We start from the raw sequence: 43,247 nt of genomic DNA, 5'->3' as shown, positions 1-43,247 counted from the left end.
CCGTGCCCTCCCCCCCCCCCCCCCCCCCCCGCACCCCCCCCCCCCGCCCCCCCCCCCCCCCCCCCCCCCCCCCCACCCCAGCCCGCCCCCCCCCCCCCCCCCCCCCACTACGCTTCGAGCCCCTCTCCTGCTTGCGGGAGAGGGGTTGGGGTGAGGGCAGCTTTTCGCTGGTGAAGCCGAAGCTCAAAAGCCAACCCCTCCCCAACCCTCCCCTTGGCCTACGGCCAAAGGGAGGGGACGTTAACCCCACTCCCCACCCCCATCCGTTCCCATCCCCGTACGCCGCACCACGCGGCCCGCATGGGAGCAGGAATCATGGGTAGTGCAAAGGCTTCAAACCGGCCGGTGGTTCGCAACATGGCGCTGGCAGCTGCAGTGACATTGCTGGTCGGCCTGCCGGTAGCGGCAGCGGTTCGGCATACCCCGTTCCCGGTAACGGAGAGCACGGGCGATCTCAGGGCTCCGATCACGCAGCGTGTACGGCAAACCCAGCCCAACTTCCGTGCGCCCAACGCCACCGTCTGCAGCGACACGCCGGTGCTGCGCGAGGTTGCCGATCCCAGCCCCAGGCAGCAACACAACATCGCTGCGGACGGGCTTCGCCTGCGCAGGGGGGCCGGTGACAAGGGGGCTACCAAGATGATGGCACCACCGGCCCCGCCAGCACCTGCTGCACCGCCCGCACCATCCCCCGTGGTTGTCCGCGCCGAGGCCGCCGCCGATGCCAGTTATGCGGCGGCGGAAGCGCCGATGGCCTCGATCACCACCACTGGCAGCGTGCGCCAGCAGCAGGCGCCCGTCACCGCCGGTGTCGTTGATGACAACGCCGACTTCACCGCGTTCCAGCAGTTCCTGCAGCGCCATGAAGAAGCCAACGATCTTGGCCGCGATGTCAGCGTGCGCCAGCGCCTGCAGGTGGTCGATGCGCAGGGCCGCCCGGTGCCGGACGCGGAAGTGGCGGTCACTGCCCGCAACGGCGCGCGCATGTGGGCGCGCACCGATGCTGGCGGAAAGGTGTGGGTACATCCCAATGCCTTCGATGACCGCGATTCGGACAGCTACCAGGTACAGGTGCGGCGTGCCGGCAAGACCGTGACCTCGGCCCTGCAGCGCGGGCAGAAGAATGCCGTGCAGGTGGTGGTGGCCGATGCGCCGCTGCCGTCAAGGGCCAAGCTCGATCTGGTGTTCATGGTCGATGCCACCGGCTCGATGGCCGATGAAATCGACAAGCTGCGTGACACGCTGCAGGGCATCGTCCGCGATATCGCCCAGCTGCCATCCAATCCGGACATCTGCCTGGGGCTGGTGACCTACCGCGACCGCGGCGATGAGTACTTCGTGCGCGGTTGGGACCTGAGCAACAACGTTGCAGGTTTCCAGAAAGTATTGGACGGCGTACGCGCAAATGGTGGCGGTGATTACCCGGAAGCAATGAACGAGGCGTTCGATCACGCCGTGCAGGCGATGAACTGGCGTGGTGCCTCGACTACCCGCCTGCTGGTGTCACTGGCCGATGCGCCGCCGCATATGGATTACCCGCAGCCGCGTTACGAGCAGACCATGCTGGCGGCGCTGGGCAAGGGCATCAAGGTGTTGAGCGTGGCGGCGTCAGGCCAGGACACCACCGGCGAGATCGCGCAGCGGCAGATCGCGCAGTACACCGGCGGGCGTTTCATCTTCCTGACCTACAAGGATGCAAGTGATCCTTCCAGTGGACCGGGCAGCGAGACCGTGCATGAGGTGGAGAACTACTCGGTCGACACCCTGGACAAGCTGGTGGTGAAGCTGGTGCGCGAGGAGCTGGCGCAGTTGCCGAAGGGCTGAGCTGTGCCCCCTCCCTTTGGCGAAGCCAAGGGGAGGGTTTGGGAGGGGTAGGCTTTTGATCTTCAGGCATTGCCAGCTTCGCGGTTTACGCCGCTCCCACAAAGCCAGGTCCTGTAGTGCCGAGCCATGCTCGGCAGAGGCATTACCGGCAAAGCCCAATGCCGAGCATGGCTCGGCACTACGCTCCCTCCCTTTGGCGAAGCCAAGGGGAGGGTTGGGGAGGGGTAGGCTTTTGATCTTCAGGCATTGCCAGCTTCGCGGCTTACGCCGCTCCCACAAAGCCAGGTCCTGTAGTGCCGAGCCATGCTCGGCATTGGGCGGCTCCTGCCGAGCATGGCTCGGCACTACCAAAGGCAGGCCTTCACCTGGCGGGTAACGGAATGCTGTCGTCCTGGCCTTGCTCGCGCGCCGCCATCGTCGCGCTATCGCCGCTTACCCGCATCATCTGCAGTGGTTGGCCATCGAGGCGGAACTCCAATGCCGACTGCAGCCTATCCAAGGCCTGCACCTGCGCGCACAACGAGCGCGCATGCTGTTCCAAGGCAACAGTGCGGCCCTGCAGGCGCTGTTCCAGTTCGGCGTCGAGTTTTTCGCTGCGCTTGTCCAGCTTGTCCTCGCCGCCGGTGAATACCGCCCACAGCACACTGCGGGCGATCGAGCCGCTCAAACTCTCGGCGGCCGCTTCCACCCGCGCTTCGAAGCCTTCGTCGAACAAGTCCTGCTCCCAGCGGCCACGGCCGATGGTGGTGTCGACGAAGCGTTCGGCTTCCTTGCGCAGCTTGCGCACCTTGCGTGAGTTGGCATCGCCGGTCAGCGCTTCGTAGACCGCATCCAGGGTGTCGAAACTGATGCCCACCGATTCCCTGGCGATGCCGGTCACCGCCGGCATCAGCTGGCGCACGCCGTTCTCCAGGGCGCGCAGCCGTTGTGCATCCTCCGCTGAGACCTTCTGCATGCGGTTGTCGATGCTCAGCTGGCCGTCGTGGAACACGATCTCGCGCATCGGCAGCGCATCCCGGCGCAGCCAGATGCCGCCGCCATCGACCAGCACGTTGTAGTCGGTGGACACGCCGCACTGGTCAGCGGACAGCTCCGGTGCCTTGACCGTGCCGGCCTGGGCCGCCAGTGGCAGCAGCAGGGCAAGCGATACCGCGATGGATGACAGGCGCATGGCATGGATCCCTTGCCAGGAAGATGAGGCCAGCTTGGCGGCTCGTATCGCCGCTGGCGCAGGCCGGAAGTCACGTTGGCAATTTCATCAGAAATTTATGTTCCAAGAGCGAGTGGTTTTCCTACAAATAACCCTGCGAAAAGACTTGACTGCGCAGTCGGTTCAGGCCGTTTGCCCTGACTGTTTGCCGGCCGGCAAGGGCCAGCCCTTGTGCCGCAAGGCTTGGCAAATTTTTACTAGATTTGGTGTTGACCCTGTCATGTACCCCCACTATCTTGTGATCCGTCGGTTCCAGCAGGGGTTTCCCTGTTGGATTGAAAGGGAAGTCGGTGAAGCCTGTATGGCCATTCCGGCACTGCCCCGCAGCGGTAATTGGGAACGACCCCGCCAACAGCACTGAGGCACAGGCCTTGGGAAGCGGCGGAGTAGGAAGAAGGCCCCCGCCTTCGCGCCCATGAGTCCGAAGACCTGCCGACAGCCACGCGATGCACACCGCGTGGTGCCGGCTTGCGGTGTCTTCGAGGGGAAGACGGCTGGTGACGTGGTGCTGTGGCTGTCGCCGACCCTTGGTCGTGCGCTGTCGCGGCTGCTGCGACGCCGTCCTTCCATGCTCGCTGCTCCGTACCGGCTCTGCTTCCTGCTCGGGCAGGGGCTGCGTGCATAACGCTCAAGGACTCCATCGTCGTGACTACCACTCTTACTGACGTCGCTCCGGCTGAAGCCGGTTTTGAACTGACCCCGCCGCCGACCGCCACCGCCATGAGCGTGACCAAGCGCAATGGCAGCACCGAGCCGGTAGACCTCAACAAGATTGTCCGTGCCATCCAGCGTTGCTGCGAAGGCCTGCACGCGGTGGACCCGATGCGGGTTGCCACGCGCACCATCTCCGGCCTGTACAACGGCGCCAGCACCCAGGAACTGGACGAGCTGTCGATCCGTACCGCCGCCCTGCTGATCGGCGAAGAGCCCGAGTACGGCCGCCTGGCCGCACGCCTGCTGGCCAACTTCATCGGCAAGGAAGTCTCCGGCCAGGAAATCCATGCGTTCTCGCAATCGGTCGGCCGTGGCCACGAAGTCGGCCTGATCAACGACCGCCTGCTCAACTTCGTGCAGGTCAATGCACGCAAGCTCAACGACGCGATCGATCCGGGCTACGACCTGAACTTCGATTACTTCGGCCTGCGCACCATGTATGACCGCTACCTGCTGCGGCATCCGCATTCGCGCAAGGTCATCGAGACCCCGCAGCAGTTCTTCCTGCGCATCGCCAGCGCGCTGAGCGAGGACGTGCCCGAAGCACTGGCGCTGTACCAGCGCCTGGGCAGCCTGGACTACCTGCCGTCCAGCCCGACCCTGTTCAACGCCGGCACCAGCCACGAGCAGCTGTCCTCGTGCTTCCTGCTGGATTCGCCGCAGGATTCGCTGGAATCCATCTACGACCGCTATGCCGATATCGCCCAGCTGTCCAAGTTCAGCGGCGGCATCGGCGTCAGCTATACCCGCGTGCGTTCGCGTGGCTCGCTGATCAAGTCCACCAATGGTCACTCCAACGGCATCGTGCCGTGGCTGAAGACGCTGGATTCCTCGGTGGCTGCGGTCAACCAGGGCGGCAAGCGCAAGGGCGCGGCCTGCGTGTATCTGGAAACCTGGCATGCCGACATCGAGGACTTCCTCGAATTGCGCGACAACGCCGGTGATGATTCGCGCCGTACCCACAACCTCAACCTGGCCAACTGGGTGCCGGACCTGTTCATGCAGCGCGTCGAGGCCGACCAGGAATGGTCGCTGTTCGATCCGCGCGTGGTGCCGGAGCTGACCGATCTGTTCGGCCCGGCCTTCGAGCAGGCCTATGTGCAGGCGGAAACCCAGGGCAAGGCCCGCAAGACCGTGTCCGCACGCAAGCTGTACTCACGGATGATGCGCACCCTGGCCGAGACCGGCAACGGCTGGATGACGTTCAAGGACAAGTGCAACCTGGCCAGCAACCAGACCCTGCGTGCTGGCAACGTGATCCACCTGTCCAACCTGTGCACCGAGATCCTGGAGATCACCTCCAACGACGAGACCGCGGTCTGCAACCTGGGCTCGATCAACCTCGGCAACCACCTCGATGCACATGGCGATTTCGATTTCGAGAAGCTGGCCGAGACCGTGCGCCTGGCCGTGCGTCAGCTCGACCGCGTCATCGACCTGAACTTCTACCCGATCGAAACCGCACGCCGCGGCAACCTGCGCTGGCGCCCGGTCGGCCTGGGCTGCATGGGCCTGCAGGACGTGTTCTTCCGCAAGCGCATGGCCTTCGACTCCGCCGAAGCACGCGCGCTGTCGACCAAGATCGCCGAGGCCATCTATTTCCACGCGCTGGAAGTGTCCTGCGAGCTGGCCCAGGAACGCGGCAAGCACCCCTCGTTCAACGACACCCGCGCTGCCCACGGCGAGCTGCAGTTCGATGCCTGGAACGTGGTGCCGGACGACGTCGAGCGTTGGGACGCACTGCGTGAGCGCATCAAGCAGCACGGCCTGCGCAACTCGCTGATCATCGCCATCGCGCCGACCGCGACCATCGCCTCGATCGCCGGTTGCTACGAGTGCGTCGAGCCGCAGGTGTCCAACCTGTTCAAGCGCGAGACCCTGTCCGGCGACTTCCTGCAGATCAACCGCCATCTGGTGGCCGAGCTGAAGCAACTGGGCCTGTGGACGCCGGAAGTACGCGATGCGATCAAGCTGGCCGACGGTTCCATCCAGAGCCTGCCGCAGATCCCGGAAACCCTGCGCCACATCTACCGCACTGCATGGGAACTGCCGATGCGTTCGCTGATCGACATGGCCGCCGCACGCGGTGCCTATATCGACCAGTCGGCCTCGCTCAACCTGTTCATGGAAAGCCCGAACATCGGCGCGATGTCGTCCATGTACATGTACGCCTGGAAGCAGGGCATCAAGACCACGTATTACCTGCGCTCGCGTCCGGCCACCAAGATCGCCAAGACCACGGTCAGCAGCTACACCCCGGTCGAAGCCGTGGCCTGCTCGCTGGAAAACCCGGAAGCCTGCGAAGCCTGCCAGTAATCGCTTAAGCCCCTCTCCCGCCAGCGGGAGAGGGGTTGGGGTGAGGGCGCTTTGAAAGCAAGCAGACCCAGCCCTTCAGGAACCAACCCTCATCCGGCGCTGCGCGCCACCTTCTCCCGCAGGGAGAAGGGAATGGAGACCCCCATGTCCAATGAATCCCGTCAAATGCTGCTCGACCCCGGTTTCGAGCTGACCCTGCGTCCGATGCGTTATCCGGACTTCTATGAGATGTACCGCAACGCGATCAAGAACACCTGGACGGTGGAGGAGATCAATTTCCAGATCGACATCACCGACCTGCACCAGAAGATGTCGCCGGCCGACCAGCATCTGATCCACCGCCTGGTTGCGTTCTTCGCCACCGGCGACTCGATCGTGTCGAACAACCTGGTGCTGAACCTGTACCAGCATCTCAACGCGCCGGAAGCGCGCATGTACCTGTCGCGCCAGCTGTACGAAGAAGCGCTGCACGTGCAGTTCTACCTGACCCTGCTGGACAACTACCTGCCGGATCCGGAAGAGCGCTTCAAGGCCTTCGCCGCAGTTGAGAACATCGACTCGATCAAGAAGAAGGCAGCGTTCTGCTTCAAGTGGATCGATGCGCTGCAGGAAACCAAGCGCCTGGAAACCCGCGACGACCGTCGCCAGTTCCTGCTCAACCAGATCTGCTTTGCCGCCTGCATCGAAGGCCTGTTCTTCTTTGCCGCCTTTGCCTACGTCTACTACTTCCGTTCGCGTGGCCTGCTGCCGGGCCTGGCCTCGGGCACCAACTGGGTGTTCCGTGACGAAAGCTGCCACATGGAGTTCGCGTTCGAGTGCGTGCGCAAGATCCGCGCCGAAGAGCCCGACCTGTTCGACGCGAAGATGGAGCAGGAGGTCTACCAGATGCTGGAAGAGGCCATCGAGTGCGAAGTGCAGTTCGCCGAGGACGTGCTGTCCGGTGGCGTGGCTGGCATCTCCACCCGCGACATGCGCGAGTACCTGCAGCATTGCGCCGACAACCATTTCCTGAAGCTGGGCATGGCCAAGAAGTACAACGTGCGCAACCCGCTGCCGTTCATGGAACTGCAGGACGTGCAGGAGCTGACCAACTTCTTCGAGCGCCGCGCCTCTGCCTACCAGGTCGGCGTGCAGGGTGAAGTCGCGTTTGATATGGCGTTCTGATGTGCGCCCTCCCTTTCACCGCAGGTGAAGGGGAGGACGCTTGTCTCCCTCCCTTGCGCGAAGCGCAGGGGAGGGTTGGGGAGGGGTGCTTTGGGCTCTACACGTAGCGCTCGATTGCAGCTTTTTGCGGAAACCATCTGCAACAGCAACAGCAACAGCAAAGGCACCCCTCCCCAGCCCTCCCCTCGGCTGCGCCGAAGGGAGGGGGCAGGGCACTCACCGGCTGCACAGCTTTGCGGGCGTATCATCAGCGCCAACTTACAGGTGATGCCTCCATGACCCCCATCGTCGAAACCAATCCGCCGGTCGAAGTCCGCATGGCGGAAATCGTGTTCCCCAACCACACCAACCATATGGGCACGCTGTTCGGTGGCCAGGCACTGGCGTGGATGGACAAGGCGGCCTTTCTCGCCGCTGCCCGTTATTCGCGTTGCACCGTGGTCACCGCACGCTCGGACCAGGTCGATTTCAAGCTGCCGATCCGCATCGGGCAGATGGTGGAAACCATCGGCCGGGTGGTCAAGGTTGGCCGCAGCTCGATGCATGTTGAAGTCGAACTGATTGCCGAAGACCTGCACAACGGCGAGCGCGCGCTCTGTACCAAGGGCACGTTCGTGATGATCGCGCTCGATGGTGAAGGTCACCCGACCACCGTGCCGGCGCTGCCGACGCAGGTCTGAGCCGCACGGCGATGACCACTTCATCGGCACAGACCGGGCGCTTGTCGCCGGCGGTGATCACCGAACTGCCACAGTTCATTGCCGGCCATCGGCGCCTGTTCGTGCTCACTGGTGCCGGTTGCAGCACCGACTCCGGCATCCCCGACTATCGCGACAGCGACGGCCAATGGAAGCGCACGCCGCCGGTGACCTACCAGGCCTTCATGGGCGAGGAAGCAACTCGCAGGCGCTATTGGGCGCGCAGCCTGCTGGGCTGGCCGCGCTTCGGCCAGGCGCTGCCCAATGGCACGCACCGTGCGTTGGCGGCGTTGGAAGCCGATGGCCGCATCGAGCTGCTGTTGACCCAGAACGTGGACTGCCTGCATCAGGCAGCGGGCAGCCAGACCGTGATCGATCTGCACGGTCGCCTGGACCAGGTGCGCTGCATGGGCTGCGAAGCACGCAGCGCGCGCGAACACCTGCAACAGCGCCTGCTGGATGCCAATCCCGGCTGGGACATGCTGGAAGCGGGCATCGCGCCCGATGGTGACGCCGATCTGGAAACCGACTTCTCCGCTTTCAGCGTGCCTGCCTGCGACGCATGCGGCGGCGTGTTGAAGCCGGACGTGGTGTTCTTCGGCGAGAATGTGCCGCGCGAACGCGTCGCGGCAGTGCATGAACACCTGCAGCGTTCCGATGCGGTGCTGGTACTGGGTTCGTCGCTGATGGTGTATTCGGGTTTCCGCTTCGTCGATGCCGCCGCCAAGGCCGGTTTGCCGATAGCCGCTGTCAATCTTGGCCGCACCCGTGCCGATCACCTGCTGTCGTTGAAGGTGGAAATGCCCTGCGCGCAGGCACTTGCCTTCCTGTTGGACGGCATCAAGACGCAGTGATCCATCACCCCGGTTGAATCGGCGACCGCAGCGGCGTGCAATGAGCGCCCCCACTGTTGATGGACGTCCCCCACGTGAGCCAGCTTTTCTCACCGTTGTCGCTAGGCCCGCTTTCCCTTTCCAACCGCATCGTCATCGCGCCGATGTGCCAGTACTCGGCGCAGGATGGGCAGGCCACCGATTGGCACACGATCCACCTGGGCCAGCTGGCCCAGTCCGGTGCCGGCCTGTTGATCATCGAAGCCACTGCGGTCGAGCCGCGTGCACGCATCAGCTGGGCTGACCTGGGCCTGTGGGATGACGTCACCGAAGCGGCACTGGCCAAGGTGCTGGCGTCGGTGCGGCGCTGGTCGAGCATGCCGATCGGTGTGCAGCTCGCCCACGCCGGGCGCAAGGCGTCGACTGCGCGCCCGTGGGACGGTGGTGGTGCGATCGCACCGGATCAGGCGCATGGCTGGCAGGTGTTGGCACCGTCGGCGCTGCCGTTCAAGGCCGGTGATCCCACGCCTGAAGCATTGGATGACGCCGGCATCGAGGCGGTAGTTGAAGACTTTGCTGCTGCCGCCAAGCGCGCAGTGCGGCTTGGTCTGGAGCTGATCGAGCTGCATGCCGCGCATGGTTATCTGCTGCACCAGTTCCTGTCGCCGTTGAGCAACCAGCGCGACGATGCCTACGGCGGCTCGCTGGAAAACCGCATGCGCCTGTTGCTGCGGGTATTCGATGCAGTGCGTGCGGTGGTGCCGAGCAGCGTTGCACTGGGCGTGCGCATCTCTGCTACCGATTGGGTAGAAGGCGGCTGGGATGTCGCCCAGAGCATCGTGCTGGCCAAGGCGCTGGAGGCACGCGGCAACGACTTCCTGCATGTGTCCAGCGGCGGGCTGGATCCGCGCCAGCAGATTCCGGTCGAGCCCGGCTACCAGGTGCCGCAGGCCGCTGCGATCAAGGCCGAGATCGGCACGCCGGTGATCGCGGTGGGCTTGATCACCGAGCCGGCGCATGCAGAGGAAATCCTTGTCGACGGCAAGGCCGATGCGATCGGCATCGCCCGCGGCATCCTCTACGACCCGCGTTGGCCCTGGCATGCGGCTGCGGCCCTGGGCGCACAGTTGACGGTGTCGCCGCAGTACCTGCGTTGCGAACCGCATCAGGCGCGCGGGCTGTTCAAGCTCGCCAGGCAAGACTGAGTCCGAGCGCACCAGCGGCATGCTGCCGCTGGTGTTCAGGCGTGGTCGATGTCGATGCGCCAGGCCGGCGGCAGGGCATCGAGGATGTGCTGCAGCAACGAGCGCACTTTCGGGGTCAGGTCGCGGCGGTCGCTGACGCACAGGAACAGGCGCATCGGTTCTGCTGAGGCCTGCGCATCGCTGCTGGCCTCATCCTGGAACAGGGCCTGCAGTTCGCCGCGTGCCAGATACGGGGCGGCGACGAAGCTCGCCAGCCGGGTGATGCCGCCGCCGCGTGCGGCCATCGCCGCCAATGCATCGATATCGTCGCTGACCAGCGCTGGTCGTACCTCAGCATCAAAGCGCAGGCCGTCGCGGACGAAACCCCAGCGCAGGTAGCGTCCATCCAGCGGATAGCGGAACAGCAGGCAGCGGTGCTCGCGCAGCTCATCGGGTGTGCGCGGCGTGCCGGCGATGGCCAGATAGGCCGGTGCGGCGCAGAACACGAACGGCACCTGCGCGATGGGCCGTGCCACCAGGCCTTCTTCCAGCTGCGGCTCGATGCGGATGCTGACATCCACGTCTTCATGGGCGTGGTCGACGCTGCGGTCGGCCAGCAGCAGCTCCATTTCCAAACGTGGGTAGCGTTGCTGCAGTGCCGGCAACAGCGGTGCCAGCACATGCCGGCCGAAGGCGACGCTGCTGGCGATGCGCAGCCGCCCGGCGGGCTGTGCGTCGGGGTCGGTGACCGCTGCCTGGGCACGCTGCAGGTCGCGTTCGATATGCCTTACCTGGGCAAGATAGACGGCGCCGCGCTCGGTCAGGGCCAGCTGACGGGTGGTGCGGTTGAACAGGCGCACGCCCAGATGGGCTTCCAGCCGGGCGATGTTCTGGCCCACCGCTGCAGCGCTTATGCCCAGGGTGCGCGCGGCAGCGGCCAGGCTGCCGGCATCGGCGGTGCGGATGAAACTGCGGATGGAATGGAGAATGTTCATGCCGGTTGGCATTTTCCGGGAGGATTGCAAAGAAAATCTTTATAAAGCGCCAAGCCCGTACGATCTAGCCGTCTTCAGGGGCGCTGACTATCGTGCCCGGCCCGCAGCCTCTGATTGCTGCCTGCCTGGATCCCGCTGGATGCCCGACCCCCGTCCCATCGCCCTTGCCCGCTGGAAGTTGCACCCGCGCGCCACCCCGATTGTCTTTGCCTTCTTCATGGCTTCGATCATGGCCATGCTGATGTGCCTGGTGATCACCGCCGCCAATGCCGGCATCGACGGTCAGTTCCCGATGCGGGTGTTGTCCGCCTACTGCCTGGCGATGCCGACCGCCTTCTGTTGCGTGCTGGTGGTGCGGCCCCTGGTGATGCGTCTGGTGGCGCTGACCGTGCATCCGCACTGAGCCGGACGGCGGGCGAACCGTGTCAGCTGCAACTGTTTTTGCTGGGAATCGACTGGAACGGTTACTTTCCACGACCCCACTGATAAATGTTGTTGGCCATGCGTCCTGATTTCATCCTCACCCTTTCCTGCCCGGACCGCACCGGCATTGTTTACCGCGTGTCCGGCCTGCTGTTCGAGGCGGGTTGCAACATCCTCGATGCCCAGCAGTTTGGTGACGATGAAAGTGGTCGGTTCTTCCTGCGTGTGCATTTCGACATGAGCACCAGCGGGGATGAGCCGGTGGTGCGTGCCAGGCTGCAGGGCCTGGGCGAAGAGTTCGCGATGCAATGGGAGTTGCACGACGCGCGTCGCCGCGCGCGCCTGCTGGTGCTGGTCAGCAAGCAGGGCCATTGCCTCAATGACCTGCTGTTCCGCACCCACAGCCGCCAGCTGAAGGTGGACATTGCCGCAGTCGCCTCCAACCATAACGACTTCGCCGGGCTGGCCGGTTCCTACAATGTGCCGTTCCATCATCTGCCGGTGGGCGCCGAGAACCGCGAGCAGCAGGAACAGCAGATCATCGACCTGGTCGAGCGCGAGCGCATCGATCTGGTGGTGCTGGCGCGTTACATGCAGATCCTGTCGCCGCGGCTATGTCAGGCGCTGTCCGGCCGTGCGATCAACATCCACCACAGCTTCCTGCCCAGCTTCAAGGGCGCACAGCCGTACCACCAGGCGCATGCGCGCGGGGTCAAGATCATTGGCGCCACTGCGCATTACGTGACCTCGGACCTGGACGAAGGCCCGATCATCGAGCAGGACGTGGCGCGCGTGGATCACGCAATGACGCCGCGTGACCTTGTGCAGTTGGGCAGTGATACCGAATCGCAGGTGCTTGCGCGCGCAGTGCGCCGCCATGTCGAGCACCGCATCCTGCTCAATGGGCATCGCACCGTGGTGTTCCGCTGATCAGCCGAGCCGGATCAACCGATCTGGCTCAGTCGATATGAATCCCGCATTCGGTCAAGGCGATGCGGGTAGCGGCATCGTTGGCTGCTGACACCGGCCGGGTCAGCTCCCACAGGAAACGCACGGCGAAGCCGCTGATCGCAGCATCCTGCGCGCTCCACAACACACAGTAATCGCGTGCCAGGCCGCAGACGTGGACTTCGCGGATGCCACGCTCATGCAGCCAGCCGGCCAGGCCGGTCGGAGCACGCGTAGCCTGCGGGCCGATGTTTTCGCGGAACGCGCTATAGGAATCCACGTCGCGCTGTGTGCCTTTGCGCAGGATCAGGTCGGCATGCTTCCAGTCAACGCGAGCATCCAGCGTGGCACCGGCGCTGCCCTGCACACAATGGTCCGGCCATAGGGTTTGCGGCTGGCCATGCAGTTGGATGGAGTCGAAGGGTTTGTGCCCGGCGTGCTGGCTGGCGAACGAGGCATGATCGGCCGGATGCCAATCCTGGGTGGCAACCACGGTTTGATACTCACGGGCATCCAGCAATGCGGCGATGCCAGGCACGATGGCATCACCGTGCTGGCAGGGCAGGGCACCGCCGGGCATGAAATCCGGTTGTAGATCGATAACCAGCAGTGCAACGTCGGTTCCGTACATCGACAACTTCCTGACGCGGGGAAGCACAGTTTAAGCCAGCGACGATCGAAGCACGGTAGTGCCGAGCCATGCTCGGCAGGGGCGTTACCAGTAGTCCTGTGGGAGCGGCGTAAGCCGCGAAGCAAGCAAAGCCAAAGCACCCCTCCCCAACCGTCCCCTTTGCTGCGCAAAAGGGAGGGAGCAACGGCGGTAGTGCCGAGCCATGCTCGGCAGGGGCGTTACCAGTAATCCTGTGGGAGCGGCGTAAGCCGCGAAGCAAGCAAAGCCAAAGCGCCCCTCCCCAACCCTCCCCTTTGCTGCGCAAAAGGGAGGGAGCAACGGCGGTAGTGCCGAGCCATGCTCGGCAGGGGCGTTGCCGGCAATGCTCGAGGCTACCCTTCAATGTGCCGACGAGCGCGAGAACAGGTTGATCACCAGCACCCCGGCGCAGATCAGGCCGATGCCGACGATGGCGGGCATATCAAGCTTCTGCTTGAACACGAACAGCCCGATCAACGAGATCAGCACGATTCCCACGCCGGACCAGATCGCATAGGCGATGCCGGTCGGTATCGTCTTCATCACCAGCGCCAGCAACCAGAAGCACAGGCTGTAACCGAGCAGGGCGCCAACCGTCGGCCACAACCGGCTCATGCCATCGGAGGCCTTGAGCAGGGAGGTGGCGATTACTTCCAGTGCGATGGCGCAGGCCAGCAGGGCATAGGCATTCATTGGACAGGCTCGGTGGTGCAGGGGGCGTTGATTCTAACGGGGGCATCTTGCAGGCGGGTGCTGGCGCCCGGCCGAGGTCTTACGGTGGGTGGATAGACTCCGCGCATGTTTGCGCCTGGGCTGTCGGCCGGCGGCCGCTACCGCGATGCAGGAGATCACTGTGGAATCATGGAGCTTGGGGGGGCAGTACCGTCGCCTGGATGGACATGTGCTGGACGTACGGCGGGGACGCGCGCGCCTTGCTGTCCTGGCGACGGTATTGTGCTTGTTCCCCGCCCGCGCTGTGCTGGCACAACATCAGACCTATAACCTGCCTGCGGCTGTGCCGGCCGCTGAAGTGCCGGCGCTGGAGACGCAGCGCCGGCAGCTGTTCCAGACGATCCTCGATGACCCCGCGGATCTGGAAGCGGGTTTCGCCTATGCGGTGCTGTCGACCCGCGTAGGTGACTACGAGGCCGCCATTGCCACCTACGAGCGCATGCTGATCGTGCGGCCCGGCACGCCGCGCCTGCAGCTGGAACTGGCGGCGCTGTATTTCCGTCTGGGTGCGTATCCGCGTGCGCGGCAGTTGTTCGACCGGGTATTGGCATTGCCGGAGACGCCGGATACGGTGCGTCGCCGCATTGCCGGCTACATGGCCGTGATCGAAGGCGACCGCAAGCAACGTGGCGGTTTCAGCGGCATGCTCAGCATCGGCGCGCGTACGGAGAGCAATGCCAACGGTGCACCGGACCGCGACAGCATCAGCTTGAATGGCCGTGATTTCGAGTTGGCGCCGGATTCGCGCGCCGCCAGCGACAGCAGCCTGCAGCTGGGCGCGTTGCTGCGTTATCGGCAGCCGATCTCGAAGCAGGGTGACGTGTTGGACGTGTCGCTGGCGGCAGCATCCAGCCGCTACCGGCAGATGGGTGAACTGGGCAGTGATGGGCTGGAGCTGCGGTTGGGCCCGGATTTCTCGCTCAATCGCTGGGGGCTGCGCGATGGCCGTGTCGCGGTTGCCGGCCTGCTTGGGCAGACCTGGTTGGATGGCAGCCGCTACATGCATGCAGGTGGCTTAGCGGTCGCCTTCCGCAAGCCGGTTGGCCGCGAATCACTGATCGCGGCCAATATCGACTGGCGTGATGAGCGCTACACACCCGCGCCTGACATGGCCAGCGCCAAAGGCTATTCGGGTGATCGCTACCGCGCCAGCGTCAGCTACAGCCGCCAGCTTGCCGACGACTGGCAGTTGCTGCTCAGCCCGGGCGTGGAGCGGCGCGAGGCGAAGCTGGACTTCAACAGCTACTGGGAGCCGCGCTTCAATCTTGGTGTGAACTACCGCTATCCCGCATTGCTGGGCAAGCGCAGCCAGCCGTGGGTGCTGGCGCTGAGCGCGCAGGCGGCGCGACGGGTCAACGATGTGCCGATGACGGTGGTCAGCCGCGATACGCGCCAGCGCGGCAACGAACTGGTGGTGCAGGCGGTGCAGACCATTCCTTTGCGCGGCAGTACCGATCTGCAGCTGTATGCCGGTTATCGGCGATTGCATTCGAACTATGCGCTGCGCGAGTACAGCAATCGGTTTGCTGGCTTTTCACTGATTCAAGCGTTCTGAGGATACCGGCGATGCGTCTCCATCTTCCCGTATTGGTGATTGCAGGCCTGCTGCTTGCAGTGGCGCCGGCGTCGGCCGAAAAGGTCGGCACCGCGGCAGCAGTGGCACCCGACGCACAGAGCTACTTCGGCTCAACGGCGCCGCGTGTGGTGCGATTGGGTGACACCGTGCTGCGTGACCAGCGCTTCCAGACCGACGCCAAGGGCGTGGTACAGGTGCTGCTGGTGGATGGCTCCAGCTTCACCATTGGCCCGCGCTCGTCGTTGGTGATCGATCGCTTCGTCTACGACCCGGACAAAGGCACGGCGCAATTGGCCGGTAGTGTGTCGCGCGGGGTGATGCGCTTCATCGGCGGCGCAGCCTCCAAGAGCGCCGATGGCGTGAAGATCAAGACGCCGGTGGGCGTGGCCGGCATCCGTGGCGGCATCCTGGGCTTGTGCGTGGACGATGCAGCGGCTGGTTGCGCGGGCAGTGTGGTCGGTCACTTCGAGTACGGCGTGGGCGCCGAGTTCATACCCACGCAGGGGGCGGCAGTGGTATTGCATCAGCCGGGCACGGGCTTCAGTTCCGATGGCGACGGCGCCTCGGTAAACAATGGCGGCGCTGCTCCGGTTGATCCGGCGGCGGCCTTGCCGCCAACGGCGGGCGATGACGATCAGGATGTGGGTGGCCTGGCCTCGCAGCCGAATGAGCGTGCCGGATTCAGTGGCGGTCCGATGGGGCCGGAGCTGGGTGTGCCTGGCGTCGCACCGGGGGAAGGTCCGTCGGCCTTGCTGGCGAGCGAGCAGGGCGACAGCCCGGGGCAGTCGCAGATCGAGACCGAGATCGAGCAGAGCGGCACGCCGCCCAATCCGGTAGATCCAGTGGATCCTGTTGGGCCGGTAGATCCCGTGGATCCAGTAGATCCAGTGGATCCGGTAGATCCGGTAGATCCGGTAGATCCCGTGGATCCAGTAGATCCGGTAGATCCGGTAGATCCGGTAGATCCAGCGCTCCCGAAGACATTGAACGGCACCCTGCAGGGTTTTGCCTCGGCGTATGCCGGTGACACGGCGGTGTCCTCAACGGCTGCAACCTTCCAGTTCGACGCGGCGGCAGGAACCTTCACCGCCACCATCGCGCCGGAGTCCTGGGAAGGAGCTTCGCTGTCGGGCAGCGGTGACTATCTGCATGACCGTAGCTACGAGTTCGATAACAGCCAGGGCAATCTGCGCGTGGATGGCAGCCCGGATCTGCTCTGCAATTGCGACTATCTGAGCTGGGGCCATTGGGAAGCGAGCAACGTGCCGGGAATTCCTTCGGGCGTGCCTGGAGAGGATGTGCCGTCTCATGTCGCGCAGAACGGCTATTGGATCATCGGCAAGCTCACCCCGCTGGCGGACCTGCCGAGCAACATCGTAGCGACATACTCGGGGATGGCGATCGGTGCCGCTTACAGGGATGACGAGCTCATCCAGGGGCTGACCGGCGACTTCACCGCGACGGTGGATTTCGGCACCGGTACCGGCAGCCTGGCCATCGCCAACTTCGGCGGTCATAGCTTCGGCAGCACTTTCGATCTTGGCTCGGCATCTTCCAGCATGCCGGACAACGCGATCTCCGGCAGTTTCGAATCAACCATGGCCGCACCTTACTTCGGCAGCTATAGCGCGGGCTTCGCCTCCGATGGAAGTGATGGCACCGCGGCGATGCTGGGCACCTTCAACGTGCGTGAGGAGAGCTCGTCGAACTGGTCGGCGACAGGCATCTTCGCCGGCAAGAAAACAGCTGAGACACCGTCCGCCGTCGGTCCGTGAGGAGTGCGCCATTGAAGTTGGCAGGCAGGACAGGACGCGCGCGTCCGCGCAGATTCAAGCTGCTGCTTGGCGGCGTGGCGGTGCTGCTGTTGGCCCTGGTGATCGATACCGCGTTCCGCGATGGCTTGTCGCGGCTGTCGGATCTGCTGTTCGATGGATTCCAGCGCGCCGCGCCGCGCACGGCCACGCTTGATCCTGGCGTGGTCGTGGTTGATATCGACGAAGCCTCGCTGGCACGCATTGGCCAATGGCCGTGGCCGCGCGACCAGCTGGGGCAGCTGGTCGATACCGTCGGCGGGCTTGGCGCGGCGGCAATCGCGTTCGACATGGTGTTCACCGAACCGGACCGCACCTCGTTGGGGCCGCAGCTGCAGCGCCTGCAGGCGCAGGGCATCGCGATTCAGGTGCCGGATGGCGCGCCCTTGGACAACGACCAGGCGTTCGCCGCCGCCATTGCCCGCAACCCGGTGGTGATGGGCGTGGCGCTGTCCAGCGAAACCGGGCGCGCGCTGTCGCCACCGCTGGCCGGCCTGTCGTTTGCCGGCAGTGATCCGCGCCGTTACCTGCCCGCATTCGAAGGCGGCCTGTCCAACCTGCCCGAGCTCAGCGCTGCTGCCAGCGGTATCGGCAGCTTTTCGTTCCCGCCAGCACGCGACAACATCATCCGTGCGATGCCGCTGGTCGCGGCGGCTGATGGCCAGCTCTATCCCGGTCTGGGCGTGGAGGCGCTGCGGGTGGCGCAGGGCGCCTCGGGCCTGCTGCTGCGCTCCACTGACGCCAGCGGCGAAACGTCGGCTGGCCCGCTCGCGCTCACCGCAGTGAAGGTCGGCGTACTCGAGCTGCCGGCCGGTGCCGACGGTCGCTTCCGCATCCATTACTCCGGCATGCCGCATATGACGGTGGTACCGGCGTGGCAGCTGCTGCAGGGCGATGCAGCGGCTTGGGCCGACAAGGTCGAAGGCCGCATCGTGCTGATCGGGACCTCGGCCATCGGCCTGCGCGACATCGTCGCCACGCCGCTGGCGGCGGCCGAACCCGGCGTCAACGTGCATGCGGAATTGATCGACCAGGCCTTCAACCAGCAGTTCCTGCAGCGCCCGGACTGGGCGCGTGGTGCGGAAGTGCTGGTTGCCATCGTCAGCAGCCTGGCGCTGTTGCTGGTGCTGGGCAGTGCGCGGCCCTTGCTGTCGTCGCTGGCCTTCCTGTTGTTGCTGGGCGCGGTATTGGCCGTTGCCTGGTGGGCGTATACACGCCAGGCCTGGCTGCTGGATCCGCTGCCGGCGCTGCTATGCCTGCTGGCGGTATTCGTCAGCATGCTGCCGGCGCTGCTGTTTGCGGGTAACCGCGAGAAGCGCTTCGTGCGCTCGGCGTTCGCGCGCTACCTGTCGCCGGCGCTGGTTGAACGCCTGTCGCATGACGCGCAGGCGTTGCAGCTTGGCGGCGAGACGCGCGAGATCACCGTGCTGTTCTCGGATATCCGCGGCTTTACCTCACTTTCCGAGAACCTCAGCCCGGATGCCTTGACCGCGTTGCTCAATGACTTCCTGACCCCGATGACCGATGTGCTGCTCGCCCACGAGGCAACCATCGACAAGTACATCGGCGACGCGATCATGGCCTTCTGGAATGCACCGGTGGACATCGCCGCGCACCCACGCAAAGCCTGCCTGGCCGCGCTGGGCATGGCCGCCGCGGTCGATGCCCTCAACCGCGAACGCGGCAGCGCCTTGCGCATTGGCGTGGGCTTGAACCTGGGCGATGCCTGCGTGGGCAACCTGGGCTCGCAGCAGCGTTTTTCGTATTCAGCCATTGGTGACACCGTCAACCTGGCATCGCGCGTTGAAAGCCTGACCAAGTATTACGGGGTGACGCTGATGGTGACCGACGCGGTCCGCGCCGGGGCTGCAGAGCTGGCTTACGTCGAGGTCGATCGCGTGCGCGTTGTCGGCCGCAATGAACCGGTGCAGCTGTTCGCGCTGCTCGGTGACGCGCAGATGGCGGCGGATGCCGGTTTCCTGGCCTTGGCACAGGACCATGCGCAGGTCCTCGGCCTGTATCGCGGTGGTGATTTTGCTGCAGCGCTGGATGCGCTGCAGGCGCTGCGCATGCATGCTGATGCCACTTCACTTTCGGCCTTGCATGCGCTTTATGTGCAACGACTTGAGCAGTTGATCAAACATCCGCCGATGCAATGGGATGGCATCTTCACGGCGACCTCCAAGTAGTGCCAGACTCCACCCAGACTTGAACCCAGCCCGCCATGTCTCTGATTCCGTCGCTGACCACATTCGTGCTGTTGATCGTTGGCCATGCACTGGCGGACTACCCGTTGCAGGGCGAGTTCCTGTCCCGGGCCAAGAACCGGTTTTCACCGTTGCCCGGGGTGCCGTGGTACCAGGCGCTGGCCGCGCATGCGGTGATCCATGGCGGCATGGTCGGCTGCATCACCGGCAGCATCCTGCTGGGTGTATTCGAAGCACTGGCGCATGCGCTGATCGACGACCTCAAGTGCGGCCATCGCATCAGCTACAACGTCGACCAGCTGCTGCACGTGCTGTGCAAGTTGCTGTGGGTAGGCCTGCTGCTGGTGTTCGGCCCGCTGCCCTGAGCACCACGGCTGCCGGGCTCAGTCCTCGAACTCGGGCATCACTTCGCCACGGCGCCAGGCATTGATGCCGTCCAGCCCGCCGGCCTTGTCGAGGAAGCGCAGGGTGTATTCGTAGCCGGCCTGTTCCTGCGCACGGCCCAGTTTGAAGGCGAGCAGGCCCATGCCGGGGACGGTGGGGGGCTTGAGCAATAGATCGCTGCCCAGGCCGGTGCCACGCAACATGCGCCCGGAGGTGATCTGCATCGAGCGCGCCGCTACTTCGCCGATGCGCGGGAAGTCGTCGCCCTTGCGCCGCCCGCGCAGCAACTGCCAGGCCAGCGACAGGCGCGACGGCACGTTGCCGTAGGCACTGCGCACCCGCCATTCGTTGCCCGGCGACAGCATGGACACCATGTTGGGTCCGTTCTTGATCGCGCGCATCACCGAGATCGGCACGTTGTTCATCACCCCGCCATCGACCAGCACCTGGCCCTGATCGTTGATCCATGGCGGCAGCGCCACCGGTATGGCGGTGGAAATGCGCAGCGCCTGCCAGGTCAGGCCGTGGCGCACCACTTCCAACTCGTTGGTGGACAGGTTGGCACCCACCGCGAAGTAGTTCAGCGGCAGGTCTTCCAATCGTGCATCGCCGAGCTGCGCCTGCATGCAGGTATCCAGATGGCGGTGATCGAGCAGGCTGTACCAGGGCAGCGTGAAGCGCCCCAGCGCCTTGTTGCGCAGAAAGAACTGCTCGTAGTCCTGCATCATCGCCTCGGCATCGTTGCCGGCCGCGTAAGCGTGGCCGACCACCGAGCCGATCGAGGTGCCGCCGATGATGTCCAGCTCGATGCCGGCTTCGGACAGCGCCCGCAAGGTGCCGATATGGCCTGCGCCCAGCGCACCACCGCCACCGAGCACCGCACCCAGGCCGCGGCCGGTGAGCAGTCGCGCCACCCGCGCGTAATCGCGCGGCTGTTGCAGCGCCAGGTGGTGATGCAGATGCAGAGGCCGATCCTGCAGCCAATGACGGGTGTGGCGGATCGCGTCGCCACTGTGTTCGCGCCATAGCAGCAGACCAACCTGGCGCGGCCGGAACAAGGGCAGGGCATAGGCTTCCAGCGCACTCAATGGCACCGGCCCGGTGTGCGCCAGGTCCTGGCGGCCGCATAGCAGCAGCTGGTCGCAATGGCGTAGCGCGGCGCGGTCCCAGGCGGCATTGCCGTCACCGGCTACCAGCAACAGCTTGCTGCCGGCATGTTCCTGCATGCCCAACCACTGCGAGAGCTGCTGTTCGTTGTCAGCGGCCACACCCGCCGGCAGATCGCGCGCGCGCAGCGCGGTGGTGGCTGCCCCGGTGGCCTGCAAGGCCTGCAGCAGATCGTTGATCAGTTGCTCGGGAACAGGCGCAGTGCCAGCTGGGCACAGGCCGATCGCATCGGCGATGCGCGGTGCCATCGCCGCCGCCGCCGAGGTGGTGGCAGCCAGCCGCCGGCCCAGCACCCGCAGCAGCGACTGGGTGAAGTCCGGCTGCGCCGCGGCGAGGTGGTCAAAGCTTTCGCGGCTGAGCTCCAGCACCTCCGAGTCGCGGCTGGCGACCACATCGGCGGTGCGGCTCAGCCCGCCGAAGAACGCGATCTCGCCCACCGGCTCGCCGGCGCCGATCTCGGCGACCAGATGGCGGCCATTGAGCAACACTTCAAAGCGCCCGCGCAGCACGTAATAGACATGGTTGGCAGCTTCGCCCTGGCGCACCAGGTGCTCGCCCTTGCGCAGCTGCAGCCGCCGCATCTGCGCGAGCAGGCTCTCGCGTTGCGACTCGGAGAGCCCGGCCAGCAGGTCGGAACGGGGGGCAGTGGCAGTATCCAAGGGCGGCTCGCGAGGGTGATCGGTGGCGTTTGCCCGCCTGTTATCGCCGCAGACCGTAAGAGCGGGCTGAATCAGTGGGCGATTCGGCGCGAGCGCCAGCCGACAGGCCCGGAGCGGCGGGGTTCAGCCCGGTCGTTTACTCTTTGCAGCCCAAGTTCCTCGCTGGCGCCCAGTGCGGCCGCCCAGCCTTCTGACTTTCGATCCGATCATGTCCCTGCTTCCCGCCCCCGCCGACACCCGCTACGCCGACTCCCTGCGCCTGTCCGTTGCCCCGATGATGGATTGGACGGACAGGCATTGCCGGGTTTTCCATCGGCTGCTGGCGCCGGGTGCGCGGCTGTATACCGAGATGGTGCATGCCAATGCGGTGATCCATGGCGACCGCGAGCGGCTGATCGGCTTCAATCCGGTTGAGCAGCCCTTGGCGCTGCAGTTGGGGGGCAGCGACCCCGATGCGCTGGCGCAGGCTGCGCGTATTGCCGCCGACTGGGGCTATGACGAGGTCAACCTCAATTGCGGCTGCCCCTCGGACCGGGTCCAGGCCGGGCGCTTCGGTGCCTGCCTGATGCGCGAACCTGAATTGGTTGCTGAATGCGTGGCGGCGATGGTGGCGGCGGTCGATATCCCGATCACCGTGAAATGCCGCCTGGGTGTGGACGAGGACAAGGACTACGAGGTGTTCGCCGGTTTTGTGGATCGGCAGGTACAGGCCGGCGCGGCGATGGTGGTAGTGCACGCCCGCAATGCCTGGCTCAAGGGCCTGTCGCCCAAGGAAAACCGCGAGATTCCGCCGCTGCGCTACGAATGGGCCTACCAGCTCAAGCGTGAGCGCCCGACGCTGCCGTTGGTGATCAACGGCGGCATCGCCACGGTGGAAGCCGCACAGGAGCACATGCAGCACCTGGACGGGGTGATGCTTGGCCGTGCGGCCTACCATGACCCCTATGTGCTGCACGCGCTGGACTGTGCGCAGACCGGCCAGCCGCTGCGCGGGCGCGAGGAACTGCTGGTCGCTTTGCGGCCCTATGTGGAGGCCCAACTGGCCGCCGGCCTGGCACTGAAACACATCACCCGTCACCTGCTCGGCCTGTTCCATGGCCAGCCGGGCGGGCGTGGCTTCCGCCAGGTGTTGAGCGAAGGCGCGCACCGGCCTGGCGCGGATTGGGGCCTGGTCGAGCAGGCGCTGCAGGTCACCCGTCGGCAGGCAGAGCGGGTTGCCTGAGCCGGCGATCAGGACGGGGAGGGGCCTTTGTCCGGTCAGCTTGCTGAACGAGTGCGCGGGATGGGCGGACGGGTTCAGATCGGATTCACCCCTAAAAATCAAGAATTTGGCTCGATTTCGTAAGGCCCGTGGAAAATCTCTGCCGGTTGTGGTTTACGAATTTTGAACGTTGCCTCGCCGTCCGCTAGGATCTGTCCCATGCATTCGCTTTCCCGTCGTCGTCTGCTGGTCACCCTGATTGCCACGCTGGTCGTGGTTGGTCCTGGCGTGGTCGTGGCGTCGGCGCAGCAGCCGCAGCAGGCCCGGGGTGACAACGCCCGTGTTGCCACGGCTGATGGTGGTGCCCGCGTGGCCCGCCAAGGCAACGACCGCTCGCTGTCCGATGCTGTGCGGCGTGTACAACGCGAGACCGGTGGGCGCATTCTTGGTGCCGAGCGCGTGCCGTATGACGGCCGTGACATCAATCGTGTCAAATACATGGATGACCGTGGGCGCGTACGCTACATGGACGACCCTTCGCCTTCACGAGACCACCCGCGCGACCAGCGGGCGGAGCTGCCACCACGCGGCGATAACTCCTGAACAGCGATAGTGGTTGTGGTTTTTGAATACACACGCTGGCCCTCAGGCCGGCCCAAAGTACTAGGGAGAGTTCATGCGTATCCTTCTGGTTGAAGACGAAGCCCCGCTGCGGGAAACCCTTGCGGCCCGCCTCAAGCGCGAAGGTTTCGCCGTGGATGCCGCTCAGGATGGCGAAGAAGGCCTGTATATGGGCCGCGAAGTGCCGTTCGACGTGGGCATCATCGATCTCGGCCTGCCCAAGATGTCGGGCATGGAGCTGATCCGCGCGCTGCGTGACGAAGGCAAGAAATTCCCGGTGCTGATCCTGACCGCCCGTTCCAGCTGGCAGGACAAGGTCGAGGGCCTGAAGCAGGGCGCCGACGACTACCTGGTCAAGCCGTTCCACGTCGAAGAGCTGCTGGCCCGCGTCAACGCGCTGCTGCGCCGCGCCGCTGGCTGGTCCAAGCCGACCCTGGAATGTGGCCCGGTGGCGCTGGATCTGGCCGCCCAGACGGTGAGCGTGGCCGGCAGCAATGTCGACCTGACCAGCTACGAGTACAAGGTGCTGGAGTACCTGATGATGCATGCCGGTGAGTTGGTCTCCAAGGCCGACCTGACCGAGCACATCTACCAGCAGGACTTCGACCGTGACTCCAACGTGCTGGAAGTGTTCATCGGCCGCCTGCGCAAGAAGCTCGATCCGGATGGCGAATTGAAGCCGATCGAAACCGTGCGTGGCCGCGGTTACCGTTTCGCGATCCCGCGCAACGAGGGCTGAGCCCCGTAGGGGCATAGCGTCATGACGGGCCGTCAGTGGCTATTGAAGCGTTGGCGGCCCCGCTCTTTGCAGGCGCGCCAGCTGCTGGCTGCCTCGGTGGGCCTGGTGGCCTTCCTGGCCTTGGCCGGTTACGCGCTGGATGCGGCCTTCGGCCAGACTGCGCGTGACAACCTCAGCGAACGCCTGAAGAACTACGCCACCGCCTATGCCGGTGGCATCGATTTCACCCGCGATGGCTCGCTGTACATCCGCGAACAGCCACCGGACCCACGTTTTGATGTGCCCGGCAGCGGCCTGTACCTGCAGGTTGTGATGCCCGGCCACGTCGCCAACTCGATGTCGGCCGAAGGCCCGATGCTGCCGGACGTGAGTGAGCGCACGCTCAAGCCGCGCGAGGAAGTCTTCGAAGGCCCCTTGCCCATCACCCAGATCGACGGCACGCCCGGCGAGGTCTATCGCTACGGCATGGGCCTGGTATGGGGCGGCGATGGCGCGCCCGAATCCGAGTTTCCGTACACCATCTATGTGCTCGAGGATTCGCGCGCGCTGGGCATGCAGCTGCGCAGCTTCCGTGCGGCGGTATGGTTCTGGCTGGGCGTTACCGGCCTGATCCTGTTGCTGCTGCAGACGTTGGTCTTGCAATGGAGCCTGCGTCCGCTCAAGCGCGTGATCAACGAATTGACCCGCGTGCAGCGCGGCGAGCGCGAGCGCATGAGCGAGTTGCATCCGCGCGAGCTGGAGCCGCTGACCGAAAGCATCAACGCCTTCATTGAAAGCGAGCGCGAGAACCTCGAACGCCAGCGCAATACCCTGGCTGACTTGGCGCACAGTTTGAAGACGCCACTGGCGGTGCTGCGCACGCAGCTGGAAAGCGGCACCAGCAACGAGGCCGATCTGCGCGAAGAAGTCGGCGTGCAGCTGCAACGCATGAACAACCTGGTGTCCTACCAGTTGGCACGCGCCGCCTCGTCCGGGCACAAGTTGTTCTCCGCACCCGTGCCGATCGAGACCACGGCCGAAGAGATCGTGCGCGGACTGGAAAAGGTTTACGCCGCCAAGGGTGTGTTCTGCGAGTTCGAGGTGACACCGGGCGTGAACTTCTACGGCGAACCGGGTGACTTGCAGGAACTGCTGGGCAACCTGCTTGAGAACGCCTTCAAGTGGGCCAATCGCCGCGTGTTGCTGACCGCCAAGCCGATCACTGCCGGCAACGGCAAGCGCGCCGGTCTGGTGCTGGCGGTGGATGACGATGGCCCGGGTATTGCCGAAGACAACATCGCCAAGGTGCTGCAGCGTGGCGTGCGCGGCGATGAGCGCGTGCAGGGCCACGGCATTGGCCTGTCGATCGTGCAGGACCTGATCAAGGCCTACCGCGGCGAGTTGCAGGTCAAGCGTTCGGAAGAGCTGGGCGGTGCCCGGTTTGAAGTGACCTTGCCGCCGGGTATCTAGTTCTGGAGCAGGCCTGGGTGTTGCCGGCCGCGTGCGTGTTCTTTGTGTTTCTTGCGCTTGAGCTGAAGCCAAGGTCAAAAACCGACCCCTCCCCAACCCTCCCCTTGGCTGCGCCAAAGGGAGGGAGCGAAAGCGCGTGCTCTGCTCCCTCCCTTGCGCACGTGGTGCGTAGGGGAGGGCTGGGGAGGGGTTCGCTTTTGATCTTTCTCTTGCTCTACCGCAGCCCAGCCTCAACCGGCCCATAAAACCGCCGCAGATGCGCGGCCACCGCCGGCATCGTCTCCGCCAGCAGTTCCGGTGCGGAGAAGTGATACTCGCTGACCACCGCAAAGAACTCCTCCGGCGCTTCCGCCGCATAGGGATCAATCACGGTCTCAACATCCGCATCCACCTGCGCGCAGAACGCGTCATAGGCCTGCTGGAAATCCTGCGCCCATTGCCGCTGCCACTCGCGCGGCAACGGTGGCGTGCCATCGATGGCACCATCGAGTGCATCGATCTTGTGCGCCATCTCATGCACGGCCACGCAGAAGCCGGCCTGCGGATCCGCAATATCACCCTGCACATCGGCCCACGACAGGATCAGCGGACCGCTGCCCCAGGCTTCGCCGATCAGCTCGTCATCCCACTCATGCAGCACGCCGGCAGCATCGGTATGGCTGTGGCGTACGCGGAAAGCATCCGGGTAGACCACCAGTTCCGACCAACCATGCAGGCCTTCGCGGCCGAACTCGATCAGCGGCAGGCAGCACAGGGCGGCCAGCAGCATGCGTTGGCCGTCGTCCAGTTCCAGCCCGGCAACCGGGATGATGGTCTTGCGCTGCAGGAACAGCGCCACCAGCGCCCGCAGCTTGCGTTCGCGTTCGCTGGATAACCCGGACAGCCACAGGCAATGCCGGCAGGTCTGCTGCCAGAGGGCGTCATCAAGCGGCGGCGGGGTGCGCTGCCACCAGCGCAACAACGACTGGATCAGCGGAACATTCCGGGCAGCAGACGGTGCCAGCGCGGTGCACGCAGGCGCGGCAGCAGGTCATCGTCGCTGCCACCACCGGCAGCACGCGGGGTGGCGGTCTTGGCCGGGACCGGGGTTGCCGGCGGGGCGTTGGCGATGCCAACGGCGGCAGCCGGGGCGGCTACCCGCTCCACTTCGGCCGGGGCGTAGCTGCACGCACTTTGGCCAGCGCCGCCGAGCGCGTCCGAAGCCTGCGCTGCAACCGGCGCCAGCAACAGGATCAGGCAATGAGCGAGGTGGCGCATCGTCAACATCCAAGGGCGGGCGAATTTCCGATTCTAGCCTGCTTTTTCTCCGGAAATGGGCCCCGACGCTGGGCGCTCTCGGGGGCTTGCCGCATAATTTCCCGATCTGTTGTGAGGAAACTGCCGTGGATGACCGCCAATTGCTGGCCAAGCTGGGAGCCGGAGCGTTGTCCGGCGACGCGCTGGCGCGCGAGCTGGGGCTGACCCGGGCGGCCGTCTGGAAGCGAATTCAAGGACTTCGCGCCGCTGGCGTGGTGATCGAAGGCCGCGCTGGCGACGGCTACCGGCTGGCACAGGCACTGGAACTGCTGGACCCGGAACAGATCCGCGCGGGCCTGCCGGTGGCGGTGTTGCCACTGCTGTCCGAACTGGAAATAGGCTGGACACTGAGCTCCACCAACACGGAATTGCTGCAGCGCAGCGCGCCTGAGCGCGGAACGGCGGTGCTGCTGGCCGAGCGCCAGACCGGTGGTCGCGGCCGTCGTGGCCGGCATTGGGCCTCGCCGCTGGCCGCCCATGTCTATCTGTCGCTGTCGCGCGGCTTTGGCGGCGGGCTGTCGCGGATGGGCGGGCTGAGCCTGGCGGTCGGCGTGGCGGTGGTCGAAGCCCTGCACGGGCTGGGTTTCAGCCATGCTGGGCTGAAGTGGCCGAACGACGTGGTGGTGGATGGGCACAAGCTCGGCGGCCTGCTGGTGGAGGGTGGCGGCGAGTTCGCCGGGCCGGCACGGGCGGTGATTGGATTGGGTTTGAACGTGCGCATGCCGCAGGCGACCGCCGCCGACATCGGCCAGCCCTGGACCGATCTGGACACGCTGGCCGGCGCCGAGGTGTCGCGCAATACCGTGGTTGCGGCCTTGTTGGCCTCGTTGCTGCCGGCGCTTGAGCAATTCGAACAGTACGGACTGGCCCCGTTCCTGCCGCGCTACGCGACCATGGATGTGTTGCAGGGCCGTGCGGTGCGGGTGGAAGAAGCCGGTGTGCTGCACGATGGCGTGGCCTGTGGGCTGGCCGAGGACGGCGCATTGCGGGTGAATATTGATGGGCGGGAAACCTGTTTCCATGCCGGCGAAGTCAGCGTGAGGGCGGCATGAGCGATTGGTTGTTTGACCTGGGCAATTCGCGTTTCAAATTCGCGCCACTGCAAGGCGACCGCGCCGGCTGCGTGCAGGCCTGGGCACATGGCGCCGAGGCGATCACCGCAAGCGCGCTGGATGCCCTGCCGCAAGGCGATACCGCGTGGGTCGCAAGCGTTGCATCGGCAACGCTGACCGCGGAAGTCATGCAGATCCTGCAGAGCCGCTTCAGCACGGTGCACGTTGCCAGAACCCTGCCGCAGTGTGCCGGCGTAACCGTGGCCTATGCGCGCCCGGAGAAGTTTGGCGTGGACCGTTTCCTCGGATTGCTGGCAGTCGCGCCCGCCCGGCAATCGGTGCTGGTGGTCGGCGTTGGCACCGCGCTGACCATCGACCTGATTGATGCCGATGGCCTGCACCGTGGCGGCCGTATTGGCGCTTCGCCAACAGTTATGCGCGAAGCCTTGCATGCGCGCGCTGTGCAGTTGCCGGCCACGGGCGGCGATTACGCCGAGTTCGCCAATGACACCGCTGATGCATTGGCTTCCGGCTGTGATGGTGCGGCAGTGGCGCTGGTCGAGCGCAGCCTGCGCCAGGCACAGCAGCTGCTCGGCAGCGAGCCGGTGCTGGTGGTACATGGCGGCGGTGCATTGCCCTTGCTGCCGCTGCTGCCCGATGCCGATTACCGGCCTGCGCTGGTGCTGGACGGGCTGGCGCGCTGGGCAGTTCACCACGGCGCGTGCGCCGGGTAGGATCACCGCATGCTGACCCGCCTCCTTATCGTCCTGCTGGCCATCCTCAATGTTGGTGTCGCGCTGTGGTGGATGGCACCACGCGCTGAACCGGTCGTCGCTGCACCACGTCCCGAGCCCGGCGTTGCCAGTCTGGAAGTGTTGCCTTCGCCTGCAGCGGGCAGCACCAATATGGCTGCACCGGCTGTGGCTGAGGCCGCGCCTGCAGTGGCACCGGATGCAGCTGCGCTCACACCAGTGCCAGCTGCAACTACTGCTGCCAAGCCTGCGGAAGTGCCGCCAGTTGCCACTGCAGCAGTAGAAACCAGGCCCACCGAAGCCAAGCCCGCGGAGGTGAAACCACCTGCCGTCGTGCAGTGCGCCAGTCTTGGCCCTTACGCTACCCAGGCCCAGGCCCAGGCGGCGCTGACCGCGCTGGGCGCCGATGCGGCGCGCCCGCGCCTGCGTGAAGTGCCGGGCAAGGCCGCCAGCAGCTACCGGGTGCTGATCGCCCCGGCGGCCTCACGCGAGGAAGCCCAGGCCACTGCCAAGCGCATCGTCGACGCCGGTTTCAGCGATTACTTCATCGTCTCCCAGGGTGAGGAAGCCAACGCCGTCGCGCTGGGCCAATACCGCAACCGCGAAGGCGCCGAGCGCCGCCTGGCCAGCCTGACCGCCGCCGGCTTCCCGGCCAAACTGGCCACCAGCGGCACCGAAATCGCCGCCAGCTGGTGGCTGGACACCGCCACCGCCGGTGCCGCTACCCCGGCCAGCTTGAAGCAGCGCGCCGCTGCCGCCCAACAACAGTCGTTGGATTGCGCGCGTCTGCGGTAGAATGGCGCGCCCCGCCACCGCGAGGATCGGGAAGCATCGGTTTCGACTGGGCTTTCCCCAGGTTGCAGCGCTACCATCGCGCAACCGCAGCACGTAACACGCCTTGCCGCTTTAGCTCAGTTGGTAGAGCAACTGTCTTGTAAACAGTAGGTCATCCGTTCGATTCGGATAAGCGGCACCATCACCTGATCCTATGGCGTCCAAGCAAGTCCAGAATTCATACTAAGCCCGCAGAAATGCGGGCTTTTTTGTGCGCTTTGGTCCGAGCTTGTCCACGTACATCCAGCGACGTTGGGGGTACAAGTGGGGGTACATTTTGGAAAATGGAATTCAGCAAGGAGGATGTACCCCCAATGGGTGCTAAGCAACTGACAGATATGGCCGCGCGCAATGCGAAGGCCAAGGAGAAGCCGTACAAGCTGGCAGCAGGTGCAGGTCTTTATCTGCATGTGATGCCCAATGGGGCCAGGTACTGGCGGATGAAGTACCGCTGGGATGGAAAGGAGAAGCTGCTGGCGATCGGGGTGTACCCCGAGGTTTCGTTGAAGGAAGCTGGAGAAGCCCGGGATGAGGCTAGGGCGAAACTTCGTGCTGGACGCGATCCATCCGAGCACAAGCAGTTGAGCAAGCTCACGTCCAAATTGTCGGTGGATGTCCGCTTCCAGGCGATAGCCATCGAATGGCTTCAGTCCCGGGGGGACTTGGCGCAGTCAACGCGGGAGAAGGCGGCATGGATGCTCGAGACGTATGCCTTCCCTTGGTTGGGTAAAAGGCAGGTCAACGAGATTGGAACTGCAGAGGTTTTGGCGGTGCTGCGCAGACTGGAGGCTCAGGAGAAGATCGAGTCCACGCAGCGCCTTCGCCAAATCTGTGGGCAGGTCTTTCGCTACGCTGTGGCCACAGGACGTCTGGATCGCGATCCGACCAGTGCTCTTCGCGGTGCTTTGAAGACGGCCAAGAATCGGCACTACGCCTCAATCACTGACCCCGCGAAGGTGGGGGAGTTGATGCGCGCGATTGATGGATACATGGGGCAACTCGTGACGCAATGTGCGCTCCGCTTTGCTCCACTAGTTTTCACCCGTCCAGGTGAGTTGCGTAAGGCGGAGTGGGGAGAGTTCGACCTCGCTGTTAAGCAGTGGAATATTCCTGCAACGAAAATGAAGATGGGAATAGCTCACGTTGTTCCTCTATCCAAACAGGCAGTTGCGGTGCTCGAGGAGCTACGGCCGGTCACGGGAAAAGGGCGCTACGTATTTCCGTCCGTTCGTAGTTCGAGGGATCCAATGAGCGAAAACACTGTCAATGCAGCTCTTCGACGCCTGGGCTACGGGACTGACGACATGACCGGGCATGGCTTCAGGAGCATGGCCTCGACGTTGTTGCATGAGATGGGATGGACATCAGATGCAATCGAAAGGCAGCTTGCTCACTCTGAAAGAAATCCTATTAAAGCGGCTTACAACCGGGCAGAACATCTGCCGGAGCGCAGGAAGATGATGCAGGCATGGGCAGATTACTTGGATAAGTTGAAGGGAAAAGGTCAGCCGTAGCTAAAGTTGGTAGGCTGATTCTTCTCTTGGGTTGTTAGATGGCCTTGCTCGGCAGCAGCCGAGCAAGGTGTTCTTCTGTAGTGTGTAATGGAAGCGTATGACCCAGTCGACGAGCGTTGGTCTGATGGGAACTCCAAGCGAATGACAGTCAGACTTCAGAGCTCAATGCCTTCTTCCGCAATGTGGAACGGGAAAGAGAAGCTCTCATTGGATGCGTCGGTATACTTGGGCATAGTCGAGAAAGTTTGATAAGGGGCGCCTGATGCCGTGGTTGGAGTGGTTAGATCGCAAGCAGAGTCTTGGTTTGTCAGGCAGAGCCCCGTATCGGCTGCTGGAGTCCGTCCAGAAGCTGGACGTGGGTGACGCCGATGCGCCTAATATGCTAATCGAGGGCGACAACTTGGACGCTTTGAAGGCGTTGTTGCCCTACTACGGGGGGCAAGTGAAGTGCGTCTACGCCGACCCCCCGTTTAACACAGGCCAGGCGTTCAAAAATTACGACGACAATCTGGAGCACTCGATCTGGCTGTCGATGATTTATCCGGCCATGGAGCTGCTGAGGCAGCTCATGTCCGAAGACGGCACGCTGTTCGTGCACATTGACGACAACGAGCTTGGCTACCTGATCGCCATCCTTGATGAAATCATGGGCCGGAAGAACAGGGTGGCCGTCGTGTCCTTCAAGCAGGGAGCTCCGACTGGCCACAAGGCCATCAACCCGGGAATGGTAAGTACCACCAACTTCATTTTGGTCTACGCCAAGAACAAGACCGAGTGGAAGCCCAGCCGCGTGTTCACCGGCCGCGAGCGCGACAAGCGCTATGGGAAGTTCTTGATCAACCCGCATGAGCACCACTCCAAATGGAAGTTCACAACACTCACGGCTGCGGTTGCGGAAGCAGCTGGCAAGAAAGCGGCAGAGCTAAAAAAGGAGCTTGGGGACGGTTTGGAAGCCTATCTCAATGATTTCGTGATTGAGCATGCCAAGCAAGTGGCGCAGTTCGTGCGGCCTGACTACAACGCCGTGAGCAAGGAAGCTCAGGAGATGATCGATGCATCCTTAGCTAAGCCCACGAACATCATGCACTTGGCTCGTGAAGAGCATTCGGACATGTATTTCATCGGCGGGCAGCGGATCATCTTTTATTCGGGAAAGTTGAAAGAGGTCGATGGCGAGCTTGTGGCTGGTGAGCCACTGACGACGCTTTGGGACGATCTGTTGTCCAACAACCTACATAAGGAAGGAGGGGTTGAGTTCCCCAAGAGCAAGAAACCCGAGGCGCTAATCAAGCGCTGCCTGGATCTGGCAACCCAGGAGGGCGACATTGTGCTGGATAGTTACCTAGGATCGGGTACAACCGCAGCCGCCGCCCACAAGATGAATCGCAGGTGGATCGGCGTGGAGCGGGGCGAACACGCGCAGTCCAAGTGCCAGCCGCGGTTGCAGGCGGTAGTCGAGGGTGAGCAATCGGGGATTTCCAAGGCCGTGGGCTGGAAAGGAGGCGGAGGCTTTCGCTACTACCGCCTGGGGCCGTCCGTTTTCGATGAGAACAACCACATCCGAGAGGGCATCAAGTTTGAGTGGCTGGCAGCGCATGTGTGGTTCGCCGAGACCGGCACCGCGCGCTCTACTCGTGCTCCAAAGACGGCCTTCCTAGGCGAGCACGAGGGCACAGGATACTACCTGCTCTATAACGGAATCTTAGGCGACAAGAGTGTATCGGGCGGCAACGTGCTAACGCTCAAACTCCTGTCCGAACTGCCTCCGTGTGAAGGCCGTAAGGTCATTTACGGCGAAGCAACGCGATTGAGTCCCGAGCGATTAGCCAGCCTGGGAATCGTGTTCAAGCAAACCCCCTACGACCTCAAGGCGCGCTAACATGGATTTGAAGGAGTATCAGGACCGATCTCTGAAACGTCTGGCTCTGTTCCTCGCGCAGGCGCGTGTGGAAGGCCCGGCCAAAGCCTTTGAAGCCACCGCCCAGGCCGATGGCAACGCAGTGTATTACCGGCCCATTTTGGGTGATACGAAGGAGCCCGTTGAGAGCTTGGAAGACGTTCCTTATGTTTGCCTGCGTATCCCCACGGGTGGCGGCAAGACTGTGTTGGGGGCGCACATCATCAAGCAAGCGGCCATCTCCTACCTTGAACGGGAGCTCCCGTTGGTGCTTTGGCTGGTTCCCAGCAAGCAGATCAAGACGCAGACGCTGGAGGCGTTCCGAAATCCCAAACATCCGTATCGCAGGGAACTGGATGCGGCGTTCGGCGTTGGTAATGTCGCGGTGTTCGACATCGCCGACAACGGCCAGATTCGCCCAAAGGACTTGAATGAAAAGCTGTGCTTGGTCATTGGCACGATGGCCTCCGCTCGCGTTGGGGACACCGAAATCCGGGATTTCTACGCAGACAAGGAAGACCTAGAGCCGCACTTCATTACGGGTTCGGACCTGTCGGGCCTGGAAATGAAGGAGGGAGCGGGCCGATCCAAATACTCTTTCGCCAACCTCCTGAAGCTGCACCGCTCGCTGGTCATCACCGACGAGGCGCACAACGCCAATACGAATCTGTCCTACCAAGTCTACGAGCGCCTGGCGCCGAGCCTGATTGTGGAGCTGACAGCCACGCCTGACATGAGCAGCAACATCTTGGTGCGCGTGTCCGCCAGCGAGCTGAAAGCGGAGCACATGATCAAGCTGCCGGTCGTGCTCAAAGAGCATGTGGACGGCTGGGAGGAGTGTTTGCAGGCTGCATTGCAGCGGCGGTCCTACTTGGCAATGCTCGCACCTGGTGAGGCGCCCGACTACCTGCGGCCCATCCTGTTGATTCAGGCCGAAAACAAGAACATGACAGCCACGGTGGAGGCTGTGCACAAGCACCTGGTCGAGAATGAGCAGATACCCAAGGAGCAGATTGCCATTGCCACGGGCGATCAGCGGGACCTGGATGACATCGACCTGTTCGATCCCGGATGCCTAGTCAACATCATCATCACCAAGGACGCGTTGAAGGAAGGCTGGGATTGCTCCTTTGCCTATGTTCTGTGCTCGCTCACGCAGCAGCGCTCAGGCACCGCTATCGAGCAATTGCTGGGTCGTGTGTTGCGCATGCCGTATGCGCGGAAGCGCAAGCAGGAGGAGTTGAATAAGGCTTACTCGCATGTGGTGAGTCCTAGCTTTGGTCAGGTGGCCCAAGAGTTGACGGACGACTTGGAGGCCATGGGTTTTAACCCGGTGGAAGCGCAGCAGTCGATCACGCCAGAACTTCCGTTGAAGGGTGGCTCGGGCACGACCTTCGCCCAGCCAACTTTGACATTGATACTCCCCAAGGCCCCGGACCTGACTAACATCCCGGCGGCCGATCGGGGAAAGGTTCAAGTTCAGCCCAGCCAGGATAAGACGGAGTTCGTCATCACCGTGCAGGGTCAGGTTGATGACGCTACGCAAGAGGCGATCGTGGATACGCTGCCAAAGCGGCTGCAGGCCGAAGCAGGTAGGCGACTGGCACACCACAATGTGCGCACTGCGGCCGTGCGGGAAACGCCTGCACAGAGGCAGTTGGCGTTTGAGGTGCCAAAGCTGATGTTTATCCAAGGGATGTTGGCGCTGGAAATCCGCGCGGATCTGTTCCTGGACATCCATGGCTGGTCGATCAACGACTATCCGGCGGACCTGGCCACCTTCCGCTACAGCGAGCAGACCAAGACCTTTCTGGTGGACATCGAAGGTCAGGAAGTGGGCTGGACGCCGGTGGCCGAGCCGCAGGTGGCCTACATGCATGGTTTGGCAGTGGAGTGGACCGACAAGGAACTGGTGGACTTCCTAGACCGGCGAGTGCGAGCGCTGGATGTCCCACAGCCCGAGTTGGTGGAGTGGATCCGCCGTGGCATGCAGCAGTTGTTCCAGCGTGGCTTTGACCTGACGCAGTTGGTGCGGGGCAAATATGTCATCGCCCGTAAGCTTGATGAGCAGATTGCCCAAGCGCGTATCAAGGCGTCAGAGAGCAATTACCAGACAGTGCTGTTTGCCAGTGATGCACCGGTTGAGGCCAGCTTCAACCATGCCTTCAAGTTCGACCCGAATGCCTACCCGATGCGCTATCCATGCGAGGCGAAGGTTAAATGGCAGAAGCATTATTACGCCATCCCAGGCGATCTACCGCACAAGCGCAAGGATGGAAAACTGGCGGAGGAGCTCACCTGCGCTCTGGCACTTGACATGCTCGATGAGGTGGAGTTTTGGGTGCGCAACCTGGTCCATAAGACCCAGTTCTCAATTCCCACCGCTTCCGGTAACCATTATCCCGACTTCGTCGCCAAGCTCAAAGACGGGCGCTTGCTGGTTGTGGAATATAAGGGTGGGGATCGAGTATCCAACGACGACAGCAAGGCTAAAGCGCAGATGGGGCATCTGTGGCAAAAGGCATCTAAGGGGCAGGGGATTTACCTCATGGCCACGAAGAAGGATGAGCAGGGGCGGGATATCCACGAGCAGCTGAAGCACGCGGTAAAGGGGGGGGGATGACCACGGCGCGCAAGCGGGTGGCCGACGCCGCCTACGAAATCATCAAGGCCAACCCTACGGGCATCCGCTGGGCTGATCTACACCGCGCCGTCCGGGCAGCGTTGCCTGACGAGAACAAGAACACGGTGGCTGGATCGCTTCATCACTATCGCAACCACCCGCATTCCAATGTCATTCGACCCGATCGGGGCATTTACGCGATCGAAGGCTCTGCGCAAGCTGATGCCACGCCTGCGGCAGCGCCTGTAACGATTGCGGGCAAGCACCGCGAATCGGACTTCTATCAGCCCTTTGCAGACTGGCTGGAAAACGACTTGGAAGAGGTTACTGTCGCCCAGCCTATTGGTGGCAATGGCGCGGGCGGGAAGTGGGGCACGCCCGATGTCATCGGCCTGTACGCGGCCAAGCCAAGTGATCCGATCAAATTCACGACGGAAGTCCTGGCCGTCGAAATCAAAATTGACACGCAGAGCCTGATCGTCGCCTTCGGTCAAGCCTGTGCTTACAAGCTCTTCGCGCATCGGGTTTATATCGCTGTGCCCCGCAACTCCAACCAGTCCGACTTGAAGCGTCTGGATGCGCTTGCCGGCGTGGTTGGTATTGGCTTGGTGAAGTTCAACTCCGATGATCCGGAGAACCCGGATTTCCAGGTGATGGTGCGTGCGGCGAAGCACGAGCCGGACTACTACTACACCAACGAAGTGCTATCGAACTTCAAGCGGGAGTTCGGCCTGTGATCAGTTGGAAGTATTAGGTGCAATGCGAGTTGTTGGAAGTAGCTCTTGGCACCGTTCATGCGCCCCTTGTTGCAGAGAGTATGAACTAGGTCGGATACGTAATGATCCACTGGCATCTAGCATTTATGTATATCAATCAGCTACCAAATTCCCATGTTGTTTCAATTAACAGAAGGATCTTGGTCAGCCACTAGCCACCGGCCGGCATGTACCTGGCGTGGGCGTTGTGCTAAATCAAAGTTCCGTTTTTGATTGGAAATTATTTCATACCCTTAGTACTACGTTGAAGCAGGATCCTCCTGCTTTGCCTGCGCTCCGCGCGCAGGCGCATCACTTCGAGTGCAAGGTATGAAAGATAAGTCTGAGTTCCTTTACTGCGTATTCATCGTAGCCGCCGCGATCCTATCGGCCGTAGCGCGGTGTTCATTTACCCGTCCGGACCAGTTCGGGCGCGATTCTCACGACTAAACCAACCATCGAAATATATCCACAAGGCCCGGCATTGTCCGGGCCTTGTGCGTTATGTCGTCGATGAAAGGAGATCAAGATGCATCACGTTGAAACCATGGCTTATGCAGGAAAAGTTCCCTGGCATGGCATCGGGAGCCAGTTGGCGTCAGGTCAGTCCATTGATGTCTGGCGTGAGCGCGCTGGAATGAACTGGTCTCTGGAGGAGGCTGAGGTTCGCTTTGTCACAGACAGAAATGAGCAGTACCCCGCGCGTGCTTTTCCGAGCCAGAAAGTGCTCTACCGCTCTGATACCAAGCGCCCTCTCGCTGTCGTATCCAAGCGCTACCAGGTCGTCCAGCCGCGGGAGATCCTCGAGTTCTATCGGGATCTGACACGCCATAGCGGTTTTGAGTTGGAGACTGCCGGCGTTCTTCGGGGCGGGCGGAGGTTCTGGGCGCTAGCCAAGACGGGGAAGGGCGTTGCCTTGAAGGGCCAAGACCAGGTGAATGGCTATCTCCTGCTAGCAACGGCTTGCGATGGAACGCTAGCCACCACGGCTCAGTTCACCTCCGTAAGGGTTGTCTGCAACAACACCTTGCATATCGCTGTGGGAGAGCGAGCAGGAGCTATCAAGGTGCCGCATCGCAGCACCTTTGATGCGGACAAGGTGAAGACTCAGTTGGGTATCACCGTCGCGGGCTGGGAAGGCTTCGTTGAACGCATGCGGACCCTTTGTGACACACCGGTCGATCCGGACTCGGTCGACTCAATGCTCCGAAGACTGCTGACCTATCAAACAGCCCAGCGCGACAAGGTAGCTGTGAATGAGAGGGCTGTTGCCAAGGTGAAGGCCCTGTATGACGGTGAAGGTAGAGGATCGAGCTTGCGGACTAGCAAGGGAACCGCTTTCGGTCTTCTCAATAGCATTACCGAGTTCGTGGACCACCATCGTCGGGCACAAAGCACGGAGAACAGGCTTGATGCAGCTTGGTTCGGTCAAGGAGCTCTACTGAAGCAAAGAGCCTGGAACGAGCTGATAGGAGAGGCTGCATGACCTCGAATCCAGCTGCAGGAGATCGATACGAGAACGCTCATGAGAGCGCCAGTGGGCGTGATGACGCAATGATCGCCAAGGCACTGCGGATCCTCGAAGCCAGGGCCTCAACCACCGGCCCCTTGTTTTGCGATCCAGACGTGGCAGGTCGCTTTTTCCGTCTTCGCATTGGAGGCGAAGCCCGTGAACACTTTGAGGTTGCCTTCCTGGATACCCGCAATCGACTGATAGGCGTAGAGCGTTTGTTCTCGGGGTCCATCGATGGTGCAGAGGTCCATCCGCGGGTTGTGGTCCAACGCGCCTTGTTCTGGAACGCAGCTGCAGTCCTTTTCGCTCATAACCATCCAAGTGGGCATTGCGAGCCTTCAGCTGCGGATCGCGCAGTTACATCGCGTCTGAAGGACGCATTGGCGCTGGTGGAGGTGAGGGTGCTCGATCACTTCGTAGTGGCAGCTGATCAGCACACGTCCATGGCTCAACTCGGCTACATCTAGCCACAAGCGATTGGGAGACAAACCATGAAAGAAAAAGGAAAGCCTTGGTCGGTGACCAAGGCTCCGCAAGCGCGTGCCTTGGCCGCGGAACTAGATCGCCAGGCTAGGGAGTTGGAGAAGTCGGCCGACTCAGGGAACTGGCGTCAAAGAGCGAGGGTCAGAGAGGCTGCAACTCGCCTTCGTAATCGTGCGGGTAATTGCTTAGCAAAGGCGCTGCTGCTGGAGCAGGCGGATATGTAGCGCTAATGCCTAAGGCTTAGTGACCAGATCCGGTACAAGCAAATGCAACTGCTCAATCAAATCAGGATTCTGCTGCAATAGCTCCAAAAGTTGAACAGCGCTTGCTTGCTTCTCCGGCGCGATATTGGAGAACAGCAAGATTGTCTGCGCCATCTCCTGAGAATCGGCCAACAAATACGCTGGTGGTACGTCAAGTACTTGAGCCAACGTGTCCAAGCTATCAAAGCCAACGGCTGTGACTTGGTGTTCGTAGCGATTTATCCGAGATGAGCCCTTTTCCTTTCCAAGTCCCATGCGATCTCCCAAGGCGCGCTGGCTTAGCCCGCGCATTTGGCGGGCCTGCACAAGACGCGCGGCGAACAGGGAGCGAAGGGCTTCAGACACGCAGGAATCGATGCGATCGGATGGGCACCCATCATGACGAACCCTCTATCAGTGTGGCAGACTCTATTTCACAGATAGAGGGTCGATTAGTCAAGCAGGAGTTGGTTACAGGGGCCTCCCGAGTAGCCCGCTACGGAGAAATGGATGTCGCAAGAAAACCACTACGAAGTCCTCGGGGTTCGCCCCGAGGCAAATCTCTGGGAGATCGAACTTGCCTACAAGGGGCGCCGGAGCCAGTACCACCCCGATCGATACGCCGTAGGGGACGACACCGCCGTCAAGTGGGCGACGGGGAAGATGCAGGCCCTGAACAAGGCGTACTCAGTCCTCAAGGATCCCGAGGAGCGCGAAAGGTTTGATCGGACCCAAGCATCCGTCTCAATCAAGTCAGGGCCCGCACCTAAACCCCCTCTCGAGCCGCGTGCTCAGCAGGCCAAGCCCACCCAGCCTCCACCGCTACGTTCGCTACGCCAAGCACTGGAAGGGCTGGAGTTCGTTAACGAGCCCTTCGAGCGGGTGTTCGTCGCTCCCCATATCCCGAGGAAGAAGCTCCTAGGCGCCCTAGATAGTTACGGCGGCGGTATCCGTGCCCAAGACGTGGTCGCGCTTATCGACGACACCGTATTTGGCGGTGCCAGGGAAGGGGTTCTGATCACAGATGGTCAGATCCGGAGCAAGGCCAAGTTCGAGGAGGCAGACATCCGCTTACTGGGCTGTCTGACCGAGATCACCGCACATGGCGCTCATATCCGGATTCATGGCGAGCACTACGCCTCGCTGAGCATCCCCAACCCTGATGACCTGCGAACCCTGTTCGTGGCTGTCAGCCAGTACCTGCAAGAAACCAACTGACTTCAACCAACAAAGGAATGACATGAGGTACCTGATAGGCCTGTACGGCGTGACCGTGCTAATCGCAGCGGTTTGCTTCGATTTCTGGGGCCGCTACGCGTACAAGGGCTTCTTCTACAACCTTGGGCAGGGCCTGATCTGGCCCGCAGTGGTCTTTCCTTCGCTGGGGAAGATGATCGGCGGGCTGATCTGGATAGTGGTGATCTTCTCCCTGCTCGTGTTCGTGAGGAGGCGATAAGCATGGGATCGAGAATCCAAAAGATGCTCACGGTTGCACTCATCACGCTGGGCCTGTGCGCGTGCAGCAGCGAACTGGATAAGGTCCGAGGCCAGTTCATCGACAGCTGCATGAGCGGTGGTGGATCCAAGTCCAACTGCAAATGCGCCGTCGACAAGCTGCAGGAGCACTACGGCGAAAAGGGCCTTCTGGCTATCGACGCACAGGGCTATCCGCCGGCGGACTTCGTGGACCAGCTCGGAATAGCTGCCAATCAGTGTCGGAATCGCTGACAGGCCATCCCAAATAGATCAATGGCCGCACTGGCGACAGCGGTGCACTTAGCTGTCTGTCATGCCCCTATGCGGCCTGCTCTGAAATCTCATTCACAAGGAATCTCATGAAACGCATCAAATACGTAGCAGCCATGACGGCTGCGCTTCTTCTAGCTGGGTGCAGCAAGCCAGTGCTGGACTGGCGCAACGCGGACCTGAGTAACGGCAAGATCTACGAAGCCGGTGCCAACGAGCCGTTCGATGGTCAGGTGACGGGTGTACCTCACAGCCAGATCGAACCACTGCTGGGGCCGCTGCGGAAGATCTTCCAGAACCTCAATACCAATCAGCCCACGAGCATGACGGCACTGCTTGGGAACATGGACTACGTCTGCGATGTGGACGTAGAGGAGGGTCTGGTAGGAGGCCACTACATCTGCCGCTACCCCCAATCACAGGTGGTGGCATATGAAGGTCGACGCACAGACGGAGGTCTCGACGGGGAGACCGTGTTCCACACCAAGGCTGGCAATCCAGGTGTTGTTCTTGGGATGAAGGACGGACAGGTCAACGGGCGTATCCAGATCTATTTCGCTGACAACCCGAAGCAGCTCTCTTATGAAGCCGCTGCAGTCGATAGTGCACTGGAGGGTGAGGCCGTCCTTTACTACCCGGACGGCAAGGTCAAGACAAAAGGCAGCTTCAGGGGGAGTGTCCCGATTGGCGTATGGGAGGCCTACTGGGAGCAGAACGGGGCAGTCTCAGAGCGTGTGACGTACGAGAGCGGCAAGTTGGTTTCGCAGGCCCGGTACCTGCAGGACGGCACCGAGTACCTGACAGAGCCAGAAATGTGGGCACTCCACCGTTCGATCTCCGAGAGCGATGACTTCACGCTGACGCCAAAGCAAGACGTACTGCTGGCAGAGGCTGAGAAGCGGTACGGGTCGATTCGCCTGAAGACACCCTCGCAGCGAGAGGCTGCGTCCAAGGCCAGGCAGGAAGCCATCCGGGCTGACAAGATCGCCCGCGGCCTGGATCCGGACTGCTGGGTCTGTGACGGATCCGATAAGCGGTAGTGCAGGGTGGATCGTTCGATAAGGGCGGACGTGCGCAAGCACGTCCGCCTATACCCCGTGATTTTGTTTTGCCTCATAGAAGCAGGCATAGAGAAGGAGTGCTCATGAAGAAGTTAGGCGTACCACTGCTGTTGGTGTCCGCAGTGATGGCACTGGCAAGCTGCAAGAAGGAAGAGTCATTGACGCAGGCTGGCGACATAAACCTGGCCGGCTGTGAGGTGCCTGCAGGCCTGACGGCAACTCAGGCGGAGGAGGTGGACTGCATGCCTGAGAAAGAAGCAGGTAAGCGAGTTACGCAGGGAACCGCAGCAACAGATGATCAGGTGATCAATGAAGCCATCGCTCGACAGGCCTTCGTGTACGGCCAAGCGGAAGAGGATGTTGAAGTCAGGCGCTCATTCACCGCTGATCTCAATGGTGATGGTGTAGAGGACCTGGTGGTTGTCTACATGCTAAATGCCACCGACGGCGGGAACTCGTACGCGACACACATGGTGGCGTTCACGCGAGAGGGCGGTGTGCTGAAGTCCACCAACTCGATGATCGTCGCAGCGTATCAGGAGGCTGTGGACGAGCTGATGGTTCTGGATGGCGTGGTGAATATGGTCAAGCTCGAACAGGGGCCGGATGACGCTGCATGCTGTCCGTCTGTGAAGGTGACGGTTCGCTATCTAGTGCATAGCGGGAAGCTGATGGCTCTTAGCCCAACGGCATGGGGCCAGTAAACGGTAGTGATACGTAAAACGTTACGTGTAGTTGCATAAAGTATGAGAGAAGGCAAGTTGCACGGGGTGTTCAGAGTGATCCCAACTGGTAGTGACTAAGTAGCTAGTAGTAGGGGGGGAATAGCGATGCGCACTTACCGTTTCTCCTAAAAATCAAATACGGCAGCAGTTCAGCCGTACTACAAAGGCCAGTGACCGACGTCACTGGCCTTTTTCATTACCGAAACTGAGGTCAACCATGGCAATCTTCCATCTACAGCTCAAATCTGGTTCCAAAGGCAAAGCGACTGGGCATGGCGCTTACATTCGCCGAGATGGCAAGAACGGGTCCCGAGAAGACCTCGTCGATACGGGGTACGGAAACTTGCCTGACTGGGCAGAGGACGACATAGGAAGATTCTGGTCAGCGGCAGATGCAAATGAGCGGATAAATGGAGCCGCGTACAGGGAGTTCATCGTTGCGCTCCCCAATGAGCTTATCGACTCCAGATCGAGAGACCTGGTGAAGGATCTCATTCGCTTCTTAGCAGGTGCTAAGCCCTATGAGTTCGCAGTCCATGCGCCTGTCGCATCGCTCGAAGGAGGAGTGAACTTGCACCTGCACTTGATGGTGTCAGATCGCTTGCCCGATGGAATCAACCGATCAGCATCGCAGATGTTCCGCAGGTACAACCCTGCTAGGCCTGAAACGGGCGGGTGCAGAAAGGACGCATGCGGAAGAACGAGCGTGCAGGTACGTGAAGGCTTAATCGAGACGCGGCACATGGTTGCGAGCATCATTAACGAGCACCTGCAGCGCAATGGCATCGCAGATCGTGTTGATCATCGAAGACTGCAGGAACAGGGCATTGGACGCAGGCCGGAGCGGCACTTGGGGGCGTTTCGTATCCGGGAGATGGCGCCACGTGAAAGAAGTGCCTACGTCGATGCAAGGCGATCGATGCGGTCTGAAGAGTGGCTATGACCGACTGGGTGGTGGAAGATCAGGGATCAGCGTGGAAGTCAGGTAAGACGCTTCGCGCGCGAGATGAATTTAAGGCCGGGGCCGCAACGGATCACGAAAGATCACTGTCGACGCAAAAACTGTGGGAATCCTGTCGAGGGCAGGGTTCATATCGTGCTTCCAGGGCGTCGCTCAGAGGAGCCGACTGCCTTATCGCCATGGGCGAGGGGGGGGGGGGGCAGGGGGCCCGGGCCCCCCCCCCCCCCCCGGGGGGGGGGGGGGGTGTGGTGGGGGGCGGGGGGGGGGGGGCGGGGGGGGGGGGCGGGGG

The 43,247-nt window shown here is 62.7% G+C and carries 40 protein-coding genes, 1 tRNA gene and 1 riboswitch; of the genes, 33 read left to right on the top strand and 8 right to left on the bottom strand.

The window, feature by feature from the left end:
* The first annotated feature begins 315 nt into the window (after positions 1-315).
* A complete protein-coding gene (locus tag ACVOLV_RS12325; protein ID WP_481554646.1) occupies positions 316-1,824 on the top strand; it encodes a VWA domain-containing protein in 1,509 nt (502 codons plus the stop codon).
* 361 nt (positions 1,825-2,185) lie between these two features.
* On the opposite strand, the gene ACVOLV_RS12320 is transcribed toward ACVOLV_RS12325, so the two are convergent.
* The gene (locus ACVOLV_RS12320; protein ID WP_481554645.1) at positions 2,186-2,995 is read right to left on the bottom strand and encodes a DUF2884 family protein; all 810 of its coding nucleotides are present in this window, start codon (positions 2,993-2,995) and stop codon (positions 2,186-2,188) included.
* 269 nt (positions 2,996-3,264) lie between these two features.
* Positions 3,265-3,484: riboswitch (cobalamin riboswitch) on the top strand.
* On the opposite strand from ACVOLV_RS12320, the gene ACVOLV_RS12315 reads away from it, so the two are divergent.
* The 6 genes from ACVOLV_RS12315 to ACVOLV_RS12290 all read left to right on the top strand — a co-directional run bounded on the left by ACVOLV_RS12315 (position 3,450) and on the right by ACVOLV_RS12290 (position 9,964).
* The gene (locus ACVOLV_RS12315; protein ID WP_481554644.1) at positions 3,450-3,659 is read left to right on the top strand and encodes a hypothetical protein; all 210 of its coding nucleotides are present in this window, start codon (positions 3,450-3,452) and stop codon (positions 3,657-3,659) included. (Overlaps the previous riboswitch by 35 nt.)
* 95 nt (positions 3,660-3,754) lie before the next feature.
* A complete protein-coding gene (locus tag ACVOLV_RS12310; RefSeq protein WP_481515147.1) occupies positions 3,755-6,064 on the top strand; it encodes a ribonucleoside-diphosphate reductase subunit alpha in 2,310 nt (769 codons plus the stop codon).
* Between the two features lie 144 nt (positions 6,065-6,208).
* On the top strand, positions 6,209-7,228 hold the full coding sequence (locus tag ACVOLV_RS12305; RefSeq protein ID WP_481515141.1) for a ribonucleotide-diphosphate reductase subunit beta: 1,020 nt from the start codon (positions 6,209-6,211) through the stop codon (positions 7,226-7,228).
* A gap of 275 nt (positions 7,229-7,503) precedes the next feature.
* Positions 7,504-7,908 (top strand): acyl-CoA thioesterase, encoded by a 405-nt coding sequence (locus ACVOLV_RS12300; protein ID WP_481554643.1) that lies wholly within the window; start codon positions 7,504-7,506, stop codon positions 7,906-7,908.
* Between the two features lie 11 nt (positions 7,909-7,919).
* Complete coding sequence (locus tag ACVOLV_RS12295) at positions 7,920-8,780, top strand: NAD-dependent protein deacetylase (RefSeq protein WP_481554642.1); 861 nt, start codon at positions 7,920-7,922, stop codon at positions 8,778-8,780.
* Between the two features lie 74 nt (positions 8,781-8,854).
* Positions 8,855-9,964, top strand: coding sequence for an NADH:flavin oxidoreductase/NADH oxidase (locus ACVOLV_RS12290; protein WP_481554641.1), 1,110 nt, complete (start codon positions 8,855-8,857; stop codon positions 9,962-9,964).
* Between the two features lie 35 nt (positions 9,965-9,999).
* Here the strand turns inward: ACVOLV_RS12290 and ACVOLV_RS12285 are convergent, their stop codons facing one another.
* Positions 10,000-10,938, bottom strand: coding sequence for a LysR family transcriptional regulator (locus ACVOLV_RS12285; protein ID WP_481554640.1), 939 nt, complete (start codon positions 10,936-10,938; stop codon positions 10,000-10,002).
* A gap of 139 nt (positions 10,939-11,077) precedes the next feature.
* Between ACVOLV_RS12285 and ACVOLV_RS12280 the strand changes: the two genes are divergently transcribed.
* The gene (locus ACVOLV_RS12280) at positions 11,078-11,341 is read left to right on the top strand and encodes a DUF2798 domain-containing protein (RefSeq protein ID WP_481554639.1); all 264 of its coding nucleotides are present in this window, start codon (positions 11,078-11,080) and stop codon (positions 11,339-11,341) included.
* 98 nt (positions 11,342-11,439) lie between these two features.
* Positions 11,440-12,291 carry a formyltetrahydrofolate deformylase gene (purU, locus tag ACVOLV_RS12275; RefSeq protein ID WP_303748366.1) on the top strand — a complete coding sequence of 284 codons (852 nt, stop codon included), beginning with the start codon at positions 11,440-11,442 and terminating at the stop codon, positions 12,289-12,291.
* Positions 12,292-12,319: 28 nt separating this feature from the next.
* Here purU and pncA read toward each other — a convergent pair whose 3' ends face one another.
* Positions 12,320-12,940 carry a bifunctional nicotinamidase/pyrazinamidase gene (gene pncA, locus ACVOLV_RS12270; RefSeq protein ID WP_481554638.1) on the bottom strand — a complete coding sequence of 207 codons (621 nt, stop codon included), beginning with the start codon at positions 12,938-12,940 and terminating at the stop codon, positions 12,320-12,322.
* Between the two features lie 378 nt (positions 12,941-13,318).
* Positions 13,319-13,651: an SMR family transporter gene (locus ACVOLV_RS12265; protein ID WP_481554637.1), complete on the bottom strand. Its 333-nt coding sequence runs from the start codon at positions 13,649-13,651 to the stop codon at positions 13,319-13,321.
* Positions 13,652-13,811: 160 nt separating this feature from the next.
* Here ACVOLV_RS12265 and ACVOLV_RS12260 point away from each other — a divergent pair, with 160 nt between their 5' ends.
* The 4 genes from ACVOLV_RS12260 to ACVOLV_RS12245 are packed head-to-tail and all read left to right on the top strand — an operon-like array spanning position 13,812 to position 19,649.
* The gene (locus tag ACVOLV_RS12260; protein ID WP_481554636.1) at positions 13,812-15,245 is read left to right on the top strand and encodes a tetratricopeptide repeat protein; all 1,434 of its coding nucleotides are present in this window, start codon (positions 13,812-13,814) and stop codon (positions 15,243-15,245) included.
* Between the two features lie 11 nt (positions 15,246-15,256).
* Complete coding sequence (locus tag ACVOLV_RS12255) at positions 15,257-17,041, top strand: FecR family protein (protein WP_481554635.1); 1,785 nt, start codon at positions 15,257-15,259, stop codon at positions 17,039-17,041.
* An 11-nt stretch (positions 17,042-17,052) separates the two neighbouring features.
* A complete protein-coding gene (locus tag ACVOLV_RS12250; RefSeq protein ID WP_481554634.1) occupies positions 17,053-19,266 on the top strand; it encodes a CHASE2 domain-containing protein in 2,214 nt (737 codons plus the stop codon).
* Positions 19,267-19,301: 35 nt separating this feature from the next.
* Positions 19,302-19,649: a DUF3307 domain-containing protein gene (locus tag ACVOLV_RS12245; protein WP_481554633.1), complete on the top strand. Its 348-nt coding sequence runs from the start codon at positions 19,302-19,304 to the stop codon at positions 19,647-19,649.
* A gap of 18 nt (positions 19,650-19,667) precedes the next feature.
* Here the strand turns inward: ACVOLV_RS12245 and ACVOLV_RS12240 are convergent, their stop codons facing one another.
* Positions 19,668-21,494 carry a cyclic nucleotide-binding and patatin-like phospholipase domain-containing protein gene (locus tag ACVOLV_RS12240; protein ID WP_481554632.1) on the bottom strand — a complete coding sequence of 609 codons (1,827 nt, stop codon included), beginning with the start codon at positions 21,492-21,494 and terminating at the stop codon, positions 19,668-19,670.
* Positions 21,495-21,702: 208 nt separating this feature from the next.
* Here ACVOLV_RS12240 and dusA point away from each other — a divergent pair, with 208 nt between their 5' ends.
* From dusA to ACVOLV_RS12220, 4 genes are all read left to right on the top strand, one after another.
* Positions 21,703-22,716: a tRNA dihydrouridine(20/20a) synthase DusA gene (gene dusA, locus ACVOLV_RS12235; protein ID WP_481554631.1), complete on the top strand. Its 1,014-nt coding sequence runs from the start codon at positions 21,703-21,705 to the stop codon at positions 22,714-22,716.
* A 198-nt stretch (positions 22,717-22,914) separates the two neighbouring features.
* The gene (locus ACVOLV_RS12230; protein ID WP_481554630.1) at positions 22,915-23,298 is read left to right on the top strand and encodes a PepSY domain-containing protein; all 384 of its coding nucleotides are present in this window, start codon (positions 22,915-22,917) and stop codon (positions 23,296-23,298) included.
* Positions 23,299-23,371: 73 nt separating this feature from the next.
* A complete protein-coding gene (locus tag ACVOLV_RS12225) occupies positions 23,372-24,055 on the top strand; it encodes a response regulator transcription factor (protein WP_057627010.1) in 684 nt (227 codons plus the stop codon).
* Positions 24,056-24,076: 21 nt separating this feature from the next.
* Positions 24,077-25,504 (top strand): ATP-binding protein, encoded by a 1,428-nt coding sequence (locus tag ACVOLV_RS12220; protein ID WP_481554629.1) that lies wholly within the window; start codon positions 24,077-24,079, stop codon positions 25,502-25,504.
* Between the two features lie 214 nt (positions 25,505-25,718).
* Here ACVOLV_RS12220 and ACVOLV_RS12215 read toward each other — a convergent pair whose 3' ends face one another.
* Positions 25,719-26,465: a M90 family metallopeptidase gene (locus tag ACVOLV_RS12215; protein WP_481554628.1), complete on the bottom strand. Its 747-nt coding sequence runs from the start codon at positions 26,463-26,465 to the stop codon at positions 25,719-25,721.
* Between the two features lie 8 nt (positions 26,466-26,473).
* Complete coding sequence (locus ACVOLV_RS12210; RefSeq protein ID WP_303748438.1) at positions 26,474-26,761, bottom strand: hypothetical protein; 288 nt, start codon at positions 26,759-26,761, stop codon at positions 26,474-26,476.
* 125 nt (positions 26,762-26,886) lie between these two features.
* Here ACVOLV_RS12210 and birA point away from each other — a divergent pair, with 125 nt between their 5' ends.
* The 10 genes from birA to ACVOLV_RS12160 all read left to right on the top strand — a co-directional run bounded on the left by birA (position 26,887) and on the right by ACVOLV_RS12160 (position 38,207).
* Positions 26,887-27,852 (top strand): bifunctional biotin--[acetyl-CoA-carboxylase] ligase/biotin operon repressor BirA, encoded by a 966-nt coding sequence (birA, locus tag ACVOLV_RS12205; RefSeq protein WP_481554627.1) that lies wholly within the window; start codon positions 26,887-26,889, stop codon positions 27,850-27,852.
* Positions 27,849-28,586, top strand: coding sequence for a type III pantothenate kinase (locus ACVOLV_RS12200; protein WP_481554626.1), 738 nt, complete (start codon positions 27,849-27,851; stop codon positions 28,584-28,586). The genes birA and ACVOLV_RS12200 overlap by 4 nt, the downstream gene beginning before the upstream one ends.
* A gap of 9 nt (positions 28,587-28,595) precedes the next feature.
* Positions 28,596-29,399, top strand: a complete 804-nt coding sequence (locus ACVOLV_RS12195; protein ID WP_481554625.1) for an SPOR domain-containing protein — start codon at positions 28,596-28,598, stop codon at positions 29,397-29,399.
* A 105-nt stretch (positions 29,400-29,504) separates the two neighbouring features.
* A tRNA-Thr gene (locus ACVOLV_RS12190) sits at positions 29,505-29,580 on the top strand.
* A 172-nt stretch (positions 29,581-29,752) separates the two neighbouring features.
* The gene (locus ACVOLV_RS12185) at positions 29,753-30,952 is read left to right on the top strand and encodes a tyrosine-type recombinase/integrase (RefSeq protein WP_481554624.1); all 1,200 of its coding nucleotides are present in this window, start codon (positions 29,753-29,755) and stop codon (positions 30,950-30,952) included.
* A gap of 262 nt (positions 30,953-31,214) precedes the next feature.
* Positions 31,215-32,831, top strand: a complete 1,617-nt coding sequence (locus ACVOLV_RS12180; protein WP_481554623.1) for a site-specific DNA-methyltransferase — start codon at positions 31,215-31,217, stop codon at positions 32,829-32,831.
* A gap of 1 nt (position 32,832) precedes the next feature.
* The gene (locus ACVOLV_RS12175) at positions 32,833-35,472 is read left to right on the top strand and encodes a DEAD/DEAH box helicase (RefSeq protein WP_481554622.1); all 2,640 of its coding nucleotides are present in this window, start codon (positions 32,833-32,835) and stop codon (positions 35,470-35,472) included.
* A complete protein-coding gene (locus ACVOLV_RS12170; protein ID WP_481554621.1) occupies positions 35,469-36,209 on the top strand; it encodes a hypothetical protein in 741 nt (246 codons plus the stop codon). The genes ACVOLV_RS12175 and ACVOLV_RS12170 overlap by 4 nt, the downstream gene beginning before the upstream one ends.
* A 547-nt stretch (positions 36,210-36,756) precedes the next feature.
* The gene (locus tag ACVOLV_RS12165; protein WP_481554620.1) at positions 36,757-37,713 is read left to right on the top strand and encodes a DUF932 domain-containing protein; all 957 of its coding nucleotides are present in this window, start codon (positions 36,757-36,759) and stop codon (positions 37,711-37,713) included.
* On the top strand, positions 37,710-38,207 hold the full coding sequence (locus tag ACVOLV_RS12160; protein ID WP_481554619.1) for a JAB domain-containing protein: 498 nt from the start codon (positions 37,710-37,712) through the stop codon (positions 38,205-38,207). Before ACVOLV_RS12165 ends, ACVOLV_RS12160 begins: the two co-directional genes overlap by 4 nt.
* Before the next feature lie 249 nt (positions 38,208-38,456).
* Here ACVOLV_RS12160 and ACVOLV_RS12155 read toward each other — a convergent pair whose 3' ends face one another.
* Positions 38,457-38,831: a helix-turn-helix domain-containing protein gene (locus ACVOLV_RS12155; protein WP_481554618.1), complete on the bottom strand. Its 375-nt coding sequence runs from the start codon at positions 38,829-38,831 to the stop codon at positions 38,457-38,459.
* 144 nt (positions 38,832-38,975) lie between these two features.
* Here ACVOLV_RS12155 and ACVOLV_RS12150 point away from each other — a divergent pair, with 144 nt between their 5' ends.
* The 6 genes from ACVOLV_RS12150 to ACVOLV_RS12125 all read left to right on the top strand — a co-directional run bounded on the left by ACVOLV_RS12150 (position 38,976) and on the right by ACVOLV_RS12125 (position 42,940).
* Complete coding sequence (locus ACVOLV_RS12150) at positions 38,976-39,683, top strand: J domain-containing protein (RefSeq protein WP_481554617.1); 708 nt, start codon at positions 38,976-38,978, stop codon at positions 39,681-39,683.
* A 22-nt stretch (positions 39,684-39,705) separates the two neighbouring features.
* Positions 39,706-39,921 carry a hypothetical protein gene (locus tag ACVOLV_RS12145; protein ID WP_481554616.1) on the top strand — a complete coding sequence of 72 codons (216 nt, stop codon included), beginning with the start codon at positions 39,706-39,708 and terminating at the stop codon, positions 39,919-39,921.
* Between the two features lie 23 nt (positions 39,922-39,944).
* Entirely contained in the window at positions 39,945-40,193 is a 249-nt protein-coding gene (locus ACVOLV_RS12140; RefSeq protein ID WP_481554615.1) for a hypothetical protein, read from the top strand.
* 107 nt (positions 40,194-40,300) lie between these two features.
* Positions 40,301-41,251, top strand: a complete 951-nt coding sequence (locus ACVOLV_RS12135; RefSeq protein ID WP_481554614.1) for a toxin-antitoxin system YwqK family antitoxin — start codon at positions 40,301-40,303, stop codon at positions 41,249-41,251.
* Positions 41,252-41,355: 104 nt separating this feature from the next.
* The gene (locus tag ACVOLV_RS12130) at positions 41,356-41,976 is read left to right on the top strand and encodes a hypothetical protein (protein WP_481554613.1); all 621 of its coding nucleotides are present in this window, start codon (positions 41,356-41,358) and stop codon (positions 41,974-41,976) included.
* A 238-nt stretch (positions 41,977-42,214) separates the two neighbouring features.
* Complete coding sequence (locus tag ACVOLV_RS12125) at positions 42,215-42,940, top strand: MobA/MobL family protein (RefSeq protein ID WP_481554612.1); 726 nt, start codon at positions 42,215-42,217, stop codon at positions 42,938-42,940.
* Positions 42,941-43,247: the final 307 nt, after the last annotated feature.

It is taken from the genome of Stenotrophomonas sp. STEN023, assembly GCF_056760135.1.
This window is presented reverse-complemented; position numbering and strand designations above follow the sequence as displayed.

Coding starts and splice junctions, on each gene's coding strand:
- ACVOLV_RS12325 (WP_481554646.1), top strand. CDS start 316: ATGGGTAGTGCAAAGGCTTCAAACCGGCCGGTGGTTCGCAACATGGCG.
- ACVOLV_RS12320 (WP_481554645.1), bottom strand. CDS start 2,995: ATGCGCCTGTCATCCATCGCGGTATCGCTTGCCCTGCTGCTGCCACTG.
- ACVOLV_RS12315 (WP_481554644.1), top strand. CDS start 3,450: ATGAGTCCGAAGACCTGCCGACAGCCACGCGATGCACACCGCGTGGTG.
- ACVOLV_RS12310 (WP_481515147.1), top strand. CDS start 3,755: ATGAGCGTGACCAAGCGCAATGGCAGCACCGAGCCGGTAGACCTCAAC.
- ACVOLV_RS12305 (WP_481515141.1), top strand. CDS start 6,209: ATGTCCAATGAATCCCGTCAAATGCTGCTCGACCCCGGTTTCGAGCTG.
- ACVOLV_RS12300 (WP_481554643.1), top strand. CDS start 7,504: ATGACCCCCATCGTCGAAACCAATCCGCCGGTCGAAGTCCGCATGGCG.
- ACVOLV_RS12295 (WP_481554642.1), top strand. CDS start 7,920: ATGACCACTTCATCGGCACAGACCGGGCGCTTGTCGCCGGCGGTGATC.
- ACVOLV_RS12285 (WP_481554640.1), bottom strand. CDS start 10,938: ATGAACATTCTCCATTCCATCCGCAGTTTCATCCGCACCGCCGATGCC.
- ACVOLV_RS12280 (WP_481554639.1), top strand. CDS start 11,078: ATGCCCGACCCCCGTCCCATCGCCCTTGCCCGCTGGAAGTTGCACCCG.
- purU (WP_303748366.1), top strand. CDS start 11,440: ATGCGTCCTGATTTCATCCTCACCCTTTCCTGCCCGGACCGCACCGGC.
- pncA (WP_481554638.1), bottom strand. CDS start 12,940: ATGTACGGAACCGACGTTGCACTGCTGGTTATCGATCTACAACCGGAT.
- ACVOLV_RS12265 (WP_481554637.1), bottom strand. CDS start 13,651: ATGAATGCCTATGCCCTGCTGGCCTGCGCCATCGCACTGGAAGTAATC.
- ACVOLV_RS12255 (WP_481554635.1), top strand. CDS start 15,257: ATGCGTCTCCATCTTCCCGTATTGGTGATTGCAGGCCTGCTGCTTGCA.
- ACVOLV_RS12245 (WP_481554633.1), top strand. CDS start 19,302: ATGTCTCTGATTCCGTCGCTGACCACATTCGTGCTGTTGATCGTTGGC.
- dusA (WP_481554631.1), top strand. CDS start 21,703: ATGTCCCTGCTTCCCGCCCCCGCCGACACCCGCTACGCCGACTCCCTG.
- ACVOLV_RS12230 (WP_481554630.1), top strand. CDS start 22,915: ATGCATTCGCTTTCCCGTCGTCGTCTGCTGGTCACCCTGATTGCCACG.
- ACVOLV_RS12225 (WP_057627010.1), top strand. CDS start 23,372: ATGCGTATCCTTCTGGTTGAAGACGAAGCCCCGCTGCGGGAAACCCTT.
- ACVOLV_RS12220 (WP_481554629.1), top strand. CDS start 24,077: ATGACGGGCCGTCAGTGGCTATTGAAGCGTTGGCGGCCCCGCTCTTTG.
- ACVOLV_RS12210 (WP_303748438.1), bottom strand. CDS start 26,761: ATGCGCCACCTCGCTCATTGCCTGATCCTGTTGCTGGCGCCGGTTGCA.
- ACVOLV_RS12200 (WP_481554626.1), top strand. CDS start 27,849: ATGAGCGATTGGTTGTTTGACCTGGGCAATTCGCGTTTCAAATTCGCG.
- ACVOLV_RS12195 (WP_481554625.1), top strand. CDS start 28,596: ATGCTGACCCGCCTCCTTATCGTCCTGCTGGCCATCCTCAATGTTGGT.
- ACVOLV_RS12185 (WP_481554624.1), top strand. CDS start 29,753: ATGGGTGCTAAGCAACTGACAGATATGGCCGCGCGCAATGCGAAGGCC.
- ACVOLV_RS12180 (WP_481554623.1), top strand. CDS start 31,215: ATGCCGTGGTTGGAGTGGTTAGATCGCAAGCAGAGTCTTGGTTTGTCA.
- ACVOLV_RS12175 (WP_481554622.1), top strand. CDS start 32,833: ATGGATTTGAAGGAGTATCAGGACCGATCTCTGAAACGTCTGGCTCTG.
- ACVOLV_RS12170 (WP_481554621.1), top strand. CDS start 35,469: ATGACCACGGCGCGCAAGCGGGTGGCCGACGCCGCCTACGAAATCATC.
- ACVOLV_RS12165 (WP_481554620.1), top strand. CDS start 36,757: ATGCATCACGTTGAAACCATGGCTTATGCAGGAAAAGTTCCCTGGCAT.
- ACVOLV_RS12160 (WP_481554619.1), top strand. CDS start 37,710: ATGACCTCGAATCCAGCTGCAGGAGATCGATACGAGAACGCTCATGAG.
- ACVOLV_RS12150 (WP_481554617.1), top strand. CDS start 38,976: ATGTCGCAAGAAAACCACTACGAAGTCCTCGGGGTTCGCCCCGAGGCA.
- ACVOLV_RS12145 (WP_481554616.1), top strand. CDS start 39,706: ATGAGGTACCTGATAGGCCTGTACGGCGTGACCGTGCTAATCGCAGCG.
- ACVOLV_RS12140 (WP_481554615.1), top strand. CDS start 39,945: ATGCTCACGGTTGCACTCATCACGCTGGGCCTGTGCGCGTGCAGCAGC.
- ACVOLV_RS12135 (WP_481554614.1), top strand. CDS start 40,301: ATGAAACGCATCAAATACGTAGCAGCCATGACGGCTGCGCTTCTTCTA.
- ACVOLV_RS12130 (WP_481554613.1), top strand. CDS start 41,356: ATGAAGAAGTTAGGCGTACCACTGCTGTTGGTGTCCGCAGTGATGGCA.
- ACVOLV_RS12125 (WP_481554612.1), top strand. CDS start 42,215: ATGGCAATCTTCCATCTACAGCTCAAATCTGGTTCCAAAGGCAAAGCG.